This is a genomic window from Roseibium suaedae (genome assembly GCF_900142725.1).
In the GTDB taxonomy this organism is placed as follows: Bacteria; Pseudomonadota; Alphaproteobacteria; order Rhizobiales; family Stappiaceae; genus Roseibium; species Roseibium suaedae.
In genome coordinates this window covers 1-57671 of record NZ_FRBW01000001.1, presented here as the reverse complement: position 1 = coordinate 57671, position 57671 = coordinate 1, and the positions used below count along the sequence as shown (strand labels likewise).

The following is a 57671-nucleotide window of genomic DNA, read 5'->3' as shown; positions in this document are numbered from 1 at the left end:
AGCTCCTGCCGTGGATCGGCTCGCCGTCGAGATTGATCTGCAGCTCCTCCCGGGTTTCGATCCGGCATTCAGACAAACGCGCCGTCACCGCACCATACCGCCGCATCTGTTCAAGCCCGCCGTCCATCAGGTGGCCGATCAGGTCCGGCACCTGGTCTGGCGCCGGAGACGGGACGATGGTCAGGTCCAGAAATCCATCGTCAAGCTTGGCATCCGGACACAGCGGCACGCCACCGCCTGCCTGCCGCCCGTTGCCCGCGGCAATGGCCAGAAACTGCCCTTCCCAGGAAAGATTCTCGCCCGTCACCTCGGCCTTGCAATTGGCGAGTTCCGAAAACCGGTTGAGCCCGGTGAAGAAGTAGGCGGCGCCTCCAAGGATGCGCTTGAGACCCGGATCCGTCTCCGTCGTCACCCGCGTGCCAAAGCCGCCGGTCGCGACATTCACAAAGATCCGGTCATTGACCTTGCCAAGGTCCATCACGCGCGCTGCTCCTGTCGCGGCGATCCAGAGGCATTCGGAGATGTTCTTGGGGTCGAGGCCAATGCCCCAGGCAAAATCATTGGCGGTGCCAAGCGGCAGCAGGCCGAAGGAAAAGGGCACGCTGTCTGCCCCGCTCACCTGCGAGCACACCGCTCCGACCACCTGATTGAGGGTGCCGTCACCCCCGCCTGCAACAAGTGTGTCGATGCCGTCCCTGTCCGCATTTTCAAGAGCTTCGCGGGCATAACGGATCGCGTCTCCTTCTTCCCAGGTGACGCGGACACTGACCTCATGCCCCTTGCTTCTCAGTTTCTCGATCGCGGACCTCACATCGTCCCGTCCAGCCGCCTTGCCATGAAGGATGACCCGAAGATGCGTTTTTGCCGGCATGCGTTACTCCTGCGAACACCCAAACCTGACTAGCTGGGCAACATGGTTTCCCGATCGACCCGCGCCGCTCGCGCCTCTTCCATCAGCCACTTTCTGAAGTGAGCGACGACGGGCCGCATGGTGCGGTTCTCGGGGTAAACGAAGAAGTAGGCAGTTTGTTGCCTCATCGAGAGATCAAAAAGCCGCACCAGCCTGCCGGAGGCCAGTTCTTCCTGAATGAAGAACTTCGGCATCAGGGCCGCACCCGCATGATGAATGGCCGCTTCCGCGATCATGACGAATTGTTCGAACCGGGCGCCCTGGAAGGCGGCATCGGTCTCGACGCCCGCGAGATCGAACCACTGCCGCCAGGCCAGGGGCCGCGTGGACAATTGCAGGCGAGGCACATTCGCAAGATCGGCCGGGCTCCGGATCCCATGACGGTCCCGGAATGCGCGTGAAGCAACCGGGATCACCTCTTCGGCAAACAGTGGTTCGGCAATCGCCCCTGCCCAGACCGGGTCACCGTGATGGATTGCTCCGTCAAAGGGTTCCGCATCAAAATCGAACGGCTGCAGGCGGACGCTGAGATTTAAGCCAGCGCCCGGGTGGCGCCGCTGGAATTCTGCCAGCCTCGGCGCAAGCCAGCGCGTCCCGAAAGTGGGCAGAACCGCCAGATTCAGCACATCCTCGCTGCCCGCATAGGACATGACTTGACGGGTTGCGGCGGTCAGCTGATCGAGCGCGCCGCGGATATCGTGCAGATAAAGCCGGCCTGCATCGGTCAGCACGATCCGCTGGCGGATCCGGCGGAACAGCTCGACACCGAGCCGGTCTTCCAGATGCCGGACCTGCTTGGAAATTGCGCCCTGCGTCAGGTGCAGCTCTTCGGCCGCCCGGGTGAAGCTGGAATGACGGGCAGCGCACTCGAAGGCGATCAGGGCATCTGCGGGCGGCACAAAGGCGCGTTTCATCGGAATTTGCTCGACAGGGCCAGGATACGAAAGACTGGTTCATTCCAGTTTGTCATGAATAAGGGAGAGAAAATCGCTTTTTTGCAAGCCCTCTCCCGCTCAATATCTGCCGCACGAGACAGAACACCACACAGGCCCTCATCCAGCACCCAATCAGCCCCTCAGCCTGATTGCAGGTGGGAGGTGCCGGAAACCGGGCAATCCGGGCATTCTTCAGGGAGACCACCATGAACGCCAAGACTTCTTCCACGTCCTCTCCGGCAGGTGGCGGCACTTTCGACTGGCAGGACCCGTTCCTGATGCGCGACCAGCTCAACGAAGACGAGCTCCTGATCATGGAAACCGCCCGGGCCTATGCTCAGGAAAAGCTGCTGCCGCGTGTGATCGAAGCCTACCGGGAAGAAAAGACCGACCGCAGCATCTTCAACGAAATGGGCGAGCTTGGCCTGCTGGGCGTCACCGTTCCGGAAGAATACGGCTGCGCCGGTGCCTCCTACGTGTCCTACGGTCTGGTTGCCCGCGAAGTCGAACGTGTAGACTCCGGCTACCGCTCCATGATGAGCGTTCAGTCCTCCCTGGTGATGTATCCGATCTATGCCTACGGCTCGGAAGAACAGCGTCAGAAATATCTGCCGAAGCTTGCCTCCGGCGAATATGTCGGCTGCTTCGGCCTGACCGAGCCGGATGCGGGTTCTGACCCGGCCGGCATGCGAACGCGCGCTGAAAAGATCGACGGCGGTTACAAGCTGACCGGCTCGAAGATGTGGATCTCCAACTCCCCGATCGCCGATGTGTTCGTGGTCTGGGCCAAGTCCGAGGCCCATGACGGCGCCATCCGCGGCTTCGTTCTGGAAAAGGGCATGAAGGGCCTTTCCGCCCCGAAGATCGGCGGCAAGCTGTCGCTCCGTGCATCGATCACCGGTGAAATCGTCCTCGACAATGTCGAAGTGTCCGAAGATGCCCTGCTGCCAAATGTATCCGGCCTGAAAGGCCCGTTCGGCTGCCTCAACCGCGCCCGCTACGGCATTGCCTGGGGCTCCATGGGCGCTGCCGAAGACTGCTGGACCCGCGCCCGCCAATATGGCCTCGAGCGCGTCCAGTTTGGCCGCCCGCTGGCCCAGACCCAGCTCTTCCAGAAGAAGCTGGCCGACATGCAGACCGAAATCACCCTCGGCCTGCAGGCCGCACTGCGGGTAGGCCGCCTGTTCGACGAAGGCCAGATGGCGCCGGAAATGATTTCGCTGATCAAGCGCAACAACTGCGGCAAGGCGCTGGACATTGCCCGCCAGGCCCGCGACATGCACGGCGGCAACGGCATTTCCGAGGAATACCATGTCATGCGCCACGCGCAGAACCTTGAGACCGTGAACACATATGAGGGCACTCACGATGTGCACGCCCTCATCCTGGGTCGCGCCCAGACCGGTCTGCAGGCTTTCTTCTAAGATCCGACGCCAACCGGAGGCTCCCCGCCTCCGGTCTTTTTTCAGGTAAGACGAATGGGTTCCTCCACCGCAGATCTTGTCATCATCGGCGGAGCCGTAATGGGCTCCTCCACCGCATGCCAGCTGGCCCAGCGCCCGGACTTTTCCGGACGCATCGTGGTCATCGAAGCTGATCCCGCCTATGAAATCTGCGCCTCGGCCCGGTCTGCGGCCTCAATCCGGCAGCAATATTCCAGCGCCATCAACATCGAGATCTCGCTGTTCGGCATCGACTATCTGCGCAATATCGGCGAGCGGCTGGAAGTGAACGGTGACAAGCCGGTCATCGACCTTCACGAAGGCGGGTATCTGTTCCTGGCGACCTCCGGAACCGAGAGCATCCTGCGGGAAAACCATGCCCTGCAGGACAAGCTCGGAGCGGACATCGCCTTTCTGGAAAAGGATGCGCTTCAGGCCAAGTTTCCCTGGCTGAACACCCAAGATCTGACCGCCGGCTGCCATGGCCTGTCCGGAGAAGGCTGGTTCGATGGCTATGGCCTTATGCAGGCCTTCCGCCGCAAGGCGCGCTCACTCGGTGTCGACTATGTCGCGGCCCGCGCGGAAAGCCTGAAGAAGAATGGCTCCAGCTGGGACATCACCCTTTCCAACGGCGACACCCTGTCGGCTCCGGTTGTGGTGAACACCGCAGGCGCGTCCGGCGGCGCAGAAATCTGCCGTCAGGCGGGACTTGAGGTGCCGGTGCACAGCCGTAAGCGCTGCGTCTTCACCTTCGACTGCAAGGACACGCTGCCGCTGTTTCCGCTTCTGATCGACCCGAACGGCACCTATGCCCGTCCGGAAGGGACAGGTTTCATCTGCGGCCTCGCGCCGGCAGAAGAAAATGATCCGGACACCGATGATTTCGAGGTCGATTACGCGCTCTTCGAAGAAGAGATCTGGCCGACCCTGGCCAACCGGATTCCAGCCTTTGAAGCCATCCGTCCGGGCAGGGCCTGGGCCGGGCACTACGACATGAACCTCTTTGATCACAATGCCTTCGTTGGCGCTGTGCCGGGAATTGACGGCTTCTATCTGGCCCTGGGCTTCTCCGGTCACGGCCTGCAGCAATCGCCAGCCGTCGGCCGTGGGCTCTCGGAGCTGATCGTGACGGGTGGCTACCAGACCCTGGACCTGTCACCGCTTGGCATCGAGCGCTATTTTTCCGGCACCAAGCTGATTGAGCGAAACGTCGTTTGAGGCAGGACGCTGCAAGGGTTGCCGGAGGTCTTGACTATTCGGCAACCAGCGGCGGCGCGAAAACGTCGAAATCCAGATCCAGTTCAAGGCCCTGGCTCAGAAAGCCTGAGCTGTCATCGGCCGGTTCCTCGCTCGGGACCGGCGCGTTTTCCTGATAGGCCAGCGCCCAGTCCAGACACTGGGTAAAGGCATCGGCCAGAACCATCTTCATCCGGGCAATGCGGGCACGATCCGGCTCATAAGGCGGAGATTCGTGACGTAGATAGGATCTTTGCGCGATCGAGAGACCAAGCGCATGGATTCCCCGGTCAGGCGCACCATAGGCACGCAGAATGAACCCGTCGGCGAGCGCACTGTTCACATCGACGGAGAAACCGCCAAGGCCGTCAAAGGTCCGGGTGAAAACCTCCTGCATGTCGGCAAGCCCGGCCTGACCGCCAGCCGTGCTGACGTTGATCACCGGCACATTCTCGTCCATGCCGCCCCGGCCTTTCGACCGGGAAGACTTGCAGTCGACCAGCACGCAATAGCCATGGATCGCCCGCACCCGCGCGATCTCCTGCACAAGCGCCTGATGGAAAGGCTGATGAAACAGATAACCGCGTTGCTCGATTTCGATCGGCCCGGGTTCCTCATGCGGCTTGTAGATCCGCTTCATGTCGAGGGTCGTCACCGGGCACAGCGCATCACATCCGGTCTTGGAGGCGGGAGCAGACGGATTGGGATCCTGATCCACGTCAATCACATAGCGGGAAACCGTGGAGCGCACGATCGTCGCGTCCAGCTCCCCCGCCAGATCCAGCACCTGCTCCAGGCGCCAGGAAATATCCGTCTGCAGACGGCCTGTCGCGCTCAACCGCTTGTCAATGGCAGGCGGAACATCGGCTCCCGCATGAGGGAGGCACAGGATCAGCGGACTTGCGCCGGATTCGACTACGATCATTGTGTCCTTGCCCAAGACATCAAATCGATAAGGTTTAGTTTGATCTGTTTCCCTTGCGGAAACAAGAAGCTTACCTTCTCGACTACAAATCCGGCATCCTTCCCGTCAGGGAGACACGCGGATCACCTGGGCACTCCATTCCGGAACGGGTGATTCGATGATTTACAGGTTGAAAGCCTGACCCTAGACGGCCTGACCGCCTTGCCAAGGCAGCTGAGCCTGTTCCGCACAGAATTGTGCTCACCCCGCCATGCTGTTTCCATGAAAAGATGTCATGGGTTCATCACGCATTGTAATTTTTACAAGGCAACGCTCTCCCCTAAATTCAGCCCAACCAAACGCTCCCGGAGTGATGTGAATGACGCTGCGAAACGGCAAAGAAATCCTGATGATCCCTGGCCCGACAAATGTTCCCTACGAGGTGCTCCGGGCCATGCACCGCCCCGCAGCCGACATCTATGAAGGACCGATGCTTGAGACGACCGATGTCTGCCTCAAGGGGCTGCAGCGTCTCTTCCGCACCAAGGAACGGACCTACATCTATGCCGCCAATGGCCATGGCGCCTGGGATGCCGCCCTCAGCAACACCCTGAGCCGGGGTGACAAGGTGCTGGTTCTGGCTTCCGGCCGATTTGCCGTTGGCTGGGGTGAGGCAGGCGCGCTTATGGGGCTGGACCTCGAAGTGCTTCCCGGTTCCTGGCATCACACGGTTGATCCCGTCGCGGTCGAGGACCGGCTGCGCAAGGATGTGAACAAGGACATCAAGGCCATTCTGGTGGTCCAGGTGGATACGGCCACCGGCGTCTGGAATGACATTCCAGCCATCCGCAAGGCCATTGATGCAGCCGGTCACCCGGCAATGTTCATGGTGGACTGCATGGCCTCCCTCGGCTGCGTTCCCTTTGAGATGGACGCCTGGGGCGTCGATCTTGCGCTGACCGGATCCCAGAAAGGCCTGATGTCACCTCCGGGCCTGTCCTTCATCGCAGCCGGTCCCAAGGCGCTGAAGGCTCATGAGACGGCCAACCTCCGCACCAATTACATGGACTGGACCTACCGCCATGGCCCAGAACATTACCAGAAGTACTGCGGCACACCGCCGGAGCACCTGCTCTTCGCCTTCCGCGCGGCCATTGAGCTGCTCGATGCCGAAGGGCTCGAAAATGTCTGGCGGCGTCATGCCATCCTGGCGGAAGCAACCCGGCGCGCGGTCGCAAAATGGGCTGAAGGAGGCGTGATTTCGTTCAATATCGAGGATCCGGACTTCCGCTCCGACAGCGTCACCGTCTTCCTGATGAAGGATCACGATCCTGCCGAGCTGAGGGAGTTTACACGCTCGGTCTGCGGCGTGACCATTGGCGGCACGATCGGCAACCTGACCGGTCAGGGCATCCGTATCGGCCACATGGGCCACATCAATGCGGTCATGATCCTTGGCACCCTGTCGGCCATCGATCTGGGCTTGAAGAAGCTCGGCATCCCGCATGGCGAAGGCGCGGTTCAGGCCGCGATCGACTATATCGCCGAAGCGCTCTGATCAGTCGCCACAGTGAAAAAGGCGGCCTCTCCGGGCCGCCTTTCTTTCCTCCTCATCGGCTCAGGCCCGGCGAATGGTCTTCACATCGGCCATAATGGAGCGGGACCAGGCGGCGGCATCTTCCTGGCACAGGCGGTCAAACATCACCTGCCAGCGGTTGCGGCGTTCTTCCAGAGGCATCGTGATGGCCCGCTGCAGGCCTGCCGCCACTTCCTCGGCCGAATGAGGATTGACGATCACCGCCTCAGGCATGCGCTCGGCCGCCCCGGCAAAGCGGGAAAGCACCAGCACACCCGGATCTTCCGCCCGCTGAGCAGCCACATACTCCTTGGCAACCAGGTTCATCCCGTCCCGCAAGGGCGTAACCAGCCCGACCCGGCTGACCCGATAGATCCCCGCCAGAACCCGGCGCGGAAAAGACCGGGTCATGAAACGGATCGGCGTCCAGTCCAGATCCGAGAACCGGCCGTTCACATGGCCGGTCAACTCATCCAGCGCACGGCGAATGTCGATATAGGCATCAAGCTCCGAGCGGGAGGGCGGCGCCACCTGCATCATCGACACCCGGCCCCGGTTCTCCGGATAATCCTCCAGCAACCGCTCGAAAGCCTTGAACCGCTCCGGCAAGCCTTTGGAATAGTCGATCCGGTCAACGCCGATGATCTGCTGACGGCCACCGAGCAGCTTTTCCAGCCGGGTCATATTCTTGCGGGCATCCGGTGTCATCGGAAACTTTGAGAAGGCATCTGCATCGATGCCGATGGCATAGGCCTTGGCGATCACCACTCGGCCATTGACCCGCAGATGGCCGTCGCCTTCATCTATGCCGCCGAGCTCCTCAATCACGAAGCGGCGGAAATTGCTGGCATCCCGCTCGGTCTGGAAGCCGACGAGATCATAGGCGAGCATGGCCCGCACAATACCCGCAGCATTCGGCAGGGCTGCCAGGATCTCCGGGGCGGGAAAGGGAATATGCAGGAAGAAGGCGATGGGGTTATTGACCTCCATCGCCCGGAGCGAGGCCGCGAAGGTCAGGAAATGATAGTCATGCACCCAGATGACATCGTCATCCTGAATGAGAGGCTTCAGGCGCGTCGCAAAGCGGTCGTTGACATACCGGTAGCCCTGCTCGAACCGGTGATCGAAGTCGGCCAGATCAAGCCTGTAGTGGAGCACCGGCCAGAGCGTCCGGTTGGCATAGCCCGCATAGAAGGCATCATAATCGGCCTGGGTCATATCGACCTGGGCCATCTGCACGGACCGGGTCTTCTGGGTCTTCATCTGGCCGAAACTGCCCTCCTCGGACACGTTTCCGCTCCAGCCAAACCAGAGCCCGCCCGTTTCCATCAAGGCATCCACCAGCGCCACGGCCAAGCCGCCGGCGCGTCCCGTATCCTTCAGTGGCCCCACACGATTCGATACGACGACGAGCCGTCCCATAAAGTTCTCCTTTGTTGCTTCAAACCCTGACCCAGGCAGCCGCCCGGATCCTCAGATAACGCTCTCCCAACCGGCGCTGAGGCGCATGGCCCCGTTGATGATGCCCACCATCGAATAGGTCTGCGGGAAGTTGCCCCACAATTCGCCCGTCGAGGGCGTCGTGTCCTCGGACAGAAGCCCGACGTGATTGCGGCACGAGAGCATGGTCTCGTAGATCTCGCGGGCCTCTTCCTTGCGGCCAATCCGGGCCAGGGCGTCGATGTACCAGAAGGTACAGATATTGAAGGCATTCTCCGGGGTGCCGAAATCATCCGCCGCGCGGTAGCGGAACAGATGATTACCCCGGCGCAGCTCCGCCCCGATCTTGTCGACCGTTGCGATGAAGCGCGGGTCTTTTGGCGGCAGAAACCCGACTTCCGCCATCAGAAGCAGGCTCGCATCCAGATCGGTCCCCTCGAAACTCTCGACAAAGGCGCCCTTCTCTTCGCTCCAGCCTCTTTCGCAGATGACCGCGTGGATCTTCTCAGCCCGCTCGCGCCAGTATCTCGCCCTGTCTTCCAGGGCAAAGTTCTGAGCGATGTTTGCGAGCCGGTCACACGCTGCCCAGCACATCAGGGAGGATGATGTATGAACGCGCGCGCGGGTTCGAAGTTCCCAAATTCCTGCATCCGGCTGGTCATGCATGGCAAATGCCCGCTCGCCGACCTGCTCGAGACGGCGGAAATCATCCAGTCCAGGCTGATGCAGCATGCGCTTGTCAAAGAAGGCCTGCGCGGCCCCAAGGACGATCTGGCCATAAACATCATGCTGGAAATGCTCATAGGCCTGGTTGCCGACCCGCACGGGGCCATTGCCGCGATAGCCCGGCAGATCGACGAATTCCTCGACCAGCTTTTCCTCAAGCCCGATGCCAAACAGCGGTTGGACGTGCCCGCCATGGGTCACCGCTGCAATGTTGTTCAGATAGCGCAGATAATTCTCCATCGTCTCCATTTCGGAGAGAGAGTTCAGGGCCCGCACCACGAAGAAGGCATCCCGGATCCAGCAATAGCGGTAGTCCCAGTTGCGCTCTGTTCCCGACGCTTCCGGAATGGAGGTGGTAGCGGCCGCGATGATGGCGCCCGTTTCCTCATAGGTGCAGAGTTTAAGCGTGATCGCCGCCCGGATCACCGCCTCCTGATATTCCAGCGGCAACCCCAGACGCCGGGTCCAATGGCGCCACTGAACTTCCGTGCTTTCCTCGAAATCACGGCACAGGCGTTCCGGGTTGTCTGTCAGGGATTCATCCGGCCCAAGATAGAACGACATCGGCCCGTCCAGCAGAAACGGCGTTTCGTTCCGCACATAGGTGACCGACCCGTTGGTCGTCAGGCGCAGGGTCTGGCCGTTGCCGACCCAGCGCAAATGGTTCGATCCATAGGTCTGGTCGGGAACCCGCTGCCCCCAGGCAAAGCGCGGACGGCAACGAACCCGGATACGCGGGTGGCCGGACAACGGGCGCACCCTGCGCACGATAGCTGTTGGCCGGAACATGCGCCCCTTGGCCATGAACCTCGGGCAGAAGTCCGTAATCTCGATGGCGTTTCCCTCGTCATCGAAGATCCGGGTCCGCACGATGGCAGTGTTCGGCACATATTCCTGTTCGGATCGCACGGCGCCATTCAGCTCGATCGAGAATGCGCCGTCCCCCTCTTCGCCCCGCGTTCCGAGAATGGAATGAAAGACCGGCTCACCATCAAACCTTGGCAGGCAGCACCAGACCAGAGAGCCCATCTTGTCGACCAGCGCATTGATCGAGCAGTTGCCGATCATCGCTAGGTCCAGCGAGCTCTGTATTTTCACAGGCGGCGTCCACACCATGTTCTCAAGTCTCCTGCGGCTGTCTTTCATCCATCATTGCGTCCCGTCCGGCCTGCAGCCATTCCAGAACAGCGGTCACATTTGCCAGGCGGAAACCCGCACAGGTTGGCCCTTCCCCGACCTTGATGCCGAACCCGCCTGCGGCAATGGCGGCGGAAAGGCCATCTTCGTCGGTCACATCATCACCGATGAAAACGGGCCTGCGCCCCGCAAAGGGAGGCTCTTCCATGAAGTCCCGCAGGGCAGTGCCCTTGTCGCGCCCCTTCGGCTTGGCCTCGGCGACCATCTTTCCATGGACCATATGCAGATCCGGCAGCAGGCTGAGGGTCCGGGTCAGGAAATCGATGACGTCCCCTTCAAGATCAGGCACGGACCTGTAATGAAGCGCGAGCGCCGGACCTTTGTCTTCAAGGGAAACGCCGCGCTCCAGCAGGCCTGACCCGGCAATATGATGGGCAAGGCGCGTGATCTGATTGTCCGGCGGCGAGGAGACGATCTCTCCTCCCGGCGCGTCGCGCTGCTCAAGACCATGAAGCCCGGCCGCGGGCAATCGCACAGGCTGCAAGAAGGAATCGACCTGCACGATCGGGCGGCCGGTCACAACTGCGACGGCACCATCCAGCAGGCCTTGCAGATCCAGAAGGACATCAGAGAGGGCAGGATCGACGTGAACGTCTTGCGGGCGGGGCGCAAGCTCAACCAGGGTTCCGTCGAAGTCGAGAAACAGAGCCATGTCCGGCTCGAGGTGCGGCAATTCCGTCATGTTTCTATTTTTAGGGCCCGGCCGGACCCGAAAAAAGACCTTGAAGCGGAAATTGCTGGCACTGGCTGCCGAAATTGGCAGCAAACACGGCCTTTTGCGTGAAAAGGCGAAGCGCCCGCGCACCAATGAGGCGCGCGGGCGAAAGCATCAGACGTAGCGATTGACCACGTTTTCCAGGAATTCCTGGCGGCCGGAGCGCGGCTCCGGATTGATGTTGTCGCGTTCGACGCGTGCAGCGATGTCCTCGAGCGAATATTCGCCCTTCAGCATCTTCTGGGCTTCTGCGCTGTTCCAGCCGGCATAGCGCTCGTCCAGCGGCTTCTGCAGAGCGCCATCTTCGATCATCTTTGCCGCAGCCTTCAGACCGCGCGCGCAGCAATCCATACCGCCGATGTGACCATGCAGCAGGTCTTCCGCATCCAGCGACTGACGGCGCAGCTTGGCATCGAAGTTGGTGCCGCCGGTGGTGAACCCGCCAGCCTTCAGAACCTGGTAATAGGCCAGAGCCATTTCCGGCACGTTGTTCGGGAACTGGTCCGTATCCCAGCCCGACTGATAGTCGTTCCGGTTCATGTCGATGGAGCCGAAGATACCGAGCGTAGATGCCATGGCCAGTTCGTGTTCGAAGGTGTGACCGGCCAGGATCGCGTGACCCTGTTCGATGTTCATCTTCACTTCGTTTTCCAGGCCGTACTTCTTCAGGAAGCCGTAGACGGTCGCGACGTCATAGTCGTACTGGTGCTTGGTCGGCTCCTGCGGCTTCGGCTCGACCAGGATCGCGCCCTTGAAACCGATCTTGTGCTTGTAGTCGACCACCATGTGCAGCATGCGCGCCATCTGGTCGAACTCGCGGGTCAGATCCGTGTTGAGCAGGGTTTCATAGCCCTCACGGCCGCCCCACAGAACATAGTTCTCGCCGCCCAGCTTCAGGGTCGCGTCCATGCAGGTCTTGATGGTCGCAGCCGAATAGGCGAACACATCCGGATCCGGGTTGGTGGAAGCGCCAGACATGAAGCGGCGGTTGGAGAAGAGGTTGGCAGTGCCCCAGAGCAGCTTGACGCCGGTCTCTTCCTGCTTCTGAGCGAAATAATCGACGATTTCGTTCAGGTTGCGGGTGTTTTCTGCAAAGGTCTCCCCTTCCGGACGTACATCGGCATCATGGAAGCAGTAGTAAGGAGCGCCAAGCAGGCTGAACATTTCAAAGGCCACATCGGCCTTCAGCTTGGCCTTAGCCATGCCATCGCCATACCAGGGACGGTCGAAGGTGCGGCCGCCGAAGGGGTCGCCGCCTTCCCAGGCAAGGGTGTGCCAATAGGCAACGGCAAAGCGCAGGTGCTCTTCCATCCGCTTGCCGAGGACGATTTCATCCGGGTTGTAGAAGCGGAAAGCCAGCGGGTTGGTGCTGTCCGGGCCTTCATACTTGATCTTGGCAATGTCGCCGAAAAATCCGGTGCTCATGGATATCTCCTTAGAAGCCGGCCTGTTTCAGGGCCGGATAGAGGGTGCGCCAGCGGGCATGAGCGTCGCCGTAGGCACGTGTCAGGGTTGGATTGGGTTCGATGCTGAGACGCATCGGAGGCTGGGCGAAAACACCGTCGAGACTGCCGGTTGCAGCGGCCTGTCCAAGGCGGGCAGCCCCCAGCGAAGCGCCGAAGTCGCCATCTGCTGGAACATCGACCACCACATTCAGAAGGCTGGCGATGATTTCCAGCCAGACGGTGGAGCGGGAACCGCCACCGACGGCGGTCACCCGTTCCACGCGGGTTCCTGCAACGGCCAGGGCGTCCATGCAATCCTTCAGCGCAAAAGCCACCCCATCCAGAACCGCATGGGTCAGGCTGGAAGCTTCCGTGCCGTGGGAGATGCCATAGAAGCCGGCGCGAATGCCGACATCATTGTGCGGTGTCCGCTCACCACCGAGATAGGGCAGGAACAGAACATCGGAGGGTCCGGAGACCGATCCCAGTGCGCCCGTCAGGGCAGACGGGGTCTGGCCAAGGGTGCCTGCCAGCCAGTTGAGACTATCGGTCGCCGACAGGATCACGCCCATCTGGTGCCAGGTGTCCGGCACGGCGTGACAGAAGGCATGAACCGCATTGTCGACATTCGGCGAGAACCGGTCGTTGGAGACGAACAGAACGCCCGACGTGCCGAGGGAAACGAAACCCGTGCCCGGCGCAATGGCGCCGACGCCACAGGCAGAAGCCGCATTGTCGCCGCCGCCACCGGCAACCACCGGTGCACCGGCAAAACCCCAGCGGCTGCACAGCTCCGGACGCACGGTTCCGGAGGCTTCCGAGCCTTCGACGAGACGCGGCATGTGATCGCGCGTCAGTCCCGTAGCCGCCAGCAGAGGCTCCGACCAATCGCGCTTGGCAACATCCAGCCAGAGGGTTCCTGCGCTATCGGACATGTCGCCCGCATGTTCACCCGTCAGTTTCAGCCGGACATAATCCTTGGGCAGCAGCACCTTGGCCGTTTTGGCGAAGATGTCCGGCTCGTTCTCACGCACCCATTGCAGTTTCGGCGCGGTGAATCCCGGCATGACGCGGTTGCCGCCGAGCGACAGGAACTTCGGCTCACGCTCTTCCAGATCAGTGCACTGGGCGGCTGAGCGGCCGTCGTTCCACAAGATACAAGGGCGGAGCGGCTTGTCGTCGGCGCCAAGAAGGGTCGCGCCATGCATATGGCCGGACAGACCGATGCCCTTGACCGCCGCCATTTCCGCCGGTTTGGCAGCTGCCAGCTCGTCCATGGCCGCTTCGCAAGCGGTCCACCAGCTCTCCGGATCCTGCTCGGACCAGGAGGCATGCGGCCGCTGAACGGTCAAACCGGACGAAGCCTGGGCAATCAGCTTCTGGTTTTCATCCAGAAGGATCGCCTTGACCGAACTCGTCCCAATATCGAGACCGATAAACATGAGGTACGCCCCTCAACTCAGATCATAAAAAGGTGCCGGTGGAGGCCACCGGCACCGGTTGCTTTTCCGCTTCCTGACAGCGCACGTCAAGCGCTGTCAGGAATAACCATGTCAGCCCGCGAGCGCATCATCGGTCAGCGCGCCGGGTCCCGGAGTTGCGCCCGGGGGACACTTGCCCAGAATGATCATGCCGAGAACATCATCATCGGTGACATCGGTCGTCTTTGCCGTGCCGACCAGCTGGCCGTTCTTCATCACGGCAATCCGGTCACAGAGCTTGAAGACGTCGTGGATGTCATGGCTGATCAGGAAGATGCCGAGACCCTGCTTCTTCAGTTCCTCGATCAGTTCCGCCACCATCTGGGTTTCATGAACCCCGAGAGCAGCCGTCGGCTCATCCATGATCAGGATGCGGGCGTTGAAGTAGACCGCACGGGCGATCGCAACGGACTGGCGCTGACCGCCAGACAGAGCCTTCACCGGCGCGTGGAACTTTTTGAAGTTCGGATTGAGCCGGCCCATGATCTTTCGGGTTTCCGCTTCCATGCGGTCGTCATCGACGAAGCCCAGCGGCGTCGTCAGCTCACGACCGAGGAACAGGTTCGACGCCGCATCGAGGTTATCGGCCAGAGCAAGCGTCTGGTAGATCGTCTCGATATTGTAGGAGCGGGCGTCCCGCGGACTGTGGATCGTGGCAGGCTTGCCATCGATCAGGATCTCGCCGCTGTCCTGGCGGTAGGCGCCGGACAGGATCTTGATCAGGGTCGACTTGCCGGCACCGTTGTGACCCAGAAGGCCAACAACTTCACCCGGAAACAGATCGACGGAGACGTGATCGACAGCGTGCACCCCACCAAAGGAGATGCAGATGTCTTTCATTTCGACCAGGGGAGTTGTCATAGGATCAGGCTCCCGTGCGCTTGCGATAGATGATGTCGATGAAGACGGCGACGACCAGAACGATGCCAACGACGATGTTCTGGAGAGGCGCATCAACGCCGACCATGGCCATGCCGGACTGGAGGGACTGCATGATCAGGGCCCCGAGAATGGCGCCATAGATCGTGCCGACACCGCCTGCGAGCGCCGTTCCGCCAATCACGGCAGCAGCGATCACACGCAGTTCGTCCAGGGTTCCGATGTCATTGGTCGAGAAGCCGAGACGGGCAGCCGCAACAGCACCGGCCAGGGCACAGAGGCCACCCATCAGGGCAAAGACCTTGACCGTGAGGAACCGGGTATTGATGCCGGACAGCTCGGCTGCATCCGGGTTGCCGCCGGTTGCGAAGATGTAGCGGCCAAGCCGGGTCCGCTGGGCAACCACCGTCATGACAACGGCAATCGCGATCAGGAGCAGCACCGAATAGGGAATGCCGTAGCCCAAGGTGTAGCCATCGGGCATGGTCTCGCCCCGGGCTTCAAAGATGCGGGCCAGCTTGTTGGTCGGGATCTCGTAGGCATTGAGAACAGCCACGAAGCCAAGAATGGCGGCCGACATCAGGCCGGCAAGGGTGAGCTCTGCCCAGAAGGGCTTGATCGGGAAGCCGTGGGACTGCTTGCGCCGGCGCGAGACGAATTGCAGGGCAATCACCGCTGCGGTGGCCAGCAGGCCGACGATCCAGGACGCTGTCGTGCCGAGCGTGCCGTCGATGCCGCCGATCTTGCCGAAGGTTTCGTCGAGCGGGCCAATCGTCTGGCCATCGGTGATGAACCAGGCCACGTTCCGCCAGACCAGCAGGCCGCCCAGCGTCACGATGAATGCCGGAATGCCGAGATAACCGACCATCCAGCCCTGGAAAGCACCAATGACGACGCCGACGATCACACCGGCCAGAATGGCCAGGATCCAGATCGCCGGGTGTCCGAGCCCGATCATGGAAGGAAGAATCTGCGTCTGCACAACGGCCATGACAGCCGCAACAGTCGCCAGAAGCGAGCCGACAGACAGGTCGATGTGACGGGTGACGATGATGAAGACCATGCCGGTTGCCATGATGGCGACAGACACTGTCTGGATCGTCAGGTTGAAGATATTGCGCGGTGTCAGAAACCGGCCATCCGTGAACACGTTGAACACCAGGCAGAGCACGACAAATGCGCCAATCATCCCAAGAAGGCGCGTATCGAGCTGCAAGGCGGAAAAGAAATTACGTGCCGTCGGGGCCTTCGACCCGGACAGGGCGTCATCGGACATCGGGAAACTCCTGTTTGGAGACCAGTCGCACGCTCTTCGGTCCGGGTAATCATCTCCGGACGGCCTGCCGCAAATTGGTCCATCGGTCAGGCCAGGTGCCCCGCCCCGGCTTCAAGCCGGGACGGGATTGCGTGCTTTTATTATTAGTTGCAAGGAGCCGGGCCGTTGGAAACGCCCTGGCAGAGTGCGTCCTTCGTGATCCAGCCTGCATCAACAACAACGCTGAGGTTGTCCTTGGTGACCGGGATCGGCTTCAGGAAGCGAGCGGTCAGCTCGGTGCCGGACGGAGACGTCCAGGAACCTGCACCGTCCACATCGGCAAGCTTGGCGCCGCCAGCCAGAGCGACGGCGATTTCACCGGCGGTCTTGCCCAGTTCCCGAGCGTCTTTCCAGACGGACACGGTCTGGGTGCCCTTGGCAACGCGGTTCAGAGCAGCGTGGTCGCCGTCCTGACCGGAAACCGGAATGCCTTCCATGCCCTGTGCAGCCAGAGCAGCCACAGCACCGCCGGCGGTGCCGTCGTTGGAAGCCACGACAGCGTCGACCTTGTTGTCGTTCGCGGTCAGGATCTGTTCCATGTTGCGCTGAGCGTTGGCCGGCAGCCAGCCATCGGTGTAGGCTTCAGCAACGATCTTGACCTTGCCTGCGTCGATTGCCGGCTGCAGGACTTCCTGCTGGCCGCCACGCAGGAAGTCTGCGTTCGGGTCAGTCGGGGAGCCCTTGATCATGACGTAGTTGCCTTCCGGCTTGGCAGCCAGAACAGCAGCAGCCTGCATGCGGCCGACTTCCACGTTGTCAAAGGTCAGGTAGAAAGCGCGCGGATCTTCGATCAGGCGGTCATAACCGACGACCGGGATGCCTTCATCGGCTGCAGCCTGGATAGCCGGGCCAATGGCCTGGGAATCCTGTGCCAGAATGATCAGCGCGGTTGCGCCCTGTGCGATCAGGGCTTCGATATCGGACAGCTGCTTTGCAGAAGAGCTCTGAGCGTCAGCGGAAATGTACTTTGCGCCGGCAGCTTCAAGCGCGCCCTTGATTGCGGCTTCGTCGGTCTTCCAGCGTTCTTCCTGGAAATTCGACCAGCTCACGCCGACAACGACATCGGCTGCATGAGCGGCATTGATGGCGGTAGCGGACATCAGCGCGCCAGCCAGCACGGAAGCAATCTTGTGCATGTGTGTTTCCTCCTGAGGACCCGGCTCCTTTTTTCCCGCCAGATCCCGAAATTACCATCCCAAGGGCATTTGCCCCAACTTGAGCGTCTTGATCTTATTTTTTTTGTTGCCCGAAAAAAAGTTGCTCTAAAGCGCGGCTCCTGTCAACATGGATTTCATAAGCAAGTGATCCGCAGGGCTTCGAGGCCTGCTGAATCCTGCAAGAAGCCGCAAAGACGGCCTGGTGAGGAAATTTCTTGAGGGGCAACCGGAAGGATGACGAAGAAGGCGGATCGGGATCAGATCCGGCGGCAGAACCGAAGCATTATTCTTCAGACCCTGCGCCGAAATGGCCCGCTGGCCCGTATCGATCTTGGCCAGATCACCAGACTTAGTCCCGCGACGGTCACGGCCATCACGTCGGATCTGCTCGACCAGGGATTGATCGAAGGCATCGAAAGCGAAGAGCCGAAAGCGCATCTGAGCCGCGGCCGTCCGCGCTCCTTGCTGCAGCTCAATCCGGATGCCGCATGCGTGCTTGGCATCCGCCTTTCGGTCAATGCCATCGACATCGCCCTTGCCAATTTCAGCGGCGAGACTGTACGCACCTCCAGCATCGCCTTCGACAGCTCGGCGGCCGATCACGAGAATTTCCCGGAAGTTCTGATCGCTGCGATCCGCAAGTTTATTGCCGAAGCTGGTCTTGCCGAGAAGAAGATCAAGGAAATCGGCGTCGCGGCCCAGGGCGTCGTTGAGCTCAGCAGCGGCTGCGTGGTCTGGAGTCCGGCCTTCAGTGGCCAGAATATCCCGATTGTCGAACCCTTGCAGGCGGCCTTCAATGCCCGCTGCCTTTTGTCCAACGACACCAACATGATCACCGAGGCGCTGCACTGGTCCGATCCGGGCACCTATAGCGGCACCTTTGCCGTGGTGATGCTCGATTACGGTGTCGGCATGGGCCTTTATCTCGACAACAAGCTGTTTGCAGGTGCCAGCGGCAAGGCCGCAGAATTCGGCCATGCCAACCACGTGCCGGGCGGAGCGCTGTGCCGCTGTGGCAAACGTGGCTGCATGGAAGCCTATCTGTCGGATTATGCGCTTGTGCGGGCCGCGTCCCACCTGCCAGAAACCACCGATCCCGATGATGTGGAAGCTGGCGTTGCCGGTCTTGCGGCCCTGATTACCAAGGCACAGCAGGGCGAGGAGCCCGCACTGGAGGCTTTCGCCAAGGCAGGCCGGGTGCTGGGCTATGGCCTTGCCCGGTTGCTGGCGATTATCGACCCAAGCCGCATCGTGCTGACGGGCGCGGCCATGCGGGCCTTCAGCTTCATGGAAAAGGGAATGGAAGAAGGGCTGGAAGAAGCCCTTGTTGCCGATCTGCGGCAAAATTTCGTGATCGATGTCATGCCTTGGGAAGAGGACTTCATCCGCCGCGGGCTGATTGCCCAGGCGATGGAGCGGCTCGACATCGGTTATTCCGGCAGCCAGAAGCCAAAGCGGGCGGCGCCAGCAGAGACGGAAAGAGCATCAGCGGGGGAGTAGTGATCGTGCGGAAAGTCCTGTTCTCTTCGGCAATCTTTCTCAGTCTTTCGGGCACAATCGTCCTTGCCGATGAGGACAGGCCCGGTGCAGCACCCTACCCCTGGGACGAGACCGTCGTCCGGGAATTGGATTTTGACACGACGGCAAGCCGTGGCCCTGACGCCACGCAGGACCTGATCGACCTGGGCCAGCGCCTGTTTGAAGGCAAGTTCACCGTGAAGGAAGGGGCGGGACGCCCGGAAGCCACCCAGGCCATCGTCCCGACCAAGCGCCGCCGTCCGTCGCAAACCATGTTCCAGCGCATGGCCGGCCTTGACGCCAACGCTTGCTCCTCCTGCCACAACGTCCCCTTTTCCGGTGGGGCGGGCGATTTCACCGCCAATGTCTTTGTCTCGGAAGGATTCGAGAGCGCGGATTTCGACACATCCGACCCTCAGTTCTCGAACGAGCGCGGCACCAACTCCATGTTCGGTGCCGGATTGATCGAGCTTCTCGCCCGGGAAATGACCGCCGACCTGCGCGCCCAGCGCAGTGAAGCTCTCAAGAAGGCACGGGCAGACGGCGCGCCGGTCACTCAGGCGCTTGAGACCAAAGGCGTTCCTTTCGGCAAGCTGATCGCTCATCCGGACGGGTCCCTGGATGTCTCCGGGGTGGAAGGCATCGATCACGACCTGACGCTTCGCCCCTTCAGCCAGAAGGGGGTCTTCGCGTCCCTGCGCCAGTTCACCGTCAACGCCATGAACCAGCATCACGGTATGGAAGCCGAGGAACGTTTCGGCACGCAATGGACAGGAACTGCCGATTTCGACGGCGATGAGGTGGAAGATGAGTTGAGCCGGGGACAGATCTCCGCGCTGGTCGCCTGGCAGGCGACACTGCCTGCCCCCGGGCGCAAAAAAGATCTGCCGGCAGTCTGGCAGGACGCGGCGGCCAAGGGCGAAGAGCTCTTCGCCAGGACCGGCTGCACCGAATGTCACAGGCATTCTCTGCCGCTGGACAGCCTGACCTTCCTCGATCCCGGACCCTATGAGGGGGCAGGAACCCTGCGCCCAACCGATGTCAAAACCCCGATAGCCATCGATTTTTCCAGATTTGACTGGGTCAAGGCTCTGCCGCGCGACGAAAAGGGGCGGGTTCTGGTCCCGCTTTTCGGCGACCTCAAGCGCCACCGGATAGCGGATGCCGCCCGCGACACGCTGGGCAATGAACTTCTGAGCCAGCGGTTCGTTGACCGTGACGTGTTTCTGACAGCGGAACTTTGGGGCATCGGAAGCACTGCCCCATACGGCCATCGAGGCGACCTGACAACGCTGGATGAAGTCATCGAAGCCCATGGCGGCGAGGCAACCGAGGCTCGCAAGACTTATTCCGCTCTGGACGAAGGGGACAAGCAGTCCATCATCGCCTTCCTGCGCAGCCTGGAGATCACCCAATGAGCCATCTGCGCAAAGTCACCACCAAAGTCATCACAACACTCACGGCTAGCGCGTTTCTCGCGGGCACGAGCCTTGGGCTTCACGCTGAAGAACGCCGCGCCTCGCTGGCACCGGTGCCGCATTTTGTGGAAGAGGCGGCAAGTGCCGGCATCTCCCACACCTATGACGGCCCCTGGGAGTTTTTCGTCGGAGGCGGCGTCGCGATATTCGATTGCAACGGCGACCGCAGACCGGACCTCTTCATGGCCGGCGGCAAGAACCCGGCAAGCCTTTATGTGAACCAGAGCCCGACCGGGGGAGCCCTCACCTTCAAGGCGCAGGACACTGGCCTTGGCGACCGCCTCGGCACAGGCGTCACCGGTGCCTATCCGCTGGACTTCGACAATGACGGCAAGATGGATCTGGCCGTCCTGCGTCTTGGGGAGAACCTCCTGTTGAAAGGCCTGGGGGAATGCCGGTTCGAGACTGCCAACCGTTCCCTCGCCTTTGATGGCGGCAAGGAATGGACGACGGCTTTCTCCGCCCTCTGGGAACAAGGCGCAGCCTTCCCGACCCTCGCCTTCGGCAATTATGTGGACCGCTCTGCGCCGGGGTCGCCCTGGGGCACCTGTCACGACAATTTCCTCTTCCGGCCACAAGGAACCGCAACAGATCGCCCGGATTATTCGGAAGCCGCACGTTTGAGCCCCGGCTACTGCGCCCTTTCCATGCTTTTCACCGACTGGAACCGCTCGGGCGAACCTTCCTTGCGGATCTCCAACGACCGGCAATACTACCGGGGCGGGGAAGAACAGCTCTGGGCCCTGCCTGCGGATCGCCCCGCCCGGGCTTACCGCCGGGCCGACGGCTGGCGTCACCTGAAGATCTGGGGCATGGGTATCGCGTCTATCGACCTGGATGTGGACGGCTATCCGGAATTTGCCCTCACCAGCATGGGCGACACCAAACTTCAGACCCTTGATGACGAAGCGGATGAGACCGTGCCGGTCTACCGGGACATCGCCTTCGAAAAGGGCGTTACGGCGCACAGACCCTATACGGGCACGGACCTGCGTCCTTCCACCGGCTGGCATTCGGAGTTCCAGGATGTCAACAACGACAGCCTCTGGGACCTGTTCATCGCCAAGGGCAATGTGGAGGCCATGCCGGATTTCGCGGCCTATGACCCGGACAATCTGCTGCTTGGCCAATGGGACAACACCTTCGTTGAAACCGGCGACCAGTCGGGAATTGCCCTGGAACGCCGCGGACGTGGCGCAGGTCTGGCGGATTTCAACATGGACGGCCTGCTTGATCTGGTGGTCGTGAACCGCTCCGGCCCGGCCAGCCTGTTCCGGAACACGGGCGCAGGCACGGCCGAAACGCCCCGTCCGCTCGGCAATTGGCTCGCCGTCGAAATCCAGCAACCGAAAATGGCCAATCTCAATGGGGTCGGCGCCAAGGTCAGCGTCAAGATCGGGACGAAGACCATCGTCCGGGACGTGCAGATCGGCGGCGGCCACGCTTCTGGCCAGAGCACGTTCCTGCATTTCGGCCTCGGCGTTTCGGAACGCGCACAGGTGCGGGTCCGCTGGCCGGACGGGGACTGGAGCCACAGCTACCGGGTCTTCGCCAACACCCATGTCATCATCGACCGTGGCGCAGAAAGCGCAAGGCTCTGGTACCCGGAATAAGTCACGCGCCTAACCTGAGGTCACCCCGGGCGAGCATCGCGAGACCCGGGGCCTACTCATTTCCAGAGCAATGCGGTGGATTTGCGCCAAGCTCGCACTCCATCTGTTCGTCTCTGCAAGTGAGCAGGTCCCGGATCTCCACTTCGCTGCGTCCGGGCTGACACTTCAAGATCGCCCGGGTTCCAATTCCATTCCGCCCCGGCAGGCTCCGCTTTACCGCTCCTGACAGCGTTGCAATGCCCATTTTCGGGCTGTGCTGCAATTTTAATCAATCAGCATCCAAACAGTAACGCGCTGAATTTAATCAGCTTTATTTCTTGAATAAAAACATCAAGTTATTTTGGCTTACAAAAATATTTGACTAACTGTTCAAATTTTTCTTCCATGTCCAGGACAGCTTCTTCGCCAAAAAGAAAGAAGCGTCTGAATCGACATCGCCATTTGATCCGGAGGTCATTATGACCGAGACGACAGCCGCTCCCGACATTGCTGCGGGGCGCTTGCCCAAGGACTCATACGCCGAGCAGTTCAGCGATCTTCACCCGCTTCTGGACACCCATGAAGCCTATGTGGAAGCGGATCGCTGCTACTTCTGCTATGATGCCCCCTGCATGCAGGCCTGCCCGACCAGCATCGACATTCCCCAGTTCATCCGCCAGATTTCGACCGGCAACCCGACCGGTTCCGCCCGCACCATCTTCGAACAGAACATTCTCGGCGGCATGTGCGCCCGCGTCTGCCCGACCGAAACCCTGTGCGAACAGGTCTGCGTGCGCAACGAGGCAGAAGGCAAGCCGGTCAAGATCGGCCAGCTTCAACGCTTTGCCACTGACCACTACATGTCGACCCACGAGACGACCCCGTTCACCCGGGCACCGTCCACCGGCAAGAAAATCGCTGTAATCGGCGCCGGCCCGGCGGGTCTGTCCTGTGCGCACCGGCTGGCCGTCCATGGACATGATGTCACCCTGTTCGATGCCCGCGAAAAGCTCGGCGGCCTCAACGAATTCGGCATCGCCTCCTACAAGTCCGTTGATGATTTCGCCGCGCGCGAAGTGGAATTCATCCTGAGCATCGGTGGCATTGACGTGCAGACGGGCAAGCGGCTCGGCACGGATCTCAATCTGGCGGATCTTCAGGCGGATTATGATGCCGTCTTCCTCAGCATCGGCCTTGGCGGTGTCAACGCTCTGGGTCTTGCCGGGGAAACCAAGGACGGCGTTCTGGATGCGGTCGATTATATCTCCGACCTGCGTCAGGCCGACGATCTGTCCGCCTTGCCGGTTGGCCGCCGCGTGGTCGTCATCGGCGGCGGCATGACCGCAGTCGACATTGCGGTTCAGACCAAACTGCTGGGTGCGGAGGACGTCACCATCGCCTACCGCCGCGGCCAGGACCGGATGAATGCCAGCGAATACGAACAGCATCTGGCCCAGACCAACGGGGTCAAGATCCTGACCCACGTCCAGCCGCATGCGCTGGTCGGGGCAAATGGCAGCATCACTGCGATCGAACTGGAAAAGACCCAGTCCGGCGACGATGGCAGCCTGTCCGGAACGGGTGAAGTCATCACGCTTCCCGCCGACATGGTGTTCAAGGCTGTTGGCCAGACACTGGTCAAGGAAGACCTGAATGGATCAGCCGGCAAGATTGTCATCGAGAGAGGCAAGATTGTTGTCGATGAAGACCGCAAGACCAGCCTGGCCAAAGTTTGGGCCGGCGGGGACTGCGTGCTGGGCGGAGAGGATCTGACCGTGGCTGCCGTTGAAGACGGCAAAGTCGCGGCGGAAGCCATTCACCGTTCCCTTTCTGTCTGAGGCGGAGAACCCATCATGGCTGATCTGAGAAGCAATTTTGTCGGCATCAAATCGCCGAACCCGTTCTGGCTCGCTTCCGCGCCGCCGACGGACAAGGAATATAACGTGGTCCGCGCCTATAAGGCCGGATGGGGCGGCGTGGTCTGGAAGACCCTTGGCGACGGAATGCCGGTCGTCAATGTGAACGGCCCGCGCTACGGCGCCATTCACGGCAAGGACCGGCAGCTGCTGGGCCTCAACAACATCGAGTTGATCACCGACCGTCCGCTGGAGCTGAACCTTCAGGAAATCAAGCGGGTGAAGCGCGACTGGAAGGACCGGGCACTGGTCGTGTCCCTGATGGTGCCCTGCGAGGAGCAGAACTGGATCGACATCCTGAAGCAGGTGGAAGACACCGAGGCAGATGGCGTCGAGCTGAACTTCGGCTGTCCCCATGGCATGAGCGAACGCGGCATGGGCTCGGCTGTCGGCCAGGTGCCGGAATATATCGAGATGGTCACCCGCTGGTGCAAGATGCACACGCGCATGCCCGTCATCGTGAAGCTGACGCCGAACATCACTGACATCCGCAAGCCTGCGGAAGCCGCTCATGCGGGCGGCGCAGATGCGGTCTCTCTCATCAACACGATCAACTCCATCGTCTCCGTCGATCTGGACACCATGGCGCCGAGCCCGACCATTGACGGCAAGGGCGCCCATGGCGGCTATTGCGGCCCGGCGGTCAAGCCGATCGCCCTCAACATGGTGGCCGAAATCGCCCGCAATCCGATCACCCGCGACCTGCCGATCTCCGGTATTGGCGGCGTGACCACCTGGCGCGATGCGGCAGAGTTCCTGGCTCTGGGAGCAGGCACCGTGCAGGTCTGCACGGCCGCCATGACCTATGGCTTCAAGGTCGTGGAGGACATGATCGAAGGCCTGAGCGACTGGATGGACAGCGCCGGCTATACGAGCATCGATCAGGTGACAGGCCGGGCAGTTCCCAACTGCTCCGACTGGCAGCACCTGAACCTCAACTACATTGCCAAGGCAAAGATCGATCAGGACCTCTGCATCAAATGCGGCCGGTGCCACATTGCCTGCGAGGACACATCCCACCAGGCGATCACCAACATGGTCGACGGTATGCGCAAGTTCGAGGTCATCGACGAGGAATGCGTCGGCTGTAACCTGTGCGTCAGCGTCTGCCCGGTGCAGGATTGCATCACCATGGAAGCGATGACCCCGGGCGAAACCGATCCGCGCACCGGCAAGAAGGTTGAAGAAGCCTACGCCAACTGGACGACCCATCCGAACAACCCGATGGCGCAGGTCGCTGCCGAGTAAGGCCGAAAGGGTCAGAAGAAACATTCGGGGCGCCGGTACTGATCAGGATCGCCGCCCCGAATTCACCGCCCCCGCATTACCACTCTGCGATCACCCTTTCCGGGCTCCGATCAGACCCAGGTCAACCTCGGGCGTCAGTTCGATTGCCTCTCCGCCTGCGGGCTTGCCATCCAGCGCGGAGCAGATGATTTCCGCAGCCTTGCGGCCGATTTCCCGGCGCGGAGTGCGGACAGTGGCGATACGCCCGGGAAACCCCGAGGCAATGCTCAATCCATTAAAGCCCGCCAGCGCCACCTTGCCCGGCACGGCTATTCCTGCCTCCAGACAATAGAACAAACCACCAGCGGCCACGTCGTCGTTGGAAAAATAGATACAGTCGACATCCGGCGCCTTTTTCAGAAGCTGCTCGGTCAGGAGCCGCCCAGCGCCAATGGATGAAAGCTCGAAGGCTTCGACCTCTTCGACAAAATCCAGCCCGTTCTGGATCAGGGCCCGCTGGAAGCCAATCCGGCGTTTGGCGGCGCGCACGTCCATTGTCAGGGCACAGCCAGCATAGCCGAACTTCCGCAGCCCTGCCGCGATCAGAGCCTGCGCAATCTCTTCCCCGGCCCGGATATGGGAGAAACCGACACAGGCATCCACCGGCTCGCCGTCAATGTCCATGATCTGCACGACCGGGATTTCGGCATTCTCCAGAAGCCGGCGGGTTGCCTCCGGAAGATCCAGCCCGGTGACGATCAGTCCTGCCGGCTGCCAGGACAGCATGTTGCGGATGATGTCATATTCCTTGTCCGGGTCGTAATCCGTGACGCCGAACACCGGCTGCATGCCACTGCCTGCGATGCCTTCCGAAATGCCGGACAGCACCTGTGCAAAAACGATGTTTGCAAGGTTCGGCACCACGACACCAATCAGATCCGAGCGCTGGCTGGACAGGGACGCCGCCAGAAAATTGCCGACATAGCCCAGCTCCTGCGCCGCTTGACGGACACGGGCGATATTGGCCTTGGACACGTCCCGAACCCCTCTCAAGGCTCTCGACGCGGTCATCTTGCTGACCCCTGCTGCAGCGGCCACATCGGCCAAAGTTGCTTTTTTCTTCATGAACTTCCTGCGGAAGCACGCCCCTGTTTTCACCTTGGATCAGAATTGCTGCATAGCCTGAAAGCAGCAGGAACCCCAACGGAAACTCTCCAGCATCACGGTTGACACCCGTATTTCCCCGTTGCTACTGATATGGATACCGGTACCGATACCAGTCAATCTTGCAGGCAGGACGGCAGCCGCGTCAACCCGATCTTCAACCGGAAGAGGAGCCGGTCGGAGAGAATGGGTCAAATCGCATTGGCCTGAGAGGCGCTCGCGGCTCAAGGGCAACTTGGGAGGAATGAGAATGACCGGACTTTTGAGGAAATCACTTTTTGGAGGACTTCTGCTGACCGCTGCTCTGGCGGTTCCTGCGCAGGCTCAGGAATACCAGTGGACCTTCCAGACGTCGGCGCAGGCCGGGGACAATTTCTTCCCTTATGAGCAGGAATGGGCTGCCCGGGTGAAGACCATGAGCGGCGGCCGCATCGACATCACCGTCGTACCTGTCGGCACGGTCGTGGCCCACAACGAGACCCTGGAAGCTGTCGGTTCGGGCATCCTGCAGGGCCAGCTTTCCGACCCGTCCTATTTCTCGGGCAAAGACCCGGCATTTGCCATGCTCGGCAACCTCGTCGGCGCCTGGTCTGATCCCCAGCAGATGTTCAACTACATCAACTACGGCGGCGGCAAGGCCCTGTTCAACGAGCTGATGAACCCCTATGGGGTCCAGTTCCTCGGCGCGTCCTCGACCGGCGTTGAATCCTTCCTGTCCGCCAAGCCGATCAATGGAGTCGAAGACCTCAAGGGCATCAAGATGCGCGCACCGGAAGGCATGGTGCAGGAAGTCTTCGCAGCCGCAGGCGCTGCACCGGTGAACCTGCCGGGTTCGGAAGTCTACACCTCGCTAGAAAAGGGCGTGATCGACGCTGCCGACTACACGGTCTTCTCGACCAACCACGCCCAAGGCATGCACAAGTTCGCGAAATATCCGCTCTATCCGGGTTTCCACTCCATGCCGGTGATGGACGTGTCCATGACCAAGGAAATCTATGATGGCCTGCCGGACGACCTGAAGGAAATCCTTGCCGTTTCCGTGCGTGACTTCGCCCAGGACATGGTCGCACGGCTGAAGCAGGAAGACATGAAGGCTGTGGCGGAAGCCAATGCCGATCCGAACATCACCGTCATCAACTGGTCTGACGAGGAACGCGCCAAGTTCCGCGCCATTGCGAAAACCCAGTGGGCCCAATGGGCCGACCGGTCGGAAATGGCCCGCAAGGCTTATGACAGTGTGACCGCTTACCTGGTCTCTGCCGGTCTCCTCGTGAAGGAATAATCCGCAGTTTGCCAAGGGCGGGAGCGCTTGCGCCCCTGCCCTTTCGCATCAAGACGGCACTGATCAGACTGCGGAAAGGGATAACAATGGCTTCCAAGGCAGCCAACATGTCCGGCGCAATGCCTGCAAATGGACCTTACTTCGGATCGGGCAACGGAATGGACGAGCAGCTGGACGCCCTCAAGCGCGCCCATGCGGATGAGGCGGGCGGACCGCAAAACGCACTCGACCGGGGCATCCTGAGCACCGGCACCTTCGTCTGTTTCCTCTTTGCCCTGGCAACCCTGATTTCCCTTTATGAAATCGTGGTCCGCTACGGCTTCAATGCACCGACGATCTGGGCTCATGAAAGCGTCATCGCGCTGATCGCCGTCTGCTACCTCTATGGTGGCATGCAGTGCCTGGCCGGGGACAAGCACATCCGCATCGGCCTGATCTATTTCGGCACCAAGGGCGGCACCCGGCGGCTCCTGGATTTCGTCAATTCCCTGATGGGACTGTTTTTCGCCATCGCGATTGCCTATGCCGCCTTCACCATGGTCCAGAAGGCCTGGTGGACGCCCCAGGGCGACTTCCGGCTGGAGCGGTCAGGATCGGCCTGGAACCCGATCACCCCGGCGCTGATCAAGATGGCGCTGCTGATCACCTCTTCCGTTCTGGCAGCCCAGTCTCTCGGGCATATCTGGACCGCCCTGCGGGGCACGGGTTTCCGCCACCAGTCGGGTGACCCTGTCAGCAAGCTGGCCGTGCTCAGCATCATCGTCGTCATGGGCCTGCTGATTGCTGGCGGCGCCTACCTCTTCACCTATGGCAAGTCCATCGGCATCGAGACCGGGTCCTTGCTGCTGGTCGGCAGCATCATGGTGATGATCCTGACCGGCATTCCACTCGCCTTCGTTACCGGCTTGATTGCCATCGTCTTCACTCTGGCCTGGTTCGGCCCCATGGGCGTTCCATTGGTGTCCAGCCGCATCTACAGCTTCGTCAGCGAATATGTGCTGGTGGCCATCCCGATGTTCGTGCTGATGGCGTCCCTGCTGGACCGCTCCGGCATGGCCCGCGACCTTTATGACGCCATGCGTCTGCTGGCAGGGCGGATCAAGGGTGGCGTCGCCATCCAGACCCTGATCGCAGCCGTGTTCCTTGCCGCGATCTCCGGCATCATCGGCGGGGAAATCGTGCTTCTCGGGCTCATCGCCCTGCCCCAGATGCTGCGCCTTGGCTACAACCGTGCCCTCGCCATCGGCACGGTTTGCGCAGGCGGCTCTCTCGGCACCATGATCCCGCCATCGATCGTGCTGATCGTCTATGGCCTGACTTCCAGCGTTTCGATCGGCGACCTGTTCCTGGCAACGGTCATTCCGGGTCTACTGCTGGCCACGTTCTACATCATCTACATCTTCACCCGCTGCACCCTGGACCCGTCCATGGGCCCGCCCGTGGACCAGGCCGAACTGGACATGCCCTTCCGCGAGAAACTCTCGAAGCTCAAGGGTGTCTTCCTTCCGGTCGGTGTTGCAGTTCTGGTTCTGGGCTCGATCTATGGCGGTATTGCCTCGGTAACCGAAGCGGCTGCCATGGGCGTTGTCGGCGTGTTCCTCGCGGCCCTGATCCGCCGGGAAGTCACCTGGGCGCTGATCCGCGACAGCCTGCAGCAGACACTCGACACCTGCGGCATGATCATCTGGATCGGCCTTGGCGCTGCCGCGCTCGTGGGTGTCTACAATCTGATGGGCGGCAACCGGTTCATCGAAGGCACCATTCTCAATTCCGGCGCCTCGCCCATGGTGATCATCCTGATCATGATGGCGATCCTGATCGTGCTTGGCCTCTTCATGGACTGGATCGGCATTGCCCTGCTGACCATGCCGATCTTCGTTCCCATCGTGGTCAAACTGGGCATGGATCCGGTCTGGTTTGGCATTCTCTTCGCGATGAACATGCAGGTCAGCTATCTGTCCCCGCCCTTCGGGCCAGCGGCCTTCTACCTGAAGTCCGTCGCTCCGAAGGACATGACCCTGTCCGAAATCTTCCGGGCCCTTGTGCCCTTCATCCTGATCCAGCTCCTTGCCCTGGGCATTGTCCTCTTCAATCCGGACATCGCTCTCTGGCTGCCGCGCTGGGTACAAGGCAACTGACAGACCAGCCCCAACAAAGCCGGGAGTTTGCAAGCGTGAACAAGAACATTGGCGTCATCGGCCTCGGCTCCATGGGGTTCGGCATGGCCACGTCCCTCGTCAGAGCCGGACACAGGGTCTGGGGTGCGGATGTGAATGCAGAGCGGGTTGAGGCGCTTGCCCTCAAAGGCGGAAATCCCGCCCCGCTCCCGGAGGCGGCGCACGATCTCGACATCCTGGTGGTCGTGGTCCTGAACGCCGATCAGACGCGGGAGGTTCTTTTCGGCAAAACCGGGATTGCCGGCCAATTGAAACCGGGCACGGTGGTCATCTCCTGCGCGACCGTCGCGCCGGAGTTTGCCCGTGAAATGGCGGAGCTCTGCGCTGCCAAGGGGCTGCACTATCTGGATGCCCCCATTTCCGGCGGATCGGTGAAAGCGGCAGAAGGCCGCCTCTCGATCATGGCCTCGGGAACTCCGGAGGCCTTTTCCACCGCACAGCCCGCTCTGAACGCAATGGCTGAGACAGTCTTCGAGCTTGGAGAGACACCCGGCTCAGGATCGGCTATGAAAGCAGTGAATCAACTTCTTGCCGGGGTTCATATTGCAACCATGGCAGAAGCGATTACCTTCGGCATGACCCAAGGGATTACTCCGGAACAGATTCTGGATGTGATTCCGAAATGCGCAGGGACATCTTGGATGTTTGAGAACCGGGCCCCCCATATCGTGGCGGGCGACTATACGCCTCATTCTTCCGTAAATATTTGGCCGAAGGATTTGGGCATCGTGCTCGACATTGCCCGCAGTGCCCGCTTTTCCGCTCCTGTGACCGCAGCCGCCCTGCAGCAGTTTCTGGCTGCTGCCGGATCTGGCCTCGGCCATGAGGACGACGCGGCCGTGGCCAAAGTCTATGCCCGCAATGCCGGGATCAGCCTGCCAGACCCTTCCTCAGCCCAGACCAGGGAAAGAGAATGATACTTGGAGCAATTGGCGACGATTTCACCGGATCGTCGGATCTTGGACTGACGCTCGCCCAGGGCGGAATGCGAACCGTTCAATATGTCGGCGTTCCGGACAAACCGGCCGCAGCCGATGTGGACGCCGGGATCATTGCTCTCAAGACACGTTCCATTCCTGCCGCCGAAGCTGTCCGGCAATCCCTGGATGCCCTGCACTGGCTTCAGGACCAGGGCTGCAAGCAGATCATCTTCAAATATTGCTCCACATTCGACAGCACTCCTGAAGGCAATATCGGTCCGGTGATCGAAGCCTTGATCGACGCGCTGGAAACCGATGCGCCGGTGATCGTCTGCCCCGCCTTTCCGGCAACCGGCAGGACCGTCTATCAGGGGCACCTTTTTGTGCAGGACCGGCTCCTGTCTGAATCCGGCATGGAAAATCACCCGCTCACGCCGATGACGGATCCGGATCTGCGCCGGGTCCTCGCCCTTCAGACCAAACGGCCGATCGGGCACCTGCCTCTTGCCGCCCTTCATGCCGGCCTTGCCCGCAAGACCTTGCTTGATGAGGCTGAAGCCGGGCGGCAGATCATCGTCTGCGACGCCGTCAGCAACTCCGACCTGCTTGTCCTGGGAGAGGCAGCACGCGGATTTCCGCTTGTCACCGGCGGATCAGGCATCGGTCTGGGATTGCCTTCCGTTCTTCAGGCCAATGCGAAGGACAAGTCCAGCTGGTCCGGCGTCTCTGGTCCCGCGCTTGCGCTCTCCGGTTCCTGCTCCACCGCAACGCGCAACCAGATTGCAGCCCACAAGGCGGCAGGGGGCGCCCAGCGCAAGGTGGAAGTGGACGAGATCATCGAGGGTCTCCGACCGGAAGACCTGCTCGACTGGGCGAAAGACAACAAGCCCCTTCCCCTGATCTACAGCTCCGATGACCCGCAAGCCGTGAAAGCCGCACAAAGCCGGTTTGGCCAGGCCCGGTGCGCGGAAGCCGTGGAAGGCTTCTTTGCCGCGCTGGCAAGCCAGGCCATCGACCGCGGCTTCACCCGGCTGATCTCTGCGGGCGGCGAGACATCCGGCGCCGTGGTCGGAGCCATTGACGCAACAGCTCTCGCCATCGGTCCTATGATTGACCCCGGCGTGCCCGCGCTCAAGCTCGAAGGCCGCAAGGTCGCCCTGGCGCTCAAGTCCGGCAACTTCGGTTCCGAAGACTTCTTCTTCAAGGCGGCACAGGTTCTGGAGGGACGATGAGCCCGGAAACCCGGCTTCGCGAAGACATCTGCCTGCTCGCCAAGTCCCTGTTTGACCGGGGACTGACCGGCGGCTCCTCCGGCAACATTTCCGCGCGGCTGGAAGATGGTTCGCTGCTCGTAACCCCAACCGGTTCTTCTCTTGGACGGCTGGACCCAGCACGGCTCAGTCATTTCTCCAGGGAGGGAAGACTGCTCTCCGGCGATCCTCCGACCAAGGAAATGCCGCTTCACACGGCCTTCTATGACACACGGACGCAGACCGGAGCGGTGGTGCATCTGCATTCCTGCCACTCGGTCGCACTCTCCATGCTGCCGGATACAGATCCAGACAATGTGCTACCGCCCTTGACCCCTTACGGGATCATGAAATTGGGCAAGGTGAAACTGCTTCCCGTCTTTCTTCCCGGCGACCCGGCCATGGGCGAAGCGGTGCGGGGCCTTGCCGGCAAGCGCTCCGCTGTGCTTCTGGCAAATCACGGCCCGGTCGTCGCAGGCAAGGATGTCGAAGCTGCGGTCTACGCCATCGAGGAACTGGAAGAAACCGCAAGGCTCGCGCTTCTGACCCGTGGCCTGTCGCCGCGGTTGCTCACGCAAGATCACATCGAGCGGCTGGTGAAGACCTTCAATGTGGAGTGGGACGCATGAGCACGGCTTACAGGTTTTCCGCCAACACCGGGTTCCTCTGGAAAGACCGGCCCTTTCTGGACCGGATCCTGGCGGCGAAGGCTGCGGGCTTTGATGCCGTCGAGTTTCATGATGAAGGCCAGCTTTCGGACCGCGCTGCTCTGAAAGACGTGCTGGTCAGGACAGGTCTTTCCGTGCGCGGCCTGAATGTCCGCATGGCAGAGACATCTGGCTGCGCTGCCATTCCGGGCATGGAGGACCAGGCCCGTCAGGATATTCTGAGCGCCATCGACCTGGCCGAGGATATCGGCGCGAAAGCCATTCATGTGCTTTCCGGCAAGACCCAGGATCCGGCGGCCAGAGACACTTTGCTGACGGCGCTTGAGTTTGCGTCATCCCAGACGGACAAGACCCTGCTTCTGGAGCCCCTGTGCCATGCCAGGGCGCCCGGCTATTTCCTGCGCCACATTTCGCAGGCGGCCAGCCTGATTGCAGATGCCGGGCGGCCCAATGTGAAGATCATGTTCGATTGCTTCCACATTCAGGCAGAGACCGGCGATGTCGCTGGCAGCTACCGGACCTACAAGAATCTGGTCGGACACATCCAGATCGCGTCTTATCCGGACCGGTCAGAGCCAGAGGGTGGAGAACTCGACTATCACACCTTGCTGCCGGGCTTTCTTGCCGAAGGCTACGAGGGTTATTTCGGTTGCGAATACACTCCGGCAGCCGGCACCGATGCCGGACTTGGCTGGCGTGACAGGCTCGCCTGACGCCTGACCCGTTTCCCGCTGGCTCCAGATACGATCGAAACGGCAAGCTGTCCTGACCGGGACACGCGTGCTCTTCGCCTTCTCCTGCCCTCCTCTGACCTCTGCCAAAACGCCTAAATCCTGTGCGTCACCACACTTCTGTCGCGGCAGTCTTTATGTTTTGTCTATATATATCAAACCGATATCAGATTTATTATAAGCTTAAAATTTCTTCCTTGATCCCTGTCAGATCCAGTGCCATGCTGAATTAAAGAGCTGCCGGAAAGGCGGCCATCCGTGGACAGCAAAAAACAACAGCTGACACGCGCTTCTGGAGAGACGGGACATGACTGCACTGGGACCAACAGCGCACGTGGACACGTTCACGCGCGATCATTTGCCGCCTATGGAAGACTGGCCGCAGATCAATCTTGACGGCTTTTCCTATCCTGAATGGCTGAACGCCGGGGTCGAGCTGACCGACCGCATGGTCGAGCGCGGTTTTGGCGATCACGTTGCCCTGATCGGCAATGGCCGCCGCCGCACCTACAAGGAACTGACCGACTGGACCAACCGCCTCGCCAATGCGCTGGTGGAAGACTTCGGCGTCAAGCCTGGTAACCGCATCCTGATCCGTTCTGCCAACAACCCGGCGATGGTCGCCTGCTGGCTGGCAGCGACAAAAGCCGGTGCGGTGGTGGTCAACACCATGCCGATGCTTCGGGCCGGTGAGCTGTCCAAGATCATCGACAAGGCCGAGATCAGCCTTGCCCTTTGCGACACCCGGCTGATGGACGAGATGATTGCCTGTGCCAAGGACAACGTATTCCTGCAGAAGGTGATCGGCTTCGATGGAACCGCCAATCATGATGCGGAACTGGACCGGGCAGCCCTCGACAAATCCGTGAAATTCGAGGCTGTTAAGACCGGCCGGGATGATGTCGCCCTGCTCGGCTTCACTTCCGGTTCCACCGGCGTTGCCAAGGCAACGATGCACTTTCACCGGGACATCCTGATCATCGCCGACGCCTATGCGAAGGAAGTGCTCGACGTTCAGCCCGAAGACGTCTTCGTCGGCTCTCCGCCTCTGGCTTTCACCTTCGGCCTCGGTGGCCTGGCTGTGTTCCCCTTGCGCTTCGGCGCCTCGGCAGCCTTGCTGGAAAACGCGACACCGCCGAACCTCATCGAGATCATCCAGAAATACAAGGCAACCATCTGCTTCACGGCGCCGACCGCCTACCGGGCGATGTTGACGGCCATGAGCCAGGGTGCTGATCTGTCTTCCCTGCGCATTGCCGTATCAGCAGGAGAAACCCTGCCTGCCCCGGTCTATGACGACTGGATGGCCAAGACCGGCAAACCGATGCTCGACGGCATCGGGGCCACCGAAATGCTGCATATCTTCATCTCCAACCACCTGGGCGACAGCAAGGCCGCCTGCACCGGCAAGCCGCTCACCGGCTATGACGCCATGGTGGTGGATGACGACATGAAGGAAGTGCCACGCGGCACGGTGGGCAAGCTGGTTGTCCGCGGACCGATCGGCTGCCGTTATCTGGCGGACGTCCGCCAGCGCGACTATGTGCGCGACGGCTGGAACGTGACCGGCGACAGCTTCATCCAGGATGAGGACGGCTATTTCCACTTTGCAGCCCGCAGCGACGACATGATCGTCTCCGCCGGCTACAACATCGCCGGCCCGGAGGTCGAAGCCGCGCTTCTGAAGCATGACTTCGTCCGGGAATGCGCCGTGATCGGCTATCCGGACGAGGCCCGCGGACACATCGTCAAGGCCTTCGTGGTTCTGTCGGACCATGCCGTGCCTTGCGAAGACACAGCCAAGGCGCTTCAGGACCACGTCAAGTCGGTCATCGCCCCTTACAAATATCCCCGCGCAATCGAGTTCCTCCGGACGCTGCCGAAAACGGAATCCGGCAAGATTCAGCGTTTCCGGCTGAAACAGGACCTCGAAGCCTTTCAGAACTGAGACCGTGCCGCCAGACAACTGGCGGGACGCATAGTCATACAGTAACAATAGCTTGAGTTCTGCCGGTGGGGATGGGTTTACCGGCAGGCCTTCCAAGAAAGAGAGGGAATTATGAAGACGATTTTATCCGCTGCAGCTTTGGCATTGAGCCTTGGCGTGTCCAGCACTGCCATGGCCGCCCCGGTGAAGATCGGCATGATCACCACCCTGTCCGGCGGTGGGGCCGGCCTGGGCGTCGACACCCGTGACGGCTTCATGCTGGCCATCAAGCGCGCAGGCAATGAAGACGTGACCGTCGTGATCGAGGACGATGCTCAGAAGCCGGAAATGGCCGTGCAGCTCGCCGACAAGATGATCCAGCAGGAAAACGTCGACATCCTGACCGGCATTGTCTGGTCGAACCTGCTGATGGCAGTTCAGCCGGGCGCTGTTGCCCAGGGCAAGTTCTACGTTTCGACGAACGCCGCGCCGGCACCGCTGGCTGGCAAGGGCTGCAGCCCGCTTTATTTCAACGCTGCCTACCAGAACGACAATCTTCACGAAGCCATGGGGCAATATGCCAACGAGGCTCACAAGAAGATGTTCATCCTCGCCCCGAACTATCCGGCCGGCAAAGACTCCCTCACCGGCTTCAAGCGCTACTTCAAGGGTGAAGTCGTCTCCGAGATCTACACCAAGCTCGGCCAAACCGACTATGCCGCCGAAATCGCACAGATCCGCGCTTCCGGAGCAGATGGCGTCTTCATGTTCCTGCCGGGCGGCATGGGCATCGCCTTCATGAAGCAGTTTGCACAGTCCGGCGTCGAAACGCCTGTCATGGGCCCGGGCTTCTCCTTCAGCCAGGACGTTCTGCCGGCGATCGGCGACGCGGCGCTCGGCGTGAAGAACTCCGGCCAGTGGTCTCACGACCTGGACAATGAAGCCAACAAGACCTTCGTTGACGCCTTCAAGGCCGAGTACAACCGCCTGCCGTCCATCTACGCCATGCAGGGCTATGACGCTGCTCAGATGATCCTGTCCGCAGCCGCCAAGGCGGACGTCAAGGACACGGATGCCTTCCGGGCCGAACTGCTGAAGGCTGACTTCCAGTCCCCGCGTGGCAAGTTCAAGTTCAACACCAACCAGCACCCGATCCAGGACATCTATGTCCGCGAAGTGGTGAAGGAAGGCGACACCTACACCAACAAGATCGTCGGCACTGCCTTCACCGATCACGGTGATGCCTACGCTCAAGACTGCAAGATGTAAGGGCTGACGGTGACCGCTGCACTCGCGATAGAGCAATTGCTCAACGGCCTTCAGCTCGGCGTCATGCTGTTTCTGATGGCCGCAGGGCTGACCCTGATCTTCGGCGTCATGGGCCTGATCAATCTGGCACATGGCTCGCTCTACATGGTCGGCGCCTTCGCCTGTGCGGCGGTCGCTTCCCTGACAGGCTCCTTCTGGCTCGGACTGATTGCCAGCCTGGCCGCAGCCGCGGCAGCAGGAGCCATCATCGAGGTTCTGGTGATCCGGAGGCTTTACAGCCGGGATCACCTGGACCAGGTGCTGGCAACCTTCGCGCTGATCCTGATCTTTTCAGAAGGAACACGCTGGGTTTTCGGCTCCTTTCCGCTCTACCTGAACATTCCCTCGATCCTTCAGGGGGCCGTATCGCTCCCCGGCGGCGTGCAGTATCCGGCTTACCGGCTGGCGGTCATTGCAGCTGGCGGTCTGATTGCGCTCGGGCTTGCCGCGCTCATCACCCGTACACGGCTCGGGATCCGCATCCGCGCTGGCGAGAACGACCGTGAAATGATCGGAGCCCTCGGCGTCGACATCCGCACGCTCTACACGGTGGTCTTTGCCCTTGGCGCAGCGCTGGCCGGTCTCGCAGGCGCCTTGGTCGGCGCTCTGCAATCCGTGCAGGTCGGCATGGGCGAACCGGTTCTGATCCTGGCCTTCGTCGTGATCGTCATCGGTGGCATCGGATCGATCAAGGGCGCCTTTCTCGCAGCGCTCCTCGTCGGTGTTGTCGATACCATGGGCCGCTTTCTTCTGCCCCACCTGCTGGCAACGGTGCTGCCGCCTTCCGAGGCCGGAACCATCGGTGGATCGGCCTCTTCCATGCTCATCTACATCATGATGGCGTTTATTCTCGCCTTCAGGCCCCGCGGCCTGTTTGCAGCCTGAGACGGAGAAGCGCACGTGATTTCCCGCGAATGGACCGTCAATGCCGCCCTTGCCCTTGCCTTGCTGGCGGCAGCCATTGCCGCAGAGGCGGCTGGCCAGGTCTTCTACATCACCCTGGCGACCCGCATCGCCATTCTGGGCCTTGCGGCAACCGGACTGAACCTCGCCCTCGGTCTTGGCGGCCTGGTGTCCTTCGGCCATGCAGTGTTCTTCGGCATCGGCGGCTATGCTGCCGGCATCCTTGGCAGCCACGCCTTTTCCGGTGACCCGATGATCTTCGGCCTGGAAGGCAGCAACTCCATGCCGCTGATCTGGCTTGTTGCCGCCCTCGCAGCGGCCGTGGCAGGCGTGGTCATCGGCGTGATCAGCATCCGCACCAGCGGTGTCTATTTCATCATGATCACCCTGGCCTTTGCCCAGATGCTCTACTATTTCGCCATTTCCTGGCCCGCCTATGGCGGCGAGGACGGATTGTCGATCTTCGTCCGCAATGCCTTTCCGGGCATGAACACGATGAAGCCCTTGAGCTTCTTCCTGATCTCGTTCGGTGCCCTGATGGCGGGGATCGCGATCCTTGCCGTTCTGCGCGGCTCCCGCTTCGGCTCTGCCCTGGATGTGGTCCGGCAAAACGAAGTGCGGGCAGCGGCTGTCGGCATCAATCCCTTCCCGGTCAAGCTGACGGCCTTTGTTCTCTCGGCCATGATCACCGCCGTGGCCGGGGCGCTTTATGCAGACCTCAACCGCTTCGTCAGCCCGTCCATGATGTCCTGGCACATGTCCGGGGAACTCATCGTCCTGATCATTCTGGGCGGAACCGGACGTCTCTTCGGGCCGATGGCCGGTGCAGCGCTGTTCGTTCTGATCGAGCATAATCTCGGCGAACTGACGGAACGCTGGCAGTTCTTCCTGGGCCTGATCCTTCTGGTCACCGTGCTCTTTGCCCGGGGCGGGGTTCTTGGCTTCCTGGCCGGAAAGGTGCGTCATGGCTGAGCCCGTTCTTCAGATCTCCAATCTGGTCAAAAGCTTTGGCGCCTTGCGCGCCACGGATGACGTCACCATCGATCTCCATCCAGGCGAGATCCACGCCCTGATCGGACCGAATGGCGCTGGCAAGTCCACGCTGATCCACCAGATCTGCGGCACCCATGCCCCGAACAGCGGCACGATCCGTTTCATGGGCGAGGACATTACCCATCTCGGCGTCGCCGCCAGAGCGCGCAAGGGCCTTGGAAGGACCTTCCAGATCTCCTCCATCGCCCCGGAGTTTTCCGCCCTGCGCAATGTCATGCTGGCCGTTCAGGCCCGGCAGGGCTCCAGCTTCCGCTTCTTCCGCCCGGTGCGCAGCGATGCGTCCCTGACCGGTCCTGCCATGACGGCTCTGGAACGGGTCGGGCTCGCAGGCCGGGCGTCGCTGCCGGTTGCCGAACTGTCTCACGGAGAGCGGCGGCAGCTGGAAATCGCCATCGCGCTTGCCCTTGGCTCCCGCGCCTTCCTGCTGGACGAACCCATGGCGGGCATGGGACCGGAGGGCTCCCGCGCCCTAACAAGCTTCCTCGCAGACCTCAAACAGGAAGCGCCAATCCTCCTCGTTGAGCATGACATGGATGCGGTGTTCGCCCTTGCCGACCGGATTTCGGTTCTCGTTTACGGCAAGATCATCGCCACGGGCACCGTGGAGGAAATCCGCCGCGATCCCGCCGTGCGAACCGCCTATCTTGGAGATCACGACTGATGCTGCTCGAGGTCAAGGACATCGCCACCTTCTATGGCGCCAGCCAGGCCCTCTTCGGCGTCAATCTGGCGATGGAAGAAGGCGAAGTGGTCGCCCTGATGGGCCGGAACGGCATGGGAAAGAGCACCACCATCCGCTCCATCTGCAATCTGACACCGGCGAAATCCGGTTCGATCAGCTTCAGTGGCCAGAAGACGGCCAAGATGCCCGCGTTCCGGGTTGCCCGGCTCGGCATCGGGCTGGTGCCGGAGGGGCGGCGCTGTTTCCGCTCCCTGAATGTGCATGAAAACCTGGTCGCCGCCGCAAGGCCGGGCCGCTGGACGCTCGAGAAGGTCAATGCCCTATTCCCCCGTCTGGCCGAACGGCGACATCAGGCGTCCATGACCCTGTCAGGCGGGGAGCAGCAGATGCTGGCCATCGGCCGGGCGCTGATGACCAATCCGAAGCTGCTTATTCTGGATGAGGCAACAGAGGGCCTTGCACCGGTGATCCGTCAGGACATCTGGGCTGCAATCCGCACGCTGAAACAGGATGGCCTGTCGATCCTGGTGGTCGACAAGACCCTGTCGGAACTGCTTCCGGTCGCAGACAAATGCGTCATTCTGGAAAATGGCCAATCCGTCTGGTCCGGCAAACCGGCAGAGATCACGGAAGCGGTCCGGGACCAGTATCTGGGCGTCTGAAGATCCGGATCAGAGAAGTGCCGGCGCCGTGGTTCAGTCCAGAGCGCCGTCCAGCTCGTCGGTCGCGGCAAAGCGGGTGAGAGCGGCATGCTTGATTTCGCTGACATGGGAAAAGAGGCTGGTCAGAACCTCGGGATCCATGTCCCGCATCAGCTCCTTCAGCCAGCTTTCATGGGCGTGCGCCATGCGCTCAAACTCGCTGCGGCCATGCTCCGTCAGACGCGCGACGGTCACCCGCCGGTCTTCCCGCAGGCGCTCGCGCACCAGCAAGCCATCCGTCTCAAGACGCTCGACCAGGCCGGTGATGTTGCCGTTGGTCACCATGGTGCGCTGGGAGAGATCGCCCAGTCTCAGACCATCCGGTTCGCGGTGAAGCTGAGCCAGGACGTCGAACTGCGGCAGCGTGACGTTGAACTCGATGCGGAGCCTGCGTCTCAGCTCCTGGGAAATCAGCTTGGTGGTCGACAAAAGGCGCAGCCACAGGCGCAGCTCCATCTTGCCACCGCCCTGCACATCCCCTGCCGCAAGTTCCAGATCATTCAGCATCACACATCCCTTTGCCTGCAATGCATTGCGGATAAACCGGCTCTAGAGTCAAGCAAATTGCCCTCCAGGCAGGCCCGCTTCTGAAATCGGCATAGCCCCAACCGAAAAACCGCTCATGCCCTTTCGATTGGGATTGACACAGCCGAAAATCAAATTACTTTAAACTTAAAATAATTAAGGCTCCAACAGTTTCCGAGGGAATGGCAATGCGTATCGTATGCATCGGCGGCGGCCCGGCTGGCCTCTATTTCGGACTTCTGATGAAGAAGCTTCATCCGGAGCACGATATCACCGTGGTCGAGCGGAACCGCCCCTATGACACCTTCGGCTGGGGTGTGGTGTTTTCCGATGCCACGATGGAAGCCATGCGCGCCTGGGACGCCGAAAGCGCTGCGGAAATCCAGCAGTCCTTCAACCACTGGGACGATATCGAAGTTCTGTTCAAAGGCACCCGCCAGCGGACCACCGGTCATGGTTTTGTCGGCATCGGCCGCAAGAAGCTGCTGAACATCCTGCAGGCCCGCTGCGAGGCGCTTGGCGTCGAACTGCGTTTCGAGACCGATGTGGAGAGCGATCTGGAGTTCCCGGATGCGGATCTGATCATCGCGTCCGACGGAGTCAATTCGCGTATCCGCAACCGCTATGAGACCGTGTTCCAGCCCGATCTGATCGTCCGACCGAACCGTTACATCTGGTTGGGCACGGACAAGCTCTTCGACGCCTTTACCTTCGATTTCCGCAAGACCGAGCATGGCTGGTTCCAGGCGCATATCTACAAGTTCGACGACACCACATCGACCTTCATCATCGAGACCACCGAAGAAGCCTATCAGGCACATGGCCTGGGCGAGATGGACCAGCAGGAGTCCATCGGCTTCTGCGAGGATCTCTTTTCCGAGGTCCTCGAAGGTGTGCCCCTGCGCAGCAACGCCCGCCATATGCGCGGCTCTGCCTGGCTGAACTTCCAGCGGCTGATTTGCGGCAAGTGGAGCCATTTCAACGGCAATTCCCACGTGGTTCTGATGGGCGATGCCGCTCACACGGCCCATTTCGCCATCGGTTCTGGCACGAAGCTCGCCATCGACGATGCCATCGAGCTGACCAACCAGTTCCAGAAATTCGGCCATGACCGGGAAAAGATCCCGGCCGTTCTCGACGCCTATGAGGAAGTCCGCAGGGTCGACGTGGCACGCATCCAGAATGCCGCCCGCAACGCCATGGAATGGTTCGAGGTCGTCGGCCACCGCTATGCGGATACGATGGAGCCGGAACAGTTCATGTATTCCATGCTGACCCGCTCTCAGCGGATCAGCCATGAGAACCTGCGCCTGCGTGATAAGACCTGGTTGGAGGGCTACGAGCGCTGGTTTGCCAGCAAATCGGGCCTGAACACTGCAGAAGGCGAGCGCTGCCTGCCGCCCATGTTCACGCCCTACACCTTGCGCGGCGTGACCCTGCCCAACCGCATCGTCGTCTCGCCCATGGCCATGTACTCGGCCAAGGACGGCATTCTCGACGATTTCCATCTCGTTCATTTGGGCAGCCGTGCCCTTGGCGGCGCCGGTCTCGTCTTCGGGGAAATGACCTGCGTGTCTCCTGATGCGCGGATCACGCCGGGCTGTCTGGGCCTTTGGAACGACGGCCAGATCGAAGGCTGGAAACGGCTGGCGGACTTTGTTCACACCAACAGCCGCGCCAAGCTTGGCATCCAGCTTGGCCATGCAGGCCGCAAAGGCGCGACCAGGCTGGCGTGGGAAGGCATAGATCAGCCGCTCGAGGACGGCGGCTGGCCGCTTCTCTCCGCATCGGCCCTGCCCTATCTGACCAACAGCCAAACGCCGAAAGCCATGGACCGGCAGGATATGGACCGGGTCCGGGATGATTTCGTGGCCGCGGCAAGACGGGCAGAGGCGGCCGGTGCCGACTGGCTGGAGTTCCACTGCGCCCACGGCTATCTGCTGTCCAGCTTCCTGTCGCCGCTGACAAACCTGCGCGAGGACGAATACGGTGGCAGCCACGAGAACCGCGCCCGCTATCCGCTGGAAGTCTTCCGCGCCATCCGCGAGATCTGGCCGCAGGACAAGCCGATTTCCGTGCGCCTATCCTGCCACGACTGGTTCGAAGGCGGCAACACGCCGGAAGACGCGGCAATCTTTGCGGCCATGTTCAAGGACGCCGGGGCGGATCTGATCGACTGCTCCTCCGGTCAGGTGTGGAAGGGCGAAAAGCCGGTCTATGGCCGCCTGTTCCAGACCCCCTTCTCCGACAAGATCCGCAACGAAATCCAGATTCCGACCATCGCGGTCGGCGCGATCTCCGAGGCAGACCATGCCAATTCGGTCATCGCAGCGGGCCGCGCCGATCTGTGCGCCGTCGCCCGTCCGCATTTGGCCGACCCGGCCTGGACACTGCACGAAGCCGCCAGGATCGGCCTGACCAACGTGCCCTGGCCCAAGCAGTATGTTTCCGGCAAGGGGCAGTTTGAAACCAACCTGGCCCGTGCGGCCGCAGCAGCTCAGTGAGGCGGACGTGAACCAGGTCTCTCCCTCTCAGCATGTGCTGATCACCGGTGCCGGCAGCGGCATCGGGGCCGCGATTGCCCGCCGGTTTGCCGCGGATGGAGCGAAAGTCTCGCTCGCAGGCCGCCGCAGCGCACCGCTTGAAGCGCTTGCGGATGAGCTTGGCGCATGTGCTCTGACGATATCAGGCTTCGATGTGACTGATCCGGCCGCGATCCATCGCGGTCTGATAGCTGCGCATGAGGCCTTCGGCCCCGTCACCATCCTCGTCAACAACGCGGGCGAAGCGCCCAGCGCCCCGTTTGAAAAAACCAGCCTGGAACTCTGGAGCCATGTGCTCTCCGTCGATCTGACCGGGGTCTTCAACGTGACCCAGGCGGTTCTGCCGGATCTGAAGACCAGCGGAAAGCCCGCGCGGATCATCAACATTGCTTCGACGGCGGGCATCACCGGCTATGCCTATGTCTCCGCCTATTGCGCGGCCAAGCATGGCGTCATCGGTCTGACCCGCGCCCTGGCGCTCGAGCTCGCAAAGACTCGCGTCACCGTCAACGCCGTCTGCCCTGGCTTCACCGACACCCCGATCCTCACCAGCGCGATCGACGCCATCACCGCCAAGACGGGCCGGAGCCGGGACGAAACCCTGGCCGAATTCACCAAGCACAACCCGCAAGGGCGGCTGATCCGGCCGGAGGAAGTGGCAAGTACGGTTGCCTGGCTTGCCAGCCCAGATGCGGGGTCGATCACAGGCCAGGCCATTGCAGTGGCCGGCGGCGAAGTTCAAGCGGGCTGACGCCCTCAGACAAGAAGAACAGCAGGGAGAGGCGCGATGCCCTTCACCATTTCAAAGCCGATGCGTTTCGGCGATTGCGACCTGACCGGGATTGCCTATCACCCGGCCTATCTGTCGATGCTGGTCGACGTCAACGAAGCCATGTTCGCTTCGTTCGGCATCACCTGGCAGGAGATCATGTTCGAGCGCAAGCTCGGCCTCCCGACGGTCACCATGAACCTTCATTTCGTGAAGCCTGCTGTTTACGGCGACGTTCTGGACTTTGCCGTCCATGTGCGCGCCATCGGCCGCTCTTCTCTCGATCTCGAAACCGAAGTACGCGTGCGCGGCGACATCATCTGGACTGTACGCCAGCGCATCGTCCTGACATCCACCGAAGACCACAAGTCCCGCGCATGGCCCGATGACATCCGGGCAGGCCTGTCGCGCTATCTGGAGCCCAAAGATGAAGCATGAAATCATTCAGCCCGATGGCTGGGCAAAGCCGATCGGCTATTCCAACGGCATCAGCGCCAGGGGCCGTATCGTCCAGGTCGGGGGCCAGATCGGCTGGGATGCAGACTGCCAGTTTCATTCCGATGATTTCGTCGATCAGGTCCGCCAGACCTTGATCAATATCGTCAGCGTTCTGGAAGCAGCAGGCGCAAAGCCCGAGCATCTGATCCAGATGACCTGGTACTTCACCGACCGCGAGGCCTACAAATCCAGCCTCAAGGACATTGGCGCCGCCTATCGCGACATCATCGGACGGCATTTCCCGCCCATGGCCGCCGTGCAGGTCGTCGCCCTGATGGAAGACCGGGCGAAGGTCGAAATCCAGGCGCTCGCCGTCGTTCCCGACTGATCGATATACCCTTGCCGCGTCCAGAACACTGGCCGCGATGAATGACACCAAGTGGAGGAAATCATGACTGAGAAAGTGATGCCCGTCGTAACCCGCAAGGGTCAGGAAGATCAGCAGACCGGCCAGTCCGGCGGCTGCGTGCGCATCAGCGGCGTCGGCCCCCAGCACACTCCGGCCACCCGCATCTGGTTCGGCAAGGTCTCCAACGAGCCGGGCTACCGCTCTTTGCCGCATCACCATGGCGAAGCCGAAACCGGCGGATATGTGCTGAAGGGCAAAGGCCGCATCTATTTCGGCGAGAACTGGTCCGAGTTTCTCGACATGGAAGAAGGCGACTTCATTTTCGTGCCGCCGAACTGGCCGCATATCGAAGTCAACATGTCGACCACGGAAGAGCTTGTCTGGCTGACCACCCGCACTCCGGACAATATCGTCGTCAACCTGCCTGACGTGGATGATTCCGTTCTCACCGGTTTCCGGCGCGCCTGATGAAACTCCTTCGCCATGGCCCGGCGGGCGCCGAAAAGCCCGCCCTTCTCGATGGCTCCGGCAAGGTCCGCGACCTCTCTGGTATCATCCCCGACATTGCCGGCCTCGTGCTTGGCGATGCCGAACTGGACAAGCTGCGGGCGCTTGATCCGGCAAGCTTGCCGGTCATCGAGCCCGAGCGCATTGGCCCCTGTGTTGGCGGAACTGGCAAGTTCATCTGCGTCGGCCTCAACTATGCCGACCACGCCAAGGAAACAGGCAAGGCTCCTCCGGAAGAGCCGATCCTGTTCATGAAGGCCACCAGCGCGATCTGCGGCCCGAATGATGCAGTTGAAATTCCCCGTGGTTCGAAGAAGACCGACTGGGAAGTGGAACTGGGCGTCATCATCGGCAAGCGCGCCAAATATGTCAGCGAGGCCGATGCCCTGTCCCATGTGGCAGGCTATTGCGTGATCAATGACGTGTCGGAACGGGCCTTCCAGTCCGAACGTGGCGGCCAGTGGACCAAGGGCAAGAGCCACGACACGTTCGGCCCGACCGGCCCCTGGCTGGTGACCCGTGACGAGGTGGCCGATCCCCAGAACCTCCGCCTCTGGCTGGAGGTGGACGGAGTGCGCCGTCAGGACGGCTCAACCGCGACCATGATCTTTGGCGTGGCCCATCTGGTGAGCTACATCAGCCAGTTCATGACCCTGGAGCCGGGTGACATCATCGCCACCGGCACACCTCCGGGCGTCGGCATGGGCATCAAGCCGGATCCGGTGTTCCTGAAGGCTGGCCAGGTGATCACGCTCGGCATTGACGGTCTTGGCACCCAAAGCCAGACCACGGTCGCGGCAGGAGACTGAGCATGACCGACCTCACCGGCAAACTGGCGATCGTAACCGGCGGCGCCCGTGGACAGGGGGAGGCGGAAGTCCGCCTCCTGTCTTCCAAGGGAGCAGCGGTCATCATCGCCGACGTCCTGACCGAAGAAGGCGACGCGCTCGAGAAAGAGCTTCAGGCGGAAGGACGGGAAGTCCGCTTCATCCGGCTTGATGTTTGCGACGCCGCCAGCTGGCAGGCGGTGATCGACCTTGCCAGAGACTGGAAGGGGCGCCTTGATATCCTCGTGAACAACGCCGGGATCATCAACCGCACCCTGATCGGCACGACCTCTCTGGAGGCCTTCGAGAGGGTCATGAAGGTCAACCTGTCCGGCGCGTTTCTGGGCATTCAGTCGGCAACCGGCCTGATGGCGGAAAGCGGCGGCGGATCGATCGTCAACATCGCGTCCAACAGCGGCTATTCCGGTCACTATGACCCGGCCTATACGTCCAGCAAATGGGCGCTGCGCGGCCTGACCAAAACGGCGGCCATGGAGCTGGTGTCGAAGAACATCCGCGTCAATGCGGTCTGTCCTGGTCTTGTGGTCACGGGCCTCAATGCCTCGTCGCCGCATCTGAAGCCGATGATCGAAATGACACCTATGAAACGGAGCGGCAAGCCGGAGGAAATCGCGGAGCTGGTGCTCTTCCTCGCCTCCGATTCCTCGAGCTTCATCACCGGCGAGGATTTCGTCATTGATGGCGGCTTCACCGCCGGTGCAGCCTACCGGGGCGTCGCCTCGCAAACCGGTATCTACGAAAGCTGATCTTGTGGCGGCCTGAGCCTCTGTGTTCAGGCCGCCCTTCAGCCTATTCGCTCTCGCGGAAACACCAGACCGTCAAAGAGCTTCCGTGCCGTGCGGATGTTGCCTGCGCCCTTGATGGTGCCATCCTCAGCAATATCCAGGAAGACCTCCATCGCACCGCTTGGATGCTCGATCCGGTAGCGGCCATCCTCCGGCGGCTGGCAGAACCCGGCGGCCGGACTGCCCGGGAGCCGGGTTGCCGTTGCGACGGTGATGGCGGCAAAGACCCCAATGGACGCGTGGACCCGGTGCGGAATGAAGCTGCGCGTGGCAATTGCCCCGCCCTGTTCCGGCGCGGACACCAGTGTCATCTTCGGGACCGAAGAATTTTCGACGTCCCCGAGGTTCATCAGGGGGCCGGCTTTTCGCCGGATTGCCTCCAGCCGGTCCTTGAGCGCCCCATCGGCCTCCAGATATTCAGGGCTCTCCTTGCCGGTGAGGCCGAAATCAGCTGCGCTCAGGATGACACACGGCATGCCATTGTCGATCAGGGTCACTTCAACCCCATCAATGACATCAACCGCCTTGCCGGTCGGCAGCAAGGCTCCGCACATGGAACCCGCAATGTTCTGGAACATCAGTGGCACGGGGGCGTGCCTGCCGGGCACGCCTGCAATATCCGCATCGCCGGAGTAGCAGACCCGATCGGCTGGCGTCCTGACCCGGGCGACGGCAATCTCGCCCGTGTTGACCATATGAATACGGACTTCGGTTTCTCCGTCCCGGGAAGCCACAATCCCCCGTTCGATGGCGGCTGGTCCGACGCCTGCGAGTATATTGCCGCAGCCCTGGGCACCGCTCACGACCGGCCGGTCGACGAAGACCTGAAGAAAGAGATAATCGACATCCGCATCCTCCCGGCTGGAAGGAGACAGAACCGCAACCTTCGAGGTCAAGGGATCGGCCCCGCCAATTCCGTCGATCTGGCGCGGATCTGGCGATCCCATGATCCTGAGCAGCAGATCATCGCGGGCTTGAGGGTCCTCAGGCAGATCCGAGGCAAGGAAATAGGCGCCCTTGGACGTGCCGCCCCGCATCCAGAGACAGGGAATGCCCGCCTCAGACATATTTCAGGCCCTTCTCCGCGAGCCGCCCGCGCATGTCGTAGATATCGAGCCCGAGTTCCCCCGCACTCAGGCGCTGCCGCTTGGCCTCCTCTGCCGCAAGCCGCTTTTCAGCTGCGGCCAGGACCGTTTCCGCCTCAGCGCGCCTGACCACACAGACCCCATCGTCATCGGCAACGATAATGTCGCCAGCCTCGATCTGAGCGCCTGCGCAAACCACCGGAATGTTCACGGAGCCAAGAGTTTCCTTGACCGTTCCCTGTGCTGAAACCGCCTTTGACCAGACGGGAAAGCCCATGGCAGTCAGGTCGCGAATGTCGCGCACGCCCGCATCGATCACCAGCCCCTTGCAGCCTCGCGCCATGGCCGAGGTTGCCAGAAGATCGCCGAAATAGCCGTTGTCGCAGGGTGATGTCGGCGCAAGTACGAGAATGTCACCGGCCTGCAATTGCTCGATCGCCACATGAACCATCCAGTTGTCGCCGGGAGGCGCCGAAATGGTGACGGCGGACCCAGCTACCTGCGCTCCGGCAAAAATCGGGCGCATGTAGCTCGCCAGCATGCCCTTGCGGCCCTGGGCCTCATGCACGGTCGCAATGCCCGCGCGGCCCAGCGCCTCGATCACGGCCCGATCGGCACGCTGCACGTTCTGAACGACAACAGCCATGTCAGTGCCCTTTCTTTCCGTCCGTTGGCGGCGTGCCGTGGGTATGGAAGGTCTCGATGGTCTTCAGCCCCCAGGCCTGCCCCTTCTTGCGGTCCGCCTCGGTCCAGATCACCGGCTCCCAATCCGGCGCAAGGATCAGGCGTGCACCGGCATTGGCCAGCTCGACCCGGTTGCCAGCCGGCTCCCAGACATAGAGAAAGAACGTGCCCTGAATGGCATGCTTGTGCGGGCCGGTTTCGATATGGACCCCGTTCTGCAGAAAGATGTCCGCAGCGCGCAGAATGTCTTCCCGCTGATCCGTCGCATAGGTGACGTGATGCAGACGCCCCACGGCACCGCCATGCTCTTCCGTGCAGGCAAGGTCATAGGTCTTGTTGTTGACGGTGAACCAGCAGCCGCCAATCCGGCCATTGTCCAGCTGGATCATTTCCGTCACCCGGCTGCCGAGGCACGTTTCCATGAAGGTCCGGAAGACGCTCACATCCTCGCTCAGAAGATTGAGGTGGTCGAGACGGCGGGGCGCAGCCCCTGTAAAGGCAGAGGCCGTGTTTTTCAAAGCCGCCTTCTCGCGCTCTTCCTTGGCTTCGAACCAGACCGTGTCGTAATAGATCTCGAAGACATGACCGAAGGGGTCTTCAAAGCGGAACGCCTTGCCGTGGCCGCGATCTCCATCCACCCAGCCAATCACCTTGTATCCGCTTTCCTCGATCACTTTGACCCGCCGCATCAGGGCAGCCTCGGAGGCTGCCCGGTAGGCAATATGGCCAACGCCGGTCGTATGGTGACGGGTCAGCTTCAGGGAATGGAATTCATAATCATCCCAGGCGCGCAGATAGGCGGATGTCTCGTCCAGGCCGGAGAGTTTCAATCCATAGACACGGGTGAAGAAATCGAGGCTTTCCTCGAACTTGTCCGTGTACATTTCCACATGCGCCAGATGGGCAATGTCGAAACAGGGTTCCATTGCAGCTTCCTCCCTCAGGCTCTCACAGTTCGTCGACCGTGCGCGGGAAGATGGACTCGAAGCCCTCCGCATATTTGCAATCACGCCCGCCGGACTGGCCGCCGGAATTACGCTTGAAGTGATTTGCGCGATTGATGGCGACCCGGGTGTAATATTCCCACAGGTGCTCCTGCCCCTCCATGCATTCGATGGCAGCCCGCTTCTTGTCCCAGACAGAGGTAATGTCCAGGAAAGTGTCCGGCTTCCAGCCCATTTGCTCGGTCTGATGCGGCTCGAACAGATAAAGCTGCGGTGCGCCCAGCACCTTTTCTCCCGGGTTGTGCCCCCAGGCCTGAGCGATCATCCGGCACTCCAGCGCCACCTGGGTCGTGTACATGTGATCGGTGTTGTAGGGGTCATATTTGGAATGGGAGAGCATGAAGGCGGGCTGAACCTTGCGGATCACTTCGACCAGCCGGTTCTTCTCCTCCCGGCCGAGATCCAGCGGATAATCTCCAAGGTCCATGCAGACCAGATCATGGACCCCCAGGGCCTTGGCCGCCTTTTCCGCCTCTGCCCGGCGGGCGGATTTGACCGCCTCGAGGGTCATGCCCGGCTGTTTCCAGAGCTTGGCCGATTCTCCGCGCTCCCCGAAAGAAAGGCAGACGACGGTCACATCGTAGCCTTTGTCCGCATGAAGGGCGATCGCGCCGCCGCACCGCCAGACAAAATCTGCGGCATGCGCGCTGATCACCAGAGCTGTCTTCCTGTCCGCCATGAAAGCGTCTCCCCGATTTTCGTTTGCAGAGTCATTTCATGCGAAGCCCTTGAGAGACAATTTGAAAGCACGTTCTGCGGTATAAGTTCAGGCTATGCGGAACGCATAATCCTGCGGTTGCAATGCCAATTTCCCTTGCTCTCCTGCGGAAAATTGCGCCCCTCCAGGATGAAGAAAGAAACGGACGGCGTCGGCATGATCCGCTATAGTTGCAGGGCTCGTCTGCCCGCTCCCGAAGCGGCAGACCTTCAGAAGGCCTGAGCAACGGAGGCGGGACAGTTGGCTTCATACGCCGGATATGCTGGTTCTCAGCCTTGGGGGACCTTGTGTGGTTCTCTGCCTCCGGCCTCCCTGTACCTTTCCTTGCTCCTTGCTCCTCCTCGCCTTTTCGCTCCGGGGCAAGAATCATGACCTCCAGAAACCTGCGCCATCTCAGACTATTTCTGGCTGTCATCCAGACCGGCTCCATGTCCCGTGCAGCCGATCTGACCCATGTGTCCCAGCCAGCCGCAACCCAGGCCGTCGGCAAGCTCGAGCGTGAATATGGCGGCCCCCTTTTCAACCGCACCCGCAAGGGTTTCTTTGCGACAGAGCGCGGCAAGGCCCTCGCCGACCGGGTTCGCCGTGCTTTTGAAATTCTGGATCCAGCGCTCTCAGACATTTCCCCGAGGCTCAAGCTGACGGCAACCACCGCCCAGCTCCAGGCCCTGGTTGCGGTGACGGAAACGGAGAATTTCACGCTGGCGGCCCGCCGGCTTGGCCTGGCCCAGCCGACCGTTCACCGGGCCATTTCCCAGATCGAACAAGAGGCCGACCGACGCCTGTTCGAACGCAGCTCCTTCGGCATCATCCCCTCCCGTGCCACACGGTCCCTGACGCAGGCGGTCATGCTCGCCTTTCACGAGCTGGACCTTGCCGATACGGATCTTGCAGACCTTGAGGGGGGAGAAGCCGGCAAGATCGTCGTCGGCGCCTTGCCAATGTCCCGTTCCGTGCTTCTGCCGCATGCGCTCGTCAAGTTCCGCAAACAGCGCCCGCGCCATGCATTGCAGGTCATCGACGGGCCTTATGACGAATTGTTGAGCGGCCTGCGCCGTGGAGCGATCGACGTGATTGTCGGCGCCCTGCGCCAGCCTGCTCCCATTGGCGACATCGTGCAGGAACGCCTTTTCGACGATCGGCTTGCGATCATCGCGGGCAATCATCACCCCTTCGTTGGACAGGACAACCTTCCCCATGAAGTGCTGCGCACTTGCAGCTGGGTGGTGCCGCGCAAGGATGCCCCTGCAAGAGAGCAGTTCGACGCCTTCTTTTCCGATGGCGCACCGCCCGACAGCATCATCGAGGCCGGCTCAATCCTGCTGATGCGGGAAGTGCTGGATGCCAGCGACCATCTGGGTTGCATCTCCAGCGCTCAGGCTCAGGCCGAGATTTCGCGCGGCCTTGTCAGCGAAATCAAATCCGGCGCGAACTGGCCGGGCCGGCCAATCGGCCTCACCTACCGCATGAACTGGTCTCCCACAAAGGCCCAGACCTTGCTTCTGGATCTCCTCCGGCAAGGCGCATCCGGAACCCCGCTATAGCTTGAACTAATCCTGTCCAGACGGATTTGAATTGGTCACCCCGGGCGGGACTCCAGTAGTCTCGCCGCCAATGGAGCTTTGCTTCATGCGCAAAATGAAGGGGGGAGCCGTCATGCGTCATACCTGGAACCAGGCCGCAGCGCCCGGCAGCCAAACCTGCCAATCCTTCATCGCAGACCACAAAGACGCGTGTTCAAGGGCCTGAAACCTCATGCGGAACCACAGTGACCGCTGGTCGACCGATCTCGACCGGACAACCTATTGCCTCGCCATCATCGGCGGGCTTTGCCTTCTGGCCATCGTTGCCATCGTGTCGGCCGGAGTTGTGGCGCGCTATGCCTTTGGCTCGCCGTTGCTTGGTGTCAACGAAATCGTGCAGCTCACCGCCGTCGCTCTGGTGATGTCCGCTTTGCCCTATTGCACGTTCCGCGAAGAACACGTCGCCGTGGATGTTTTCGAGACCATGCTGGGCCGGTGGGGCCGGTTTGCTGGCGACATCCTGACCAGACTTCTGTCCGCCTCCATTCTGTCGGTTCTCACCTATCGCGCCGTGCTGAAGGCACTGGACGCCTGGAAATGGGGCGATGCAACCAACATGCTGCGCATGCCGATCTGGCCCTTCTACACGATCCTCGCCCTGGGTGCCGGGCTCTGCGTTCTGGTCTTTGTCTTTCAGCTCGTACTGATCCTGTTTGTTCGCGGAGCCAAGTGATGACCCCGATTGCAGCCGGTCTGACCGGTATCGCCTGCCTGTTTGTGCTTCTCATCCTGCGCACCCCAGTGGCCTTCGCCATGCTGATCGTCGGGTTCTGCGGCTATTGGGGGCTGGAAGGACTGAAGGGGGCAGGCGGAGTGCTTCTGACGGAAAGCTATTCCGCCGTCTCGAACTACAATCTGATTGTCGTGCCGATGTTCGTCCTGCTCGGCAACATCTCATCGGCTGCGGGCTTCAGCCGGGGTCTTTACGATGCGGCCTTTGCCTGGGTCGGCCGCTTCCGCGGCGGATTGGCCTCCGCATCCGTTCTTGGCTGCGCGGTATTTGCCGCCGTGTCCGGCTCGTCCGTGGCAACGGCCGTCACCCTTGGCAAGGTTGCCTTGCCGGAAATGAAGCGGCTCGGTTATGCGCCCAGCCTCTCGACAGGCTCGATCGCCGCCGGGGGAACACTTGGCTTCCTGATCCCGCCATCCACCGGCTTCGTCCTCTATGCCATCCTGACGGAAGAATCCATTGGACGCCTGTTTATGGCTGGCATCCTCCCCGGCCTGCTTCTGACGCTCCTGTTCATGGCCGCCATCTGGATCATCGCCCTGCGCAATCCCGAGGCTGGCCCTCGCGGCGAAGCTGTCAGCCTGTCTGACCGGTTCCGCATTCTTGGGCAGGCAGCCCCCTTGCTGATGGTCATTTTCCTGTCCATCGGCGGCATTTATGCCGGCATCTTCACCCCCGTCGAAGCCTCTGGCATTGGCGCTGCGCTTGTGCTGCTGCTGGCGCTGATCCAGCGTCGTCTGTCCTTTGCCGACTTCAAGAAAGCCGTCCTCGGCACGCTCAGCACCTCGGCAATGCTCTATGCCATCGTGATCGGCGCCAATGTACTCAATCCCTTCTTTGCGGTGACCCATATTCCGGAAACCCTGGGACAGGAACTCGGCAGCCTGGGCCTTGGCGCTTACGGAACGCTGTTCGTGATCATCCTGGCCTACATCCTGCTCGGCATGTTCATGGACGGGCTCTCCATGCTCGTCATCACCATTCCCATCGTCTTTCCGGTCGTCACGGGTCTTGGTTTCGATCCGGTCTGGTTCGGCGTGGTCGCGGTGATCGTCATCGAGATGGGCATGATCACCCCGCCGGTTGGGCTGAATGTCTTTGTCGTCCGTGGTGTCGCTTCAGACGTACCGTTGACGACCATCTTCCGGGGCGTGACGCCCTTCCTTTTGGCGATGATTGCCGGACTGCTGCTCATCATCGCCATTCCGGACATCGCCTTGCTTCTGCCCAACACAATGTTCGGCAAGTAGTTCCGCAGGCCACGCAACCTGCACAGACAAATCAAGACGGCCTCATATTCCAGGAACGCGGGCCGGACTGACCTAGAGGAGGAACCCTGATGTTTACGAAATCCCTGATCCCGGCGCTCGCGGCTTTGTTGCTGACGCCGCAGCTTGCCTCTGCGACCGAACTGAAGCTCGGAGATTTTCAGCCGCCTAACCATTTTGTTGTCGAGTCAACCTACGCACCTTTCGCAAAGGCCATAGAAGACGCGACAGGCGGTGCCGTCACCGTCAAAACCTATATGGGCGGCGAACTCGGACCTGGCCCTGCGGAACAATATAACCGTACCGTGGAAGGTGTTCTGGACATCGGTTTTGGCCTGCCGGGCTACACGGCGGCTAATTTCCCTAAAACCCTTCTGACCGAACTCCCCGGTGTGATCACTCCGGAAACCGGCACGGAACGCATCCAGGCGAACATCGACCTGCTGTCGAATGAATACCGCCGAGTCGTTCTCGTCGGACTATGGAACAACGCCCCCAATCTCCTCTTCACCGCCTCAAAGCCGGTGCACGTCCTGGAGGATCTTAAGGGGCTCAAGATCCGCGTACCATCCCGCAACGCCGGACTTATCGTTGAAGCCTGGGGGGCAACACCTGTCTCCATGCCGGCTCCCGAAATCTACAACGCCATGCAGACCGGCGTGATTGACGGCGCCATGATCGATGCCACGACCCTCAAGGCATTCAAGCTTGCGGAGGTGACGAAATACATCACCTCCGGCATGGACACGACCATGTCCGACTTCTTCATGATCATGAACCGGGACAGCTTTGACGGGTTGACGGAAGATCAGCAAAAGGCTGTTCTCGACGCCGGCCGTCAGGCATCCCTGAATGGCAGCGCGGCCTGGCGCGGCATTGCCGACAAGGCTCTGCAAGCATTCGGGGCAACAGACGGGAAAGAGATCATCACCCTTGCTCCCGAGGAAGCCGCAAAATTCAACGCCGCCAGCGGGCCTGCCGTTGAAAAGATCATTGCAGAAGCTGACGCCCAAGGCCTCGAAGCCAGCGCTTTTGTGAAGGCACTGAAAGGCAACTGATCGCCTCGGCTAGACAGTCTGCAAATCTTCGCCCGCCTGGTTATGTCAGGCGGGTTTTCTTGTCTCTTACGATTGCAGTCTATCCCTCGCCTCCCCCGCCTGAAATTCCGCTCGCCTTTGCAGCCAGGTAGATAAACTGCTGGTATTCGGCTTCGCTCAACGTGGGAAGTATCTCCCTCTGAAGTGCCTCAACAACGGGGATCAAGGCAAGAACCTGAGCCTCGCCCTCCTCGGTCAAGGTCAATTTGCGTGCGCGCTTGTCATGCCGATTGATCAGGCGCTCGACCAAGCCTTTTTGCTCCAGCCGTTCGATGACCGCGCCGATCGTTGCCTTGTCTTTTGCGACCTTTTCAGCAAGCCCCGCCTGATCGATCCCCGGATGATGCCGTAGAGAATCCAGCGCGGCGAATTGCACAGGGGTCAAATCAAAACCAGCCTCCTTCACCCGCTGCGCGAAGACCTGAGACGATATCTGATGCAGCCTGCGAATGAGATGACCGGGCATCAGGGAACTAACAGCCATCACTTGTACCTTTCATCGAATGCCGCCGCTTTTGGCCAAACTGCGATATCAAAAATTATAAGTCCACTTACTTTTTGGAATTGACCTCGCTCATTTTTCGAATTTAGTATGTACACTTATTAGTTTGGCGTGGGAGGACGCATCATGCAGTATCATCTCAATGGCTTTCGCCCAGGCGATCCGGAAATCTTCGAAGCGGCCCCCGGTTTTCAGGAGTCTGGTGCCGGTTTTCCTGAAAAAGTGGACGTCCTCATCGTTGGCAGTGGACCTGCTGGTCTAACTCTCGCCGCTCAGCTTTCCGCCTTTCCAGACATCGTCACCCGCATCGTCGAACGACGGTCTGGCCCCTTGGAAAAAGGGCAAGCAGACGGCATTTCTTGTCGCTCCATGGAAATGTTCAATGCGTTCGGATTTGCTGAGAAAATCCTGAAGCAAGGTTATTGGGTCAACGAGACAACCTTCTGGAAGCCTGATCCGGAGCACCCAGAACACATTGTTCGCAACGGCCGCATCCAGGATGTCGAGGACGGGCTGTCCGAAATGCCCCACATGATCCTCAATCAAGCGCGGGTTCATGACATGTTTCTCGAAGTCATGCGCAATTCTCGGACGCGTCTTGAACCAGACTACTCTCTTCAGTTCACCGGTTTGACTGTTGACCCGGACGATACCGACTATCCGGTTACCGTCACCATGCAGAGGATTGACTCTGACAGGGATGGAGAGCAGGTGACTGTAAAGGCTCGCTATGTGGTCGGTTGCGATGGCGCCCGAAGCGCCGTCCGCAAGGCCATCGGTCGAGAATTGATCGGGGACTCCGCCAATCAAGCCTGGGGCGTGATGGACGTTCTCGCTGTCACGGATTTCCCGGATATTCGATGCAAGACGCTGATCCAATCCGCGAAGGAAGGAAATGTCATCATCATTCCGCGTGAGGGCGGATTTCTGGTTCGACTTTATATCGAACTCGACAAGCTTGACCCAGGCGAGCGCGTTTCCAACCGGACCATGACCGTAGATCATCTGGTCGCTGCGGCACAGCGAATCTTCAGGCCCTATTCCTTTAGCGCAAAAGAAGTCGTCTGGTGGTCGGTTTACGAAATCGGGCAGAGACTGACCGACAAGTTCGATGATGTGCCACAGGATCAAACTGAAAGCAGATCTCCTCGTGTCTTCATCGCTGGCGACGCTTGTCACACCCACAGTCCAAAAGCCGGCCAGGGCATGAATGTCTCAATGGGCGACGCATTCAATCTGGGTTGGAAACTCGTGCATGTTCTGCAAGGACACAGCACGCCGCAATTGCTTCACAGCTATTCCAGCGAACGGCAGAGGGTTGCCCAGGAGCTCATCGATTTCGACCGAAAGTGGTCCAAGATCATGAGCGAACGCCCGGAATCGGGAGTTTCATCGTCTGGCGAGACACCGAGGTTCCAGCGCTATTTTATCGAACACGGCCGTTATACCGCAGGCATGTCGGTCAAATACGAAAACTCGCGCCTGACCGGGATGCCGACCTGGCAAAGTCATGCGACTGGTTTCGAGATTGGCACTCGCTTTCATTCAAGCCCGGTAATCCGGCTTGCCGATGCCAAGCGCGTTGAGCTCGGTCACACAGTCACTGCGGACACCCGCTGGCGTCTCTTCGCCTTCTGTCCGAACGAAGACCCATCTTTGTCATCTTCTTCAATCGCTCAGCTTTGCCAGTTCCTGCAGACAGACGATGCATCCCCAATCCTCACGCATACGCCAGTGGGCGCAGATCTGGATGCGTTTCTGGACTTTCGCGTCATATTCCAACAATCCAGCCGCGAGTTAGCGCTGGAAACCCTGCCTTCCCTCTTGTTGCCAAGAAAGGGAAAACTCGGCCTCGTTGACTACGAGAAGGTATTCTGTGCGGACCGCAGGAATGGCCATGATATCTTCGACCTCAGAGGGATCGACAGGACGCATGGCTGCATTGTGATCGTTCGCCCCGATCAATACATAGGGCACATACTCCCGTTGGATGGTTTTTCTGAACTGAGCACGTTCTTCGCCCGGCTTTATCAATTGTGAACTTTGCAATTCACCTCAGATCTTTTTCCAGTTTTGGAAGTATTTTTGGTTACGCGTCCATTTTGTTTGCGTCATGAGCCTATTCGCGGGTTTGTTGATGTTCTGAAGGTACATATGCGGAGGGTTTACACTCGTTAGGTTTGAGCTTTCCCGGCAGTGTTTTGGGGTTCGGTGGCGGAGAGTTTAGAACGCAAAAAGCCCCGCGAATGCGAGGCTCTCCCCTGTCTCCGTTTCCAAACAAAAAAACCGCCCTTGCGGACGGTTTGTTTATTTGGTTGCGG

The 57671-nt window shown here is 60.8% G+C and carries 50 protein-coding genes (1 of these 50 running past the window's edge); 32 read left to right on the top strand and 18 right to left on the bottom strand.

The window, feature by feature from the left end:
* Nucleotides 1-871: the 5' portion of a lipid kinase YegS gene (gene yegS, locus BUA94_RS00250; protein WP_073007265.1), read on the bottom strand. 47 nt of this gene lie to the left of the window's left edge; only the first 871 of its 918 coding nucleotides appear in the window; its start codon is at nt 869-871; the stop codon falls past the left edge of the window.
* A 29-nt stretch (nt 872-900) separates the two neighbouring features.
* On the bottom strand, nt 901-1824 hold the full coding sequence (gene gcvA, locus BUA94_RS00245) for a transcriptional regulator GcvA (RefSeq protein ID WP_073007262.1): 924 nt from the start codon (nt 1822-1824) through the stop codon (nt 901-903).
* Between the two features lie 227 nt (nt 1825-2051).
* Here gcvA and BUA94_RS00240 point away from each other — a divergent pair, with 227 nt between their 5' ends.
* Together BUA94_RS00240 and BUA94_RS00235 are read left to right on the top strand one after the other, a co-directional pair.
* A complete protein-coding gene (locus BUA94_RS00240; RefSeq protein WP_073007260.1) occupies nt 2052-3269 on the top strand; it encodes an acyl-CoA dehydrogenase in 1218 nt (405 codons plus the stop codon).
* Between the two features lie 54 nt (nt 3270-3323).
* Complete coding sequence (locus BUA94_RS00235) at nt 3324-4505, top strand: NAD(P)/FAD-dependent oxidoreductase (RefSeq protein ID WP_073007257.1); 1182 nt, start codon at nt 3324-3326, stop codon at nt 4503-4505.
* A 34-nt stretch (nt 4506-4539) separates the two neighbouring features.
* Here the strand turns inward: BUA94_RS00235 and BUA94_RS00230 are convergent, their stop codons facing one another.
* Nucleotides 4540-5448, bottom strand: a complete 909-nt coding sequence (locus BUA94_RS00230; protein ID WP_139250966.1) for an N-formylglutamate amidohydrolase — start codon at nt 5446-5448, stop codon at nt 4540-4542.
* Between the two features lie 358 nt (nt 5449-5806).
* On the opposite strand from BUA94_RS00230, the gene BUA94_RS00225 reads away from it, so the two are divergent.
* Complete coding sequence (locus tag BUA94_RS00225) at nt 5807-6985, top strand: pyridoxal-phosphate-dependent aminotransferase family protein (protein ID WP_073007252.1); 1179 nt, start codon at nt 5807-5809, stop codon at nt 6983-6985.
* Nucleotides 6986-7045: 60 nt separating this feature from the next.
* Here BUA94_RS00225 and BUA94_RS00220 read toward each other — a convergent pair whose 3' ends face one another.
* The 8 genes from BUA94_RS00220 to xylF all read right to left on the bottom strand — a co-directional run bounded on the left by BUA94_RS00220 (nt 7046) and on the right by xylF (nt 17337).
* On the bottom strand, nt 7046-8425 hold the full coding sequence (locus BUA94_RS00220) for an alpha,alpha-trehalose-phosphate synthase (UDP-forming) (protein WP_073007249.1): 1380 nt from the start codon (nt 8423-8425) through the stop codon (nt 7046-7048).
* Nucleotides 8426-8476: 51 nt separating this feature from the next.
* On the bottom strand, nt 8477-10285 hold the full coding sequence (locus BUA94_RS00215) for a glycoside hydrolase family 15 protein (protein WP_073007247.1): 1809 nt from the start codon (nt 10283-10285) through the stop codon (nt 8477-8479).
* A 4-nt stretch (nt 10286-10289) separates the two neighbouring features.
* Nucleotides 10290-11048 (bottom strand): trehalose-phosphatase, encoded by a 759-nt coding sequence (gene otsB / locus BUA94_RS00210; protein ID WP_073007244.1) that lies wholly within the window; start codon nt 11046-11048, stop codon nt 10290-10292.
* Between the two features lie 147 nt (nt 11049-11195).
* On the bottom strand, nt 11196-12506 hold the full coding sequence (gene xylA, locus BUA94_RS00205; RefSeq protein WP_073007241.1) for a xylose isomerase: 1311 nt from the start codon (nt 12504-12506) through the stop codon (nt 11196-11198).
* Nucleotides 12507-12516: 10 nt separating this feature from the next.
* Nucleotides 12517-13968, bottom strand: coding sequence for a xylulokinase (xylB, locus tag BUA94_RS00200; protein WP_073007239.1), 1452 nt, complete (start codon nt 13966-13968; stop codon nt 12517-12519).
* Nucleotides 13969-14079: 111 nt separating this feature from the next.
* On the bottom strand, nt 14080-14847 hold the full coding sequence (locus BUA94_RS00195; RefSeq protein WP_073010552.1) for an ATP-binding cassette domain-containing protein: 768 nt from the start codon (nt 14845-14847) through the stop codon (nt 14080-14082).
* A 25-nt stretch (nt 14848-14872) separates the two neighbouring features.
* The gene (locus tag BUA94_RS00190) at nt 14873-16162 is read right to left on the bottom strand and encodes a sugar ABC transporter permease (RefSeq protein ID WP_073007236.1); all 1290 of its coding nucleotides are present in this window, start codon (nt 16160-16162) and stop codon (nt 14873-14875) included.
* Between the two features lie 143 nt (nt 16163-16305).
* Complete coding sequence (gene xylF / locus BUA94_RS00185) at nt 16306-17337, bottom strand: D-xylose ABC transporter substrate-binding protein (RefSeq protein WP_073007235.1); 1032 nt, start codon at nt 17335-17337, stop codon at nt 16306-16308.
* A gap of 255 nt (nt 17338-17592) precedes the next feature.
* On the opposite strand from xylF, the gene BUA94_RS00180 reads away from it, so the two are divergent.
* From BUA94_RS00180 to preA, 5 genes are all read left to right on the top strand, one after another.
* Nucleotides 17593-18858 (top strand): ROK family transcriptional regulator, encoded by a 1266-nt coding sequence (locus tag BUA94_RS00180; RefSeq protein WP_073007234.1) that lies wholly within the window; start codon nt 17593-17595, stop codon nt 18856-18858.
* Between the two features lie 5 nt (nt 18859-18863).
* On the top strand, nt 18864-20294 hold the full coding sequence (locus tag BUA94_RS00175) for a di-heme oxidoredictase family protein (protein ID WP_073010550.1): 1431 nt from the start codon (nt 18864-18866) through the stop codon (nt 20292-20294).
* A complete protein-coding gene (locus tag BUA94_RS00170) occupies nt 20291-21967 on the top strand; it encodes a CRTAC1 family protein (RefSeq protein ID WP_073007233.1) in 1677 nt (558 codons plus the stop codon). The genes BUA94_RS00175 and BUA94_RS00170 overlap by 4 nt, the downstream gene beginning before the upstream one ends.
* Nucleotides 21968-22425: 458 nt before the next feature.
* On the top strand, nt 22426-23784 hold the full coding sequence (locus tag BUA94_RS00165) for an NAD(P)-dependent oxidoreductase (protein ID WP_073007231.1): 1359 nt from the start codon (nt 22426-22428) through the stop codon (nt 23782-23784).
* A gap of 15 nt (nt 23785-23799) precedes the next feature.
* Complete coding sequence (gene preA / locus BUA94_RS00160) at nt 23800-25110, top strand: NAD-dependent dihydropyrimidine dehydrogenase subunit PreA (protein WP_073007229.1); 1311 nt, start codon at nt 23800-23802, stop codon at nt 25108-25110.
* A gap of 90 nt (nt 25111-25200) precedes the next feature.
* On the opposite strand, the gene BUA94_RS00155 is transcribed toward preA, so the two are convergent.
* Nucleotides 25201-26214, bottom strand: a complete 1014-nt coding sequence (locus BUA94_RS00155) for a LacI family DNA-binding transcriptional regulator (protein WP_073007228.1) — start codon at nt 26212-26214, stop codon at nt 25201-25203.
* A 289-nt stretch (nt 26215-26503) separates the two neighbouring features.
* Here BUA94_RS00155 and BUA94_RS00150 point away from each other — a divergent pair, with 289 nt between their 5' ends.
* The 12 genes from BUA94_RS00150 (at nt 26504) to BUA94_RS00095 (ending at nt 39816) form a co-directional block, all read left to right on the top strand.
* Entirely contained in the window at nt 26504-27535 is a 1032-nt protein-coding gene (locus tag BUA94_RS00150; protein ID WP_208979929.1) for a TRAP transporter substrate-binding protein, read from the top strand.
* 86 nt (nt 27536-27621) lie between these two features.
* On the top strand, nt 27622-29673 hold the full coding sequence (locus tag BUA94_RS00145) for a TRAP transporter large permease subunit (protein WP_208979928.1): 2052 nt from the start codon (nt 27622-27624) through the stop codon (nt 29671-29673).
* Nucleotides 29670-30629, top strand: a complete 960-nt coding sequence (gene ltnD / locus BUA94_RS00140; RefSeq protein ID WP_073010543.1) for an L-threonate dehydrogenase — start codon at nt 29670-29672, stop codon at nt 30627-30629. The genes BUA94_RS00145 and ltnD overlap by 4 nt, the downstream gene beginning before the upstream one ends.
* Nucleotides 30626-31864 carry a 3-oxo-tetronate kinase gene (gene otnK, locus BUA94_RS00135; RefSeq protein WP_073007224.1) on the top strand — a complete coding sequence of 413 codons (1239 nt, stop codon included), beginning with the start codon at nt 30626-30628 and terminating at the stop codon, nt 31862-31864. Before ltnD ends, otnK begins: the two co-directional genes overlap by 4 nt.
* Nucleotides 31861-32511 carry a 3-oxo-tetronate 4-phosphate decarboxylase gene (gene otnC, locus BUA94_RS00130; protein ID WP_073007223.1) on the top strand — a complete coding sequence of 217 codons (651 nt, stop codon included), beginning with the start codon at nt 31861-31863 and terminating at the stop codon, nt 32509-32511. The genes otnK and otnC overlap by 4 nt, the downstream gene beginning before the upstream one ends.
* Nucleotides 32508-33263 (top strand): hydroxypyruvate isomerase family protein, encoded by a 756-nt coding sequence (locus tag BUA94_RS00125; RefSeq protein WP_073007221.1) that lies wholly within the window; start codon nt 32508-32510, stop codon nt 33261-33263. Before otnC ends, BUA94_RS00125 begins: the two co-directional genes overlap by 4 nt.
* 325 nt (nt 33264-33588) lie before the next feature.
* Complete coding sequence (locus BUA94_RS00120; RefSeq protein WP_073007220.1) at nt 33589-35229, top strand: AMP-binding protein; 1641 nt, start codon at nt 33589-33591, stop codon at nt 35227-35229.
* Between the two features lie 111 nt (nt 35230-35340).
* Nucleotides 35341-36477 (top strand): ABC transporter substrate-binding protein, encoded by a 1137-nt coding sequence (locus BUA94_RS00115; protein ID WP_073007218.1) that lies wholly within the window; start codon nt 35341-35343, stop codon nt 36475-36477.
* 9 nt (nt 36478-36486) lie between these two features.
* Nucleotides 36487-37401: a branched-chain amino acid ABC transporter permease gene (locus BUA94_RS00110; RefSeq protein ID WP_073007216.1), complete on the top strand. Its 915-nt coding sequence runs from the start codon at nt 36487-36489 to the stop codon at nt 37399-37401.
* 18 nt (nt 37402-37419) lie between these two features.
* Nucleotides 37420-38391, top strand: coding sequence for a branched-chain amino acid ABC transporter permease (locus BUA94_RS00105; RefSeq protein ID WP_073010540.1), 972 nt, complete (start codon nt 37420-37422; stop codon nt 38389-38391).
* The gene (locus BUA94_RS00100; RefSeq protein ID WP_073007214.1) at nt 38384-39133 is read left to right on the top strand and encodes an ABC transporter ATP-binding protein; all 750 of its coding nucleotides are present in this window, start codon (nt 38384-38386) and stop codon (nt 39131-39133) included. The genes BUA94_RS00105 and BUA94_RS00100 overlap by 8 nt, the downstream gene beginning before the upstream one ends.
* Nucleotides 39133-39816, top strand: a complete 684-nt coding sequence (locus tag BUA94_RS00095; protein ID WP_175557963.1) for an ABC transporter ATP-binding protein — start codon at nt 39133-39135, stop codon at nt 39814-39816. Before BUA94_RS00100 ends, BUA94_RS00095 begins: the two co-directional genes overlap by 1 nt.
* 33 nt (nt 39817-39849) lie before the next feature.
* On the opposite strand, the gene BUA94_RS00090 is transcribed toward BUA94_RS00095, so the two are convergent.
* Nucleotides 39850-40362, bottom strand: a complete 513-nt coding sequence (locus BUA94_RS00090; protein WP_073007211.1) for a MarR family winged helix-turn-helix transcriptional regulator — start codon at nt 40360-40362, stop codon at nt 39850-39852.
* Between the two features lie 206 nt (nt 40363-40568).
* Between BUA94_RS00090 and BUA94_RS00085 the strand changes: the two genes are divergently transcribed.
* The 7 genes from BUA94_RS00085 to BUA94_RS00055 all read left to right on the top strand — a co-directional run bounded on the left by BUA94_RS00085 (nt 40569) and on the right by BUA94_RS00055 (nt 46640).
* Nucleotides 40569-42884, top strand: coding sequence for a bifunctional salicylyl-CoA 5-hydroxylase/oxidoreductase (locus BUA94_RS00085; protein WP_073007208.1), 2316 nt, complete (start codon nt 40569-40571; stop codon nt 42882-42884).
* Nucleotides 42885-42891: 7 nt separating this feature from the next.
* Nucleotides 42892-43674, top strand: coding sequence for an SDR family NAD(P)-dependent oxidoreductase (locus BUA94_RS00080; protein WP_073010533.1), 783 nt, complete (start codon nt 42892-42894; stop codon nt 43672-43674).
* A 36-nt stretch (nt 43675-43710) separates the two neighbouring features.
* The gene (locus BUA94_RS00075) at nt 43711-44130 is read left to right on the top strand and encodes an acyl-CoA thioesterase (RefSeq protein WP_073007206.1); all 420 of its coding nucleotides are present in this window, start codon (nt 43711-43713) and stop codon (nt 44128-44130) included.
* Nucleotides 44120-44518, top strand: a complete 399-nt coding sequence (locus BUA94_RS00070; protein WP_073007203.1) for a RidA family protein — start codon at nt 44120-44122, stop codon at nt 44516-44518. The genes BUA94_RS00075 and BUA94_RS00070 overlap by 11 nt, the downstream gene beginning before the upstream one ends.
* Before the next feature lie 63 nt (nt 44519-44581).
* Nucleotides 44582-45007: a cupin domain-containing protein gene (locus tag BUA94_RS00065; RefSeq protein WP_073010530.1), complete on the top strand. Its 426-nt coding sequence runs from the start codon at nt 44582-44584 to the stop codon at nt 45005-45007.
* Entirely contained in the window at nt 45007-45855 is an 849-nt protein-coding gene (locus tag BUA94_RS00060) for a fumarylacetoacetate hydrolase family protein (protein WP_073007200.1), read from the top strand. Before BUA94_RS00065 ends, BUA94_RS00060 begins: the two co-directional genes overlap by 1 nt.
* Nucleotides 45856-45857: 2 nt before the next feature.
* Nucleotides 45858-46640 (top strand): SDR family NAD(P)-dependent oxidoreductase, encoded by a 783-nt coding sequence (locus BUA94_RS00055; RefSeq protein WP_073007198.1) that lies wholly within the window; start codon nt 45858-45860, stop codon nt 46638-46640.
* Between the two features lie 38 nt (nt 46641-46678).
* On the opposite strand, the gene BUA94_RS00050 is transcribed toward BUA94_RS00055, so the two are convergent.
* Genes BUA94_RS00050 through BUA94_RS00035 form a run of 4 tightly spaced genes read right to left on the bottom strand, consistent with a single transcriptional unit; the run spans nt 46679 to nt 50131 of the window.
* Nucleotides 46679-47746, bottom strand: a complete 1068-nt coding sequence (locus BUA94_RS00050; protein WP_073007195.1) for a 4-oxalomesaconate tautomerase — start codon at nt 47744-47746, stop codon at nt 46679-46681.
* A complete protein-coding gene (locus BUA94_RS00045; RefSeq protein WP_073007192.1) occupies nt 47739-48410 on the bottom strand; it encodes a 4-carboxy-4-hydroxy-2-oxoadipate aldolase/oxaloacetate decarboxylase in 672 nt (223 codons plus the stop codon). The genes BUA94_RS00050 and BUA94_RS00045 overlap by 8 nt, the downstream gene beginning before the upstream one ends.
* Nucleotide 48411: 1 nt before the next feature.
* Nucleotides 48412-49374, bottom strand: coding sequence for a VOC family protein (locus BUA94_RS00040; RefSeq protein WP_073007190.1), 963 nt, complete (start codon nt 49372-49374; stop codon nt 48412-48414).
* 22 nt (nt 49375-49396) lie between these two features.
* Nucleotides 49397-50131, bottom strand: a complete 735-nt coding sequence (locus BUA94_RS00035) for a PIG-L deacetylase family protein (protein ID WP_073007184.1) — start codon at nt 50129-50131, stop codon at nt 49397-49399.
* A gap of 407 nt (nt 50132-50538) precedes the next feature.
* Between BUA94_RS00035 and BUA94_RS00030 the strand changes: the two genes are divergently transcribed.
* The 4 genes from BUA94_RS00030 to BUA94_RS00015 all read left to right on the top strand — a co-directional run bounded on the left by BUA94_RS00030 (nt 50539) and on the right by BUA94_RS00015 (nt 54809).
* Nucleotides 50539-51714, top strand: coding sequence for a LysR family transcriptional regulator (locus BUA94_RS00030; RefSeq protein ID WP_073007181.1), 1176 nt, complete (start codon nt 50539-50541; stop codon nt 51712-51714).
* A gap of 211 nt (nt 51715-51925) precedes the next feature.
* Nucleotides 51926-52426, top strand: a complete 501-nt coding sequence (locus BUA94_RS00025; RefSeq protein WP_073007178.1) for a TRAP transporter small permease — start codon at nt 51926-51928, stop codon at nt 52424-52426.
* Entirely contained in the window at nt 52426-53733 is a 1308-nt protein-coding gene (locus tag BUA94_RS00020) for a TRAP transporter large permease (protein WP_073007175.1), read from the top strand. Before BUA94_RS00025 ends, BUA94_RS00020 begins: the two co-directional genes overlap by 1 nt.
* An 89-nt stretch (nt 53734-53822) precedes the next feature.
* Nucleotides 53823-54809, top strand: a complete 987-nt coding sequence (locus BUA94_RS00015; RefSeq protein WP_073007169.1) for a TRAP transporter substrate-binding protein — start codon at nt 53823-53825, stop codon at nt 54807-54809.
* A 79-nt stretch (nt 54810-54888) separates the two neighbouring features.
* Here the strand turns inward: BUA94_RS00015 and BUA94_RS00010 are convergent, their stop codons facing one another.
* Nucleotides 54889-55332, bottom strand: a complete 444-nt coding sequence (locus tag BUA94_RS00010; RefSeq protein ID WP_073007167.1) for a MarR family winged helix-turn-helix transcriptional regulator — start codon at nt 55330-55332, stop codon at nt 54889-54891.
* A 144-nt stretch (nt 55333-55476) separates the two neighbouring features.
* Between BUA94_RS00010 and BUA94_RS00005 the strand changes: the two genes are divergently transcribed.
* Nucleotides 55477-57390: an FAD-binding monooxygenase gene (locus tag BUA94_RS00005; protein WP_073007164.1), complete on the top strand. Its 1914-nt coding sequence runs from the start codon at nt 55477-55479 to the stop codon at nt 57388-57390.
* Nucleotides 57391-57671 lie beyond the last annotated feature (281 nt).

Coding starts and splice junctions, on each gene's coding strand:
- gcvA (WP_073007262.1), bottom strand. CDS start 1,824: ATGAAACGCGCCTTTGTGCCGCCCGCAGATGCCCTGATCGCCTTCGAG.
- BUA94_RS00240 (WP_073007260.1), top strand. CDS start 2,052: ATGAACGCCAAGACTTCTTCCACGTCCTCTCCGGCAGGTGGCGGCACT.
- BUA94_RS00235 (WP_073007257.1), top strand. CDS start 3,324: ATGGGTTCCTCCACCGCAGATCTTGTCATCATCGGCGGAGCCGTAATG.
- BUA94_RS00230 (WP_139250966.1), bottom strand. CDS start 5,448: ATGATCGTAGTCGAATCCGGCGCAAGTCCGCTGATCCTGTGCCTCCCT.
- BUA94_RS00225 (WP_073007252.1), top strand. CDS start 5,807: ATGACGCTGCGAAACGGCAAAGAAATCCTGATGATCCCTGGCCCGACA.
- BUA94_RS00220 (WP_073007249.1), bottom strand. CDS start 8,425: ATGGGACGGCTCGTCGTCGTATCGAATCGTGTGGGGCCACTGAAGGAT.
- BUA94_RS00215 (WP_073007247.1), bottom strand. CDS start 10,285: ATGGTGTGGACGCCGCCTGTGAAAATACAGAGCTCGCTGGACCTAGCG.
- otsB (WP_073007244.1), bottom strand. CDS start 11,048: ATGACGGAATTGCCGCACCTCGAGCCGGACATGGCTCTGTTTCTCGAC.
- xylA (WP_073007241.1), bottom strand. CDS start 12,506: ATGAGCACCGGATTTTTCGGCGACATTGCCAAGATCAAGTATGAAGGC.
- xylB (WP_073007239.1), bottom strand. CDS start 13,968: ATGTTTATCGGTCTCGATATTGGGACGAGTTCGGTCAAGGCGATCCTT.
- BUA94_RS00195 (WP_073010552.1), bottom strand. CDS start 14,847: ATGAAAGACATCTGCATCTCCTTTGGTGGGGTGCACGCTGTCGATCAC.
- BUA94_RS00190 (WP_073007236.1), bottom strand. CDS start 16,162: ATGTCCGATGACGCCCTGTCCGGGTCGAAGGCCCCGACGGCACGTAAT.
- xylF (WP_073007235.1), bottom strand. CDS start 17,337: ATGCACAAGATTGCTTCCGTGCTGGCTGGCGCGCTGATGTCCGCTACC.
- BUA94_RS00180 (WP_073007234.1), top strand. CDS start 17,593: ATGACGAAGAAGGCGGATCGGGATCAGATCCGGCGGCAGAACCGAAGC.
- BUA94_RS00170 (WP_073007233.1), top strand. CDS start 20,291: ATGAGCCATCTGCGCAAAGTCACCACCAAAGTCATCACAACACTCACG.
- BUA94_RS00165 (WP_073007231.1), top strand. CDS start 22,426: ATGACCGAGACGACAGCCGCTCCCGACATTGCTGCGGGGCGCTTGCCC.
- preA (WP_073007229.1), top strand. CDS start 23,800: ATGGCTGATCTGAGAAGCAATTTTGTCGGCATCAAATCGCCGAACCCG.
- BUA94_RS00155 (WP_073007228.1), bottom strand. CDS start 26,214: ATGAAGAAAAAAGCAACTTTGGCCGATGTGGCCGCTGCAGCAGGGGTC.
- BUA94_RS00150 (WP_208979929.1), top strand. CDS start 26,504: ATGACCGGACTTTTGAGGAAATCACTTTTTGGAGGACTTCTGCTGACC.
- BUA94_RS00145 (WP_208979928.1), top strand. CDS start 27,622: ATGGCTTCCAAGGCAGCCAACATGTCCGGCGCAATGCCTGCAAATGGA.
- otnK (WP_073007224.1), top strand. CDS start 30,626: ATGATACTTGGAGCAATTGGCGACGATTTCACCGGATCGTCGGATCTT.
- otnC (WP_073007223.1), top strand. CDS start 31,861: ATGAGCCCGGAAACCCGGCTTCGCGAAGACATCTGCCTGCTCGCCAAG.
- BUA94_RS00125 (WP_073007221.1), top strand. CDS start 32,508: ATGAGCACGGCTTACAGGTTTTCCGCCAACACCGGGTTCCTCTGGAAA.
- BUA94_RS00120 (WP_073007220.1), top strand. CDS start 33,589: ATGACTGCACTGGGACCAACAGCGCACGTGGACACGTTCACGCGCGAT.
- BUA94_RS00115 (WP_073007218.1), top strand. CDS start 35,341: ATGAAGACGATTTTATCCGCTGCAGCTTTGGCATTGAGCCTTGGCGTG.
- BUA94_RS00100 (WP_073007214.1), top strand. CDS start 38,384: ATGGCTGAGCCCGTTCTTCAGATCTCCAATCTGGTCAAAAGCTTTGGC.
- BUA94_RS00095 (WP_175557963.1), top strand. CDS start 39,133: ATGCTGCTCGAGGTCAAGGACATCGCCACCTTCTATGGCGCCAGCCAG.
- BUA94_RS00090 (WP_073007211.1), bottom strand. CDS start 40,362: ATGCTGAATGATCTGGAACTTGCGGCAGGGGATGTGCAGGGCGGTGGC.
- BUA94_RS00085 (WP_073007208.1), top strand. CDS start 40,569: ATGCGTATCGTATGCATCGGCGGCGGCCCGGCTGGCCTCTATTTCGGA.
- BUA94_RS00075 (WP_073007206.1), top strand. CDS start 43,711: ATGCCCTTCACCATTTCAAAGCCGATGCGTTTCGGCGATTGCGACCTG.
- BUA94_RS00070 (WP_073007203.1), top strand. CDS start 44,120: ATGAAGCATGAAATCATTCAGCCCGATGGCTGGGCAAAGCCGATCGGC.
- BUA94_RS00065 (WP_073010530.1), top strand. CDS start 44,582: ATGACTGAGAAAGTGATGCCCGTCGTAACCCGCAAGGGTCAGGAAGAT.
- BUA94_RS00060 (WP_073007200.1), top strand. CDS start 45,007: ATGAAACTCCTTCGCCATGGCCCGGCGGGCGCCGAAAAGCCCGCCCTT.
- BUA94_RS00055 (WP_073007198.1), top strand. CDS start 45,858: ATGACCGACCTCACCGGCAAACTGGCGATCGTAACCGGCGGCGCCCGT.
- BUA94_RS00050 (WP_073007195.1), bottom strand. CDS start 47,746: ATGTCTGAGGCGGGCATTCCCTGTCTCTGGATGCGGGGCGGCACGTCC.
- BUA94_RS00045 (WP_073007192.1), bottom strand. CDS start 48,410: ATGGCTGTTGTCGTTCAGAACGTGCAGCGTGCCGATCGGGCCGTGATC.
- BUA94_RS00040 (WP_073007190.1), bottom strand. CDS start 49,374: ATGGAACCCTGTTTCGACATTGCCCATCTGGCGCATGTGGAAATGTAC.
- BUA94_RS00035 (WP_073007184.1), bottom strand. CDS start 50,131: ATGGCGGACAGGAAGACAGCTCTGGTGATCAGCGCGCATGCCGCAGAT.
- BUA94_RS00030 (WP_073007181.1), top strand. CDS start 50,539: ATGACCTCCAGAAACCTGCGCCATCTCAGACTATTTCTGGCTGTCATC.
- BUA94_RS00025 (WP_073007178.1), top strand. CDS start 51,926: ATGCGGAACCACAGTGACCGCTGGTCGACCGATCTCGACCGGACAACC.
- BUA94_RS00020 (WP_073007175.1), top strand. CDS start 52,426: ATGACCCCGATTGCAGCCGGTCTGACCGGTATCGCCTGCCTGTTTGTG.
- BUA94_RS00015 (WP_073007169.1), top strand. CDS start 53,823: ATGTTTACGAAATCCCTGATCCCGGCGCTCGCGGCTTTGTTGCTGACG.
- BUA94_RS00010 (WP_073007167.1), bottom strand. CDS start 55,332: ATGGCTGTTAGTTCCCTGATGCCCGGTCATCTCATTCGCAGGCTGCAT.
- BUA94_RS00005 (WP_073007164.1), top strand. CDS start 55,477: ATGCAGTATCATCTCAATGGCTTTCGCCCAGGCGATCCGGAAATCTTC.